The organism is Pseudomonas sp. HMSC065H01 (assembly GCF_001815235.1).
Classification (GTDB): Bacteria; Pseudomonadota; Gammaproteobacteria; order Pseudomonadales; family Pseudomonadaceae; genus Pseudomonas; species Pseudomonas aeruginosa.
This window is the reverse complement of the sequence record NZ_KV819839.1, coordinates 1-47652: the sequence shown is the minus strand read 5'-3', so window position 1 is coordinate 47652 and position 47652 is coordinate 1. Positions and strand designations below refer to the sequence as shown.

48 protein-coding genes are annotated in these 47652 nt (G+C 66.7%); 42 read left to right on the top strand and 6 right to left on the bottom strand.

Annotated elements, in window-relative coordinates; all coding sequences use genetic code 11:
• Nucleotides 1–192 precede the first annotated feature (192 nt).
• The 30 genes from rpsJ (at nt 193) to bfr (ending at nt 16182) form a co-directional block, all read left to right on the top strand.
• Nucleotides 193–504, top strand: coding sequence for a 30S ribosomal protein S10 (gene rpsJ / locus HMPREF3014_RS04190; RefSeq protein ID WP_003103876.1), 312 nt, complete (start codon nt 193–195; stop codon nt 502–504).
• Between the two features lie 82 nt (nt 505–586).
• Nucleotides 587–1222, top strand: coding sequence for a 50S ribosomal protein L3 (gene rplC, locus HMPREF3014_RS04185; protein WP_003103877.1), 636 nt, complete (start codon nt 587–589; stop codon nt 1220–1222).
• 13 nt (nt 1223–1235) lie between these two features.
• Nucleotides 1236–1838 carry a 50S ribosomal protein L4 gene (rplD, locus tag HMPREF3014_RS04180; RefSeq protein ID WP_003093737.1) on the top strand — a complete coding sequence of 201 codons (603 nt, stop codon included), beginning with the start codon at nt 1236–1238 and terminating at the stop codon, nt 1836–1838.
• Nucleotides 1835–2134 carry a 50S ribosomal protein L23 gene (gene rplW, locus HMPREF3014_RS04175; RefSeq protein WP_003093736.1) on the top strand — a complete coding sequence of 100 codons (300 nt, stop codon included), beginning with the start codon at nt 1835–1837 and terminating at the stop codon, nt 2132–2134. The genes rplD and rplW overlap by 4 nt, the downstream gene beginning before the upstream one ends.
• An 11-nt stretch (nt 2135–2145) precedes the next feature.
• Nucleotides 2146–2967: a 50S ribosomal protein L2 gene (gene rplB, locus HMPREF3014_RS04170; protein WP_003103878.1), complete on the top strand. Its 822-nt coding sequence runs from the start codon at nt 2146–2148 to the stop codon at nt 2965–2967.
• A 16-nt stretch (nt 2968–2983) separates the two neighbouring features.
• On the top strand, nt 2984–3259 hold the full coding sequence (gene rpsS / locus HMPREF3014_RS04165) for a 30S ribosomal protein S19 (protein WP_003093734.1): 276 nt from the start codon (nt 2984–2986) through the stop codon (nt 3257–3259).
• 12 nt (nt 3260–3271) lie between these two features.
• Nucleotides 3272–3604 (top strand): 50S ribosomal protein L22, encoded by a 333-nt coding sequence (gene rplV / locus HMPREF3014_RS04160; protein ID WP_003103908.1) that lies wholly within the window; start codon nt 3272–3274, stop codon nt 3602–3604.
• Between the two features lie 12 nt (nt 3605–3616).
• Nucleotides 3617–4303, top strand: a complete 687-nt coding sequence (rpsC, locus tag HMPREF3014_RS04155) for a 30S ribosomal protein S3 (RefSeq protein WP_003093727.1) — start codon at nt 3617–3619, stop codon at nt 4301–4303.
• An 11-nt stretch (nt 4304–4314) separates the two neighbouring features.
• A complete protein-coding gene (rplP, locus tag HMPREF3014_RS04150) occupies nt 4315–4728 on the top strand; it encodes a 50S ribosomal protein L16 (RefSeq protein ID WP_003093723.1) in 414 nt (137 codons plus the stop codon).
• Entirely contained in the window at nt 4728–4919 is a 192-nt protein-coding gene (rpmC, locus tag HMPREF3014_RS04145; protein WP_003093720.1) for a 50S ribosomal protein L29, read from the top strand. The genes rplP and rpmC overlap by 1 nt, the downstream gene beginning before the upstream one ends.
• A gap of 2 nt (nt 4920–4921) precedes the next feature.
• The gene (gene rpsQ, locus HMPREF3014_RS04140) at nt 4922–5188 is read left to right on the top strand and encodes a 30S ribosomal protein S17 (RefSeq protein WP_003093717.1); all 267 of its coding nucleotides are present in this window, start codon (nt 4922–4924) and stop codon (nt 5186–5188) included.
• 23 nt (nt 5189–5211) lie between these two features.
• Nucleotides 5212–5580: a 50S ribosomal protein L14 gene (gene rplN, locus HMPREF3014_RS04135; protein ID WP_003093714.1), complete on the top strand. Its 369-nt coding sequence runs from the start codon at nt 5212–5214 to the stop codon at nt 5578–5580.
• Between the two features lie 12 nt (nt 5581–5592).
• Nucleotides 5593–5907, top strand: coding sequence for a 50S ribosomal protein L24 (gene rplX / locus HMPREF3014_RS04130; protein WP_003093711.1), 315 nt, complete (start codon nt 5593–5595; stop codon nt 5905–5907).
• Nucleotides 5908–5926: 19 nt separating this feature from the next.
• Complete coding sequence (rplE, locus tag HMPREF3014_RS04125; protein WP_003093703.1) at nt 5927–6466, top strand: 50S ribosomal protein L5; 540 nt, start codon at nt 5927–5929, stop codon at nt 6464–6466.
• 13 nt (nt 6467–6479) lie between these two features.
• The gene (gene rpsN / locus HMPREF3014_RS04120) at nt 6480–6785 is read left to right on the top strand and encodes a 30S ribosomal protein S14 (RefSeq protein WP_003093701.1); all 306 of its coding nucleotides are present in this window, start codon (nt 6480–6482) and stop codon (nt 6783–6785) included.
• A gap of 189 nt (nt 6786–6974) precedes the next feature.
• Nucleotides 6975–7367 carry a 30S ribosomal protein S8 gene (gene rpsH, locus HMPREF3014_RS04115; RefSeq protein WP_003093700.1) on the top strand — a complete coding sequence of 131 codons (393 nt, stop codon included), beginning with the start codon at nt 6975–6977 and terminating at the stop codon, nt 7365–7367.
• Nucleotides 7368–7378: 11 nt separating this feature from the next.
• A complete protein-coding gene (rplF, locus tag HMPREF3014_RS04110; protein ID WP_003093699.1) occupies nt 7379–7912 on the top strand; it encodes a 50S ribosomal protein L6 in 534 nt (177 codons plus the stop codon).
• A gap of 10 nt (nt 7913–7922) precedes the next feature.
• On the top strand, nt 7923–8273 hold the full coding sequence (rplR, locus tag HMPREF3014_RS04105) for a 50S ribosomal protein L18 (protein WP_003093698.1): 351 nt from the start codon (nt 7923–7925) through the stop codon (nt 8271–8273).
• A gap of 3 nt (nt 8274–8276) precedes the next feature.
• Nucleotides 8277–8777 (top strand): 30S ribosomal protein S5, encoded by a 501-nt coding sequence (gene rpsE / locus HMPREF3014_RS04100; RefSeq protein ID WP_003093697.1) that lies wholly within the window; start codon nt 8277–8279, stop codon nt 8775–8777.
• A 2-nt stretch (nt 8778–8779) separates the two neighbouring features.
• Nucleotides 8780–8956, top strand: coding sequence for a 50S ribosomal protein L30 (rpmD, locus tag HMPREF3014_RS04095; RefSeq protein ID WP_003093696.1), 177 nt, complete (start codon nt 8780–8782; stop codon nt 8954–8956).
• Nucleotides 8957–8959: 3 nt separating this feature from the next.
• Nucleotides 8960–9394, top strand: a complete 435-nt coding sequence (rplO, locus tag HMPREF3014_RS04090; RefSeq protein WP_003093695.1) for a 50S ribosomal protein L15 — start codon at nt 8960–8962, stop codon at nt 9392–9394.
• On the top strand, nt 9395–10723 hold the full coding sequence (secY, locus tag HMPREF3014_RS04085; RefSeq protein WP_003093694.1) for a preprotein translocase subunit SecY: 1329 nt from the start codon (nt 9395–9397) through the stop codon (nt 10721–10723).
• A gap of 28 nt (nt 10724–10751) precedes the next feature.
• Nucleotides 10752–10868, top strand: coding sequence for a 50S ribosomal protein L36 (gene rpmJ, locus HMPREF3014_RS04080; RefSeq protein WP_003093693.1), 117 nt, complete (start codon nt 10752–10754; stop codon nt 10866–10868).
• 130 nt (nt 10869–10998) lie between these two features.
• Nucleotides 10999–11355 (top strand): 30S ribosomal protein S13, encoded by a 357-nt coding sequence (gene rpsM / locus HMPREF3014_RS04075; protein ID WP_003093692.1) that lies wholly within the window; start codon nt 10999–11001, stop codon nt 11353–11355.
• Between the two features lie 18 nt (nt 11356–11373).
• Nucleotides 11374–11763, top strand: coding sequence for a 30S ribosomal protein S11 (gene rpsK / locus HMPREF3014_RS04070; protein ID WP_003093689.1), 390 nt, complete (start codon nt 11374–11376; stop codon nt 11761–11763).
• A gap of 16 nt (nt 11764–11779) precedes the next feature.
• On the top strand, nt 11780–12400 hold the full coding sequence (gene rpsD / locus HMPREF3014_RS04065; protein WP_003093678.1) for a 30S ribosomal protein S4: 621 nt from the start codon (nt 11780–11782) through the stop codon (nt 12398–12400).
• Nucleotides 12401–12422: 22 nt separating this feature from the next.
• Nucleotides 12423–13424: a DNA-directed RNA polymerase subunit alpha gene (gene rpoA / locus HMPREF3014_RS04060; RefSeq protein ID WP_058163594.1), complete on the top strand. Its 1002-nt coding sequence runs from the start codon at nt 12423–12425 to the stop codon at nt 13422–13424.
• A 43-nt stretch (nt 13425–13467) separates the two neighbouring features.
• On the top strand, nt 13468–13857 hold the full coding sequence (gene rplQ, locus HMPREF3014_RS04055) for a 50S ribosomal protein L17 (protein ID WP_003093672.1): 390 nt from the start codon (nt 13468–13470) through the stop codon (nt 13855–13857).
• Nucleotides 13858–14138: 281 nt separating this feature from the next.
• Nucleotides 14139–15587 carry a catalase KatA gene (gene katA / locus HMPREF3014_RS04050; RefSeq protein ID WP_003103909.1) on the top strand — a complete coding sequence of 483 codons (1449 nt, stop codon included), beginning with the start codon at nt 14139–14141 and terminating at the stop codon, nt 15585–15587.
• Nucleotides 15588–15717: 130 nt separating this feature from the next.
• Nucleotides 15718–16182 carry a bacterioferritin gene (gene bfr / locus HMPREF3014_RS04045; RefSeq protein WP_003093668.1) on the top strand — a complete coding sequence of 155 codons (465 nt, stop codon included), beginning with the start codon at nt 15718–15720 and terminating at the stop codon, nt 16180–16182.
• Nucleotides 16183–16253: 71 nt separating this feature from the next.
• Here the strand turns inward: bfr and uvrA are convergent, their stop codons facing one another.
• The gene (gene uvrA / locus HMPREF3014_RS04040; protein ID WP_023086935.1) at nt 16254–19091 is read right to left on the bottom strand and encodes an excinuclease ABC subunit UvrA; all 2838 of its coding nucleotides are present in this window, start codon (nt 19089–19091) and stop codon (nt 16254–16256) included.
• A gap of 213 nt (nt 19092–19304) precedes the next feature.
• On the opposite strand from uvrA, the gene HMPREF3014_RS04035 reads away from it, so the two are divergent.
• Both HMPREF3014_RS04035 and ssb read left to right on the top strand, forming a co-directional pair.
• The gene (locus HMPREF3014_RS04035) at nt 19305–20693 is read left to right on the top strand and encodes an MFS transporter (RefSeq protein ID WP_070753822.1); all 1389 of its coding nucleotides are present in this window, start codon (nt 19305–19307) and stop codon (nt 20691–20693) included.
• Nucleotides 20694–20709: 16 nt separating this feature from the next.
• Nucleotides 20710–21207: a single-stranded DNA-binding protein gene (gene ssb, locus HMPREF3014_RS04030; RefSeq protein WP_003114685.1), complete on the top strand. Its 498-nt coding sequence runs from the start codon at nt 20710–20712 to the stop codon at nt 21205–21207.
• Nucleotides 21208–21295: 88 nt separating this feature from the next.
• Here ssb and pchA read toward each other — a convergent pair whose 3' ends face one another.
• The 4 genes from pchA to pchD are packed head-to-tail and all read right to left on the bottom strand — an operon-like array spanning nt 21296 to nt 25423.
• The gene (pchA, locus tag HMPREF3014_RS04025) at nt 21296–22726 is read right to left on the bottom strand and encodes an isochorismate synthase PchA (RefSeq protein WP_003118152.1); all 1431 of its coding nucleotides are present in this window, start codon (nt 22724–22726) and stop codon (nt 21296–21298) included.
• Nucleotides 22723–23028: an isochorismate lyase PchB gene (pchB, locus tag HMPREF3014_RS04020; RefSeq protein WP_003106950.1), complete on the bottom strand. Its 306-nt coding sequence runs from the start codon at nt 23026–23028 to the stop codon at nt 22723–22725. Before pchB ends, pchA begins: the two co-directional genes overlap by 4 nt.
• On the bottom strand, nt 23028–23783 hold the full coding sequence (pchC, locus tag HMPREF3014_RS04015; RefSeq protein ID WP_003118944.1) for a pyochelin biosynthesis editing thioesterase PchC: 756 nt from the start codon (nt 23781–23783) through the stop codon (nt 23028–23030). Before pchC ends, pchB begins: the two co-directional genes overlap by 1 nt.
• Nucleotides 23780–25423, bottom strand: coding sequence for a pyochelin biosynthesis salicyl-AMP ligase PchD (pchD, locus tag HMPREF3014_RS04010; protein WP_003121864.1), 1644 nt, complete (start codon nt 25421–25423; stop codon nt 23780–23782). The genes pchC and pchD overlap by 4 nt, the downstream gene beginning before the upstream one ends.
• A 229-nt stretch (nt 25424–25652) precedes the next feature.
• Here pchD and pchR point away from each other — a divergent pair, with 229 nt between their 5' ends.
• The 10 genes from pchR (at nt 25653) to HMPREF3014_RS03960 (ending at nt 46234) form a co-directional block, all read left to right on the top strand.
• Complete coding sequence (pchR, locus tag HMPREF3014_RS04005; RefSeq protein WP_003106955.1) at nt 25653–26543, top strand: pyochelin biosynthesis transcriptional regulator PchR; 891 nt, start codon at nt 25653–25655, stop codon at nt 26541–26543.
• Between the two features lie 193 nt (nt 26544–26736).
• Complete coding sequence (gene pchE, locus HMPREF3014_RS04000) at nt 26737–31053, top strand: pyochelin non-ribosomal peptide synthetase PchE (protein ID WP_003123946.1); 4317 nt, start codon at nt 26737–26739, stop codon at nt 31051–31053.
• On the top strand, nt 31050–36479 hold the full coding sequence (gene pchF / locus HMPREF3014_RS03995; protein ID WP_023087945.1) for a pyochelin non-ribosomal peptide synthetase PchF: 5430 nt from the start codon (nt 31050–31052) through the stop codon (nt 36477–36479). Before pchE ends, pchF begins: the two co-directional genes overlap by 4 nt.
• A complete protein-coding gene (pchG, locus tag HMPREF3014_RS03990) occupies nt 36476–37525 on the top strand; it encodes a pyochelin biosynthesis thiazoline reductase PchG (protein ID WP_003115080.1) in 1050 nt (349 codons plus the stop codon). The genes pchF and pchG overlap by 4 nt, the downstream gene beginning before the upstream one ends.
• On the top strand, nt 37522–39234 hold the full coding sequence (gene pchH / locus HMPREF3014_RS03985; protein ID WP_012613544.1) for an ABC transporter ATP-binding protein PchH: 1713 nt from the start codon (nt 37522–37524) through the stop codon (nt 39232–39234). Before pchG ends, pchH begins: the two co-directional genes overlap by 4 nt.
• The gene (pchI, locus tag HMPREF3014_RS03980) at nt 39231–40955 is read left to right on the top strand and encodes an ABC transporter ATP-binding protein PchI (RefSeq protein WP_012613545.1); all 1725 of its coding nucleotides are present in this window, start codon (nt 39231–39233) and stop codon (nt 40953–40955) included. The genes pchH and pchI overlap by 4 nt, the downstream gene beginning before the upstream one ends.
• Before the next feature lie 91 nt (nt 40956–41046).
• On the top strand, nt 41047–43209 hold the full coding sequence (fptA, locus tag HMPREF3014_RS03975; protein ID WP_003118950.1) for a Fe(3+)-pyochelin receptor FptA: 2163 nt from the start codon (nt 41047–41049) through the stop codon (nt 43207–43209).
• Nucleotides 43209–43490 (top strand): protein FptB, encoded by a 282-nt coding sequence (locus tag HMPREF3014_RS03970; RefSeq protein WP_003107348.1) that lies wholly within the window; start codon nt 43209–43211, stop codon nt 43488–43490. Before fptA ends, HMPREF3014_RS03970 begins: the two co-directional genes overlap by 1 nt.
• Nucleotide 43491: 1 nt before the next feature.
• Nucleotides 43492–44997 carry a PepSY-associated TM helix domain-containing protein gene (locus tag HMPREF3014_RS03965; protein ID WP_023086938.1) on the top strand — a complete coding sequence of 502 codons (1506 nt, stop codon included), beginning with the start codon at nt 43492–43494 and terminating at the stop codon, nt 44995–44997.
• Nucleotides 44990–46234 (top strand): RhtX/FptX family siderophore transporter, encoded by a 1245-nt coding sequence (locus HMPREF3014_RS03960; RefSeq protein WP_003121872.1) that lies wholly within the window; start codon nt 44990–44992, stop codon nt 46232–46234. Before HMPREF3014_RS03965 ends, HMPREF3014_RS03960 begins: the two co-directional genes overlap by 8 nt.
• A gap of 104 nt (nt 46235–46338) precedes the next feature.
• Here the strand turns inward: HMPREF3014_RS03960 and phzM are convergent, their stop codons facing one another.
• Nucleotides 46339–47547: a pyocyanin biosynthetic protein PhzM gene (gene phzM / locus HMPREF3014_RS03955; protein ID WP_023086939.1), complete on the bottom strand. Its 1209-nt coding sequence runs from the start codon at nt 47545–47547 to the stop codon at nt 46339–46341.
• Between the last annotated feature and the right edge of the window lie 105 nt (nt 47548–47652).

Genomic DNA, 47652 nt, shown 5'->3' with positions numbered 1-47652 from the left:
GTTGGCGCCGGCGTGGTTGCCAAGATCATCGAGTAATCGCTGATCCTGCCATCAGAAAAGGGGCCCTCCGGGGCCCCTTTTTTCGTTCGTTGGTTAAATATTGACACCCTGTGGGGGCATCCGTACAATTGCGCCTCCTTTTAACGGGCGTAGTCCGTCCGTTGGGAATGGTAAATTGGAGTCTGAGGTCAAATGCAAAACCAACAAATCCGGATTCGGTTGAAGGCTTTTGACCATCGCCTGATCGATCAATCAACCCAGGAAATCGTGGAAACCGCGAAACGTACTGGTGCTCAGGTGCGTGGTCCAATCCCTCTGCCGACCCGCAAGGAACGTTTCACCGTGCTGATCTCTCCGCACGTCAACAAAGATGCGCGTGATCAGTACGAAATTCGTACACATAAGCGTGTACTGGACATCGTCCAGCCGACGGATAAAACCGTCGATGCGCTGATGAAGCTCGATCTTGCTGCAGGCGTTGAAGTACAGATCAGCCTCGGCTAATGCCTTCGGCATTGGTCGTGTAACGCTCTGAAATGGGCGGCCATAGCGGGTGAAAGCCCCGTACACTCAAGAGGTTTACAACATGACAATTGGTGTTGTCGGTCGTAAATGCGGCATGACCCGCATTTTCACCGAGGAAGGTGTCTCTATTCCGGTTACGGTCATCGAGGTCGAGCCGAATCGCGTCACCCAGTTCAAGACTGAAGAAACCGATGGCTACCGTGCAGTGCAAGTCACCGCCGGCGAGCGTCGTGCTTCTCGCGTTACCAAAGCGCAAGCTGGTCACTTTGCCAAGGCGAATGTCGCCGCCGGTCGCGGCGTGTGGGAATTCCGTCTGGGCGAAGAGCAGTATGCCGCTGGTGACCAGATCACTGTCGATCTGTTCCAGGCAGGCCAGATGGTAGACGTTACCGGCGAGTCCAAGGGTAAGGGCTTCGCGGGCACCATCAAGCGCTGGAACTTCCGTGGTCAGGATAACACCCACGGTAACTCCGTTTCCCACCGCGTCCCGGGTTCCATCGGCCAGTGCCAGACTCCTGGTCGAGTGTTCAAGGGCAAGAAAATGTCCGGTCATCTGGGTGCGGAGCGGGTAACCGTTCAATCCCTGGAGATCGTGCGCGTCGATGCTGAACGCAATCTGCTGCTGGTCAAGGGTGCCGTTCCCGGCGCTACCGGCGGTGATGTGATCGTGCGTCCGGCAGCCAAGGCTCGCGGTTAAGGGGGAAGCTGAGATGCAATTGAATGTGAACGGCGCTCAGGCTATCGAAGTCTCCGAGCGTACCTTTGGTGGCGAATTCAACGAGACCCTGGTGCACCAGGCAGTCGTGGCCTACATGGCTGGCGGCCGTCAGGGCAGCAAGGCGCAGAAGACTCGCTCCGAAGTCTCTGGTGGTGGCAAGAAGCCGTGGCGTCAGAAGGGCACCGGTCGTGCTCGTGCTGGCACCATCCGTAGCCCCATCTGGCGTGGGGGCGGCACCACTTTCGCCGCTAAACCGCGTAGCCACGAACAGAAGCTGAACAAGAAGATGTACCGCGCAGCACTGCGCTCCATCCTTGCCGAGCTCGTTCGTCTGGACCGTCTGGTCGTCGTTGCCGACTTCGCTGTCGATGCACCGAAAACCAAGGGCCTGGTTGCCAAGCTGGACACCCTGGGTCTGAAAGACGTGCTGATCGTGACCGATGGTGTCGACGAGAACCTGTACCTCGCTGCGCGCAACCTGGCGCACGTCGATGTACGTGATGTCCAAGGTTCCGACCCCGTCAGCCTGATCGCCTACGACAAGGTGCTGGTCACCGTGTCCGCCGTGAAGAAGTTCGAGGAGCTGCTAGGATGAACCAGGAACGCGTATTCAAAGTGCTGCTTGGTCCGCACATCTCCGAGAAAGCCACGGGTCTCGCGGACGGCAAGAGCCAATTCGTTTTCAAGGTTGCCACCGATGCAACCAAGCTGGAAATCAAGAAGGCCGTAGAAAGCCTGTTCAGCGTGAAGGTACAGCGCGTCACTACCCTGAACGTCAAGGGTAAGACCAAGCGCACCGCTCGCGGTCTGGGCAAGCGTAACGACTGGAAAAAAGCGTACATCGCTCTCCAGCCGGGCCAAGATCTCGATTTCGCCACCAGCGCTGAGTAAAGGGGTGCATCATGGCAATCGTTAAGTGCAAACCGACTTCCGCTGGTCGTCGCTTTGTCGTCAAGGTGGTGAATCAGGAGCTGCACAAAGGCGCTCCCTACGCACCGCTGCTGGAAAAGAAATCCAAGTCTGGCGGCCGTAACAACAACGGTCGTATCACCACCCGTCATATCGGTGGTGGTCACAAGCAGCACTACCGTCTGGTCGACTTCCGTCGCAACAAGGATGGCATCCCTGCCATCGTTGAGCGCGTCGAATACGATCCGAACCGCACTGCACACATCGCTCTGCTGAAGTATGCAGACGGCGAGCGTCGCTACATCATCGCCCCCAAGGGCGTTGCTGCAGGTGACCAGCTGATCTCCGGTATCGGTGCGCCGATCAAGGCAGGCAACAGCATGCCTCTGCGCAACATCCCGGTGGGTAGCACTGTTCATGGTATCGAGCTGAAGCCGGGTAAAGGCGCTCAGATCGCTCGCTCCGCTGGCGCTTCCGCCCAGCTGGTCGCGCGTGAAGGTGCGTACGTAACCCTGCGTCTGCGCTCCGGTGAAATGCGTAAAGTCCTGGCTGAGTGCCGTGCGACCCTGGGCGAAGTCTCGAACTCCGAGCACAGCCTGCGTTCGCTGGGTAAAGCCGGTGCTACGCGCTGGCGTGGTGTTCGCCCGACCGTTCGCGGCGTGGCGATGAACCCGGTCGACCACCCGCATGGTGGTGGTGAAGGCCGTACCTCTGCTGGTCGTCATCCGGTATCGCCGTGGGGTCTTCAGACCAAGGGTAAGAAGACTCGCTCGAACAAGCGTACCGATAACATGATCGTCCGCCGCCGCAAGTAAATAGAGGGATACCACAGTGCCACGTTCACTGAAAAAAGGTCCGTTTATCGATCTTCACCTGTTGAAGAAGGTCGAAGTCGCGGTGGAAAAGAACGACCGCAAGCCGATCAAGACCTGGTCGCGTCGTTCGATGATTCTGCCGCATATGGTTGGTCTGACCATCGCCGTGCACAACGGCCGTCAACACGTACCGGTTCTCGTCAACGAGGACATGGTCGGCCACAAACTGGGCGAGTTCGCCGCTACCCGCACCTACCGCGGGCATGCTGCGGACAAGAAAGCCAAGCGTTAAGGGGTAAGGAAGATGGAAGTAGCCGCTAAGCTGTCGGGCGCTCGTATCTCCGCCCAGAAAGCCCGCTTGGTCGCCGACCAGATCCGCGGGAAGAAGGTGGGCGAAGCGCTCAACCTCCTGGCTTTCAGCAGTAAGAAAGCCGCCGAGATCATGAAGAAAGTGCTGGAGTCGGCCGTTGCCAACGCTGAGCACAACGAAGGCGCCGATGTGGATGACCTGAAGGTCTCCACCGTCTTCGTCAACGAAGGTCGTTCGCTCAAGCGCATCATGCCGCGTGCCAAAGGCCGTGCTGATCGCATCGTGAAGCGGTCTTGCCATATCACGGTCAAGGTTGCGGACAAGTAACGGAGTCGACAGATGGGTCAGAAAGTACATCCCAATGGCATTCGCCTGGGTATCGTCAAGGAGCACACCTCCGTTTGGTACGCAGACCGCAAGAACTATGCGGATTACCTGTTTGCCGACCTGAAGGTGCGTGAGTACCTCCAAGACAAACTAAAAAGCGCGTCCGTAAGCCGTATCGATATTCATCGTCCGGCTCAAACCGCACGCATCACCATCCACACCGCTCGTCCCGGCATCGTGATCGGCAAGAAAGGTGAAGATGTTGAGAAACTGCGCCAGGACCTGACCAAGCAAATGGGTGTGCCCGTGCACATCAACATCGAGGAAATCCGCAAGCCGGAACTCGATGCCATGCTGGTTGCGCAGAGCGTAGCCCAGCAGCTGGAGCGTCGCGTAATGTTCCGTCGCGCCATGAAGCGCGCCGTACAGAACGCCATGCGCATTGGTGCCAAGGGCATCAAGATTCAGGTCAGCGGTCGTCTGGGTGGGGCTGAAATCGCCCGTACCGAATGGTATCGCGAAGGTCGTGTGCCCCTGCACACCCTGCGCGCCGATATCGACTATGCCACCTACGAAGCGCACACCACTTACGGTGTGATCGGTGTCAAGGTTTGGATCTTCAAGGGCGAGGTCATCGGTGGCCGCCAGGAAGAGCTGAAGCCGGTAGCACCCGCTCCTCGTAAAAAAGCTGCTAGGTAAGGAGTACGCAAATGCTGCAACCCAAGCGTACGAAGTTCCGCAAACAAATGACCGGCCACAACCGTGGTCTGGCTCATCGTGGTAGTAAGGTCAGCTTCGGTGAGTACGCACTGAAGGCCACTAGCCGTGGCCGCCTTACTGCTCGTCAGATCGAGTCCGCGCGTCGTGCGCTGACCCGTCACGTGAAGCGTGGCGGCAAGATCTGGATCCGCGTATTCCCTGACAAGCCTGTCACCAAGAAGCCCCTCGAAGTTCGTATGGGTAAAGGTAAGGGTGGGGTCGAGTACTGGGTAGCCCAGATCCAGCCGGGCAAGGTCCTGTACGAGATCGAGGGTGTTTCCGAAGAGCTGGCGCGTGAGGCTTTCGCCCTGGCTGCTGCAAAGCTGCCCCTCGCCACCTCCTTTGTTAAGCGGACGGTGATGTGATGAAAGCGAATGAACTTCGTGAAAAATCCGTTGAGCAGCTGAACGAGCAACTGCTCGGCCTGCTGCGCGACCAGTTCAATCTGCGCATGCAGAAAGCAACTGGCCAGTTGGGGCAGTCTCACCTGCTCTCGCAGGTTAAGCGCGACATCGCTCGCGTTAAAACTGTGCTCAATCAGCAAGCAGGTAAGTGATCATGGCTGAAGCTCAGAAAACCGTCCGTACGCTGACCGGCCGCGTCGTCAGCGACAAAATGGACAAGACCGTCACCGTACTGATCGAGCGTCGCGTCAAGCACCCGATCTACGGCAAATACGTCAAGCGTTCGACCAAACTGCACGCACACGACGAATCCAATCAGTGCCGCATTGGTGACCTGGTCACCATTCGCGAAACCCGTCCGCTGGCCAAGACCAAGGCCTGGACCCTGGTTGATATCGTTGAACGCGCGGTGGAAGTCTAAGGACTAGGGGTCGGAGAAATTATATGATTCAGACTCAATCCATGCTCGATGTCGCTGACAACAGCGGCGCGCGTCGTGTGATGTGCATCAAGGTGCTCGGCGGTTCCCACCGCCGTTACGCCGGCATCGGCGACATCATCAAGGTCACCGTCAAGGAAGCGATTCCGCGCGGCAAAGTGAAGAAGGGCCAGGTCATGACTGCCGTGGTCGTTCGCACCAAGCACGGCGTACGTCGTACCGACGGTTCCATCATCCGCTTCGACGGCAACGCCGCCGTCCTGCTGAACAACAAGCAGGAGCCGATCGGCACCCGTATCTTTGGGCCAGTGACTCGTGAACTCCGTACCGAGAAGTTCATGAAGATCGTCTCGCTCGCCCCCGAAGTGCTGTAAGGAGTAGCCGTCATGCAAAAGATTCGTCGTGACGACGAAGTAATCGTCATTGCCGGCAAGGACAAGGGCAAGCGTGGCAAGGTGCTGAAGGTTCTCGCTGACGACCGTCTGGTCGTCGGCGGGGTGAACCTGATCAAGCGCCACACCAAGCCCAATCCGATGCTCGGCCAACAGGGCGGTATCGTCGAGAAGGAGGCGCCTCTGCACGTCTCCAACGTCGCCATCTTCAATACTGAAACCAGCAAGGCTGACCGCGTTGGCTTCAAGGTAGAAGACGGTAAGAAAATTCGTGTCTTCAAGTCGACCCAGAAACCGGTTCAGGCTTGAGGCTGCTAGGTAGATCACCATGGCACGATTGAAAGAAATTTATCGGAAGGAAATCGCGCCCAAGCTGAAAGAAGAGCTTCAGCTGGCGAACGTGATGGAAGTTCCGCGCGTTACCAAAATCACCCTGAACATGGGTCTTGGCGAGGCGGTCGGTGATAAGAAGATCATCGAGAACGCCGTAGCCGATCTGGAAAAGATCACTGGTCAGAAGCCGGTCGTGACTTACGCTCGTAAGTCCATCGCAGGCTTCAAGATCCGTGAAGGCTGGCCGATCGGCGTCAAGGTCACCCTGCGTAGCGACCGGATGTACGAGTTCCTGGATCGTCTGCTGTCCATCTCCCTGCCGCGCGTGCGTGACTTCCGCGGCCTGAATGCCAAGTCCTTCGATGGTCGCGGCAACTACAGCATGGGCGTGAAAGAGCAGATCATCTTCCCGGAAATCGATTACGACAAGATCGATGCGCTGCGTGGCCTGGACATCACCCTGACCACCACCGCTCGTACGGATGACGAAGGTCGCGCCCTGCTGCGTGCTTTCAAATTCCCGTTCCGTAACTGATTGGAGTAGGAACATGGCTAAAGAGAGCATGAAGAACCGCGAGCTGAAGCGTCAGCTGACGGTAGCCAAGTACGCCAAGAAGCGTGCCGAGCTGAAAGCGATCATCGCTAATCCGAACTCCTCTGCGGAAGAGCGTTGGAATGCCCAGGTCGCCCTGCAGAAGCAACCGCGTGACGCCAGCGCCAGCCGCCTGCGTAACCGTTGCCGCCTGACCGGTCGTCCGCACGGCTTCTACCGCAAGTTCGGCCTGAGCCGTAACAAGCTGCGCGAAGCCGCCATGCGCGGCGACGTACCGGGTCTGGTGAAAGCCAGCTGGTAATCGCAGCGAACGGTGTCGCCAGTCGGCACCGTTGATCGCGACATCGAATCAAGCCCCTCATGGGGCTTGATTCGTTTTGGCGTGATCTCTAGAATACCCGGCTCCCCTGAGCCTGGGTTTGTTTCGCCTGGCGTTTATGGGCGAATTGAAGTTGAAGGCTTATTCTTTTGTATCAGGAGCGTTAAGCCCATGAGTATGCAGGACCCGTTAGCAGACATGCTAACTCGCATCCGTAATGCCCAGATGGCTGAAAAGACCGTCGTAAGCATGCCGTCCTCGAAACTGAAAGCGGCGGTAGCCAAAGTCCTGAAGGACGAAGGCTATATTGCGGATTTCCAGATCAGCTCGGAAGTAAAACCCCAGCTGTCCATCGAACTGAAGTACTTCGAAGGCAAGCCTGTCATCGAAGAGGTCAAGCGCATCAGCCGTCCTGGCCTGCGTCAGTACAAATCCGTTGAGCAACTGCCGAAAGTTCGTGGCGGCCTCGGTGTGTCGATCGTCTCCACCAACAAAGGTGTGATGACCGATCGTGCTGCCCGTGCTGCTGGTGTTGGCGGCGAAGTGCTCTGCACTGTGTTCTAAGGGGAATCAGCATGTCTCGCGTTGCTAAGAACCCCGTCAAGCTGCCTGCCGGCGTTGAAATCAAACTGGCTGGTCAGCAACTGTCCATCAAGGGCGCCAAAGGTGCTCTGGAGCTCAAGGTCCATCCTTCGGTCGAAGTGATCCAGGACAGCGGTGAGCTGCGTTTTGCTGCGCGTAACGGCGACCAGCAGACTCGCGCCATGGCTGGTACCACCCGTGCTCTGGTGAACAACATGGTAGTCGGCGTCAGCCAGGGCTTCGAGCGCAAGCTCCAGCTGGTCGGCGTTGGTTACAAAGCGCAGGCCAAGGGCCAAGTGCTGTCCCTGTCCCTCGGCTTCTCCCATCCGGTTGATTACGAACTGCCGGCCGGCATCGTCGCTGAGACCCCCAGCCAGACCGATATCCTGATCAAGGGTATCGACAAGCAGCTGGTCGGTCAGGTTGCTGCCGAAATTCGCGACTTCCGTCCGCCGGAGCCTTACAAAGGCAAGGGCGTGCGTTACGCCGACGAAGTCGTCCGTCGTAAAGAAGCCAAGAAGAAGTAGGGCATAGCAAATGAGCGTCAAGAAAGAAACCCGTCTGCGTCGCGCTCGCAAGGCACGCCTGAAGATGCGCGAGCTGGAAACCGTACGCCTCTGCGTGTACCGCTCTTCCCAGCACATTTACGCCCAGGTCATTGCGGCCGACGGCGGCAAGGTCCTGGCCAGCGCCTCGACCCTGGACAAAGACCTGCGCGAAGGTGCCACCGGCAACATCGATGCAGCCAAGAAAGTTGGTCAACTGGTCGCCGAGCGCGCCAAAGCGGCCGGCGTCACCCAGGTGGCGTTCGATCGTTCTGGCTTCAAGTACCACGGCCGTGTGAAAGCGCTGGCTGATGCCGCTCGTGAAGGCGGACTGGAGTTCTAAGTTATGGCAAACAACGAGCAAAAGCGCGACGAAGGCTACATCGAGAAGCTGGTTCAGGTTAACCGCGTCGCCAAAACCGTAAAAGGTGGCCGTATCTTCGCTTTCACCGCACTGACCGTGGTGGGTGATGGCAAGGGTCGCGTTGGTTTCGGTCGTGGCAAGGCGCGTGAAGTGCCGGCCGCCATCCAGAAAGCAATGGAAGCCGCTCGCCGCAACATGATCCAAGTCGATCTGAACGGCACCACCCTGCAGTATCCGACCAAGTCCGCCCATGGCGCCTCCAAGGTGTACATGCAGCCGGCTTCGGAAGGTACCGGCATCATCGCCGGCGGCGCCATGCGTGCCGTTCTGGAAGTGGCTGGTGTGCAGAACGTCCTGGCCAAGTGCTATGGCTCCACCAATCCGGTGAACGTGGTTTACGCCACCTTCAAGGGCCTGAAGAACATGCAGGCTCCGGAAGCAGTAGCGGCCAAGCGTGGCAAGAGCGTCGAGGAGATTCTCTAACCATGGCAACTGTCAAAGTCACTCTGGTCAAGAGCCTGAACGGCCGTCTGGCCAACCACAAGGCTTGCGTCAAGGGTCTCGGCCTGCGTCGCATCAATCATACCGTCGAAGTTCAGGACACTCCTGAGAACCGCGGCATGATCAACAAGGCCTACTACCTGCTGCGTGTGGAGGGTTAATCCATGCAACTGAACGATCTGCGTTCCGCGCCGGGTGCCCGTCGCGAAAAGCACCGTCCGGGCCGTGGCATCGGTAGCGGTCTGGGCAAGACCGGTGGCCGTGGTCACAAAGGTCTGACCTCCCGCTCCGGTGGCAAGGTCGCTCCGGGCTTCGAGGGTGGTCAACAGCCTCTGCACCGTCGCCTGCCGAAGTTCGGCTTCGTTTCCCTGAAGGCCATGGATCGTGCTGAAGTACGCACCTCCGAGCTGGCCAAGGTCGAAGGCGACGTCGTCAGCCTGCAGACCCTGAAGGATGCCAACCTGATCAACCAGCACGTACAGCGCGTCAAAGTCATGCTGTCCGGCGAAGTTGGTCGTGCGGTCACCCTGAAAGGTATCGCCGCCACCAAGGGTGCGCGTGCGGCTATCGAAGCAGCTGGCGGTAAATTCGAGGACTAAATGGCTAAGCAAGGTGCTCTCTCTGCGCTAAGCAACGGCGGTCTGTCCGAGCTCTGGGCACGTCTGCGTTTCCTGTTCCTGGCGATCATCGTCTATCGGATCGGCGCGCACATCCCAGTTCCGGGCATCAACCCCGATCGCTTGGCGGCACTGTTCCGGCAGAACGAGGGGACCATTCTTAGCCTCTTCAACATGTTTTCCGGCGGCGCGCTGGAGCGCATGAGTATCTTTGCACTGGGGATCATGCCGTACATCTCGGCATCGATCATCATGCAGCTCATGACCGCTATCAGCCCGCAGCTGGAGCAGTTGAAGAAAGAGGGTGAGTCTGGGCGTCGCAAGATCAGCCAGTACACCCGCTACGGTACTGTAGTCCTGGCACTGGTCCAGGCCATCGGCATGTCCGTTGGCCTGGGCAGCCAGGGCGTAGCCTTCTCCAACGACTTCGGCTTCTACTTCGTGGCTGTCACCACCTTCGTGGCTGGTGCCATGTTCATGATGTGGCTGGGCGAGCAGATCACCGAGCGCGGTGTCGGCAACGGCATCTCGATGTTGATCTTCGCTGGTATCGTTGCAGGCCTGCCGCGCGCCATCGGTCAGTCTTTCGAGTCTGCCCGTCAAGGTGACATCAACATCTTCGCCCTGATCGGCGTCGGCCTGCTGGCCGTGGCGATCATCGCGTTCGTGGTGTTCATCGAGCGTGGCCAGCGTCGCATCGCGGTGCATTACGCCAAGCGCCAGCAAGGCCGCAAGGTGTTTGCAGCGCAGACCAGCCATCTGCCGTTGAAGGTGAACATGGCGGGTGTGATTCCCGCGATTTTCGCCAGCAGTATCCTGCTGTTCCCGGCGTCCCTGGGCTCCTGGTTCGGTCAGTCGGAAGGCTTGGGTTGGTTGCAGGACGTCGCGCAAGCGATCGCTCCGGGGCAGCCGCTGAACATCTTGCTGTTCACTGCAGGGATCGTTTTCTTCTGCTTCTTCTATACAGCGCTGATGTTCAACCCGAAGGACGTGGCGGAGAACCTCAAGAAGTCCGGTGCATTTATTCCGGGCATCCGTCCGGGCGAACAGTCCGCTCGCTACATCGATGGCGTGCTGACCCGTTTGACCATGTTCGGTGCTCTGTACATGACGGCTGTCTGCCTGCTGCCCCAGTTCCTGGTGGTTGCGGCGCACGTGCCGTTCTATCTTGGCGGGACCTCGCTGTTGATCGTGGTCGTGGTTGTCATGGACTTTATGGCCCAGGTGCAATCTCACCTCGTTTCTCACCAGTATGAATCCCTGATGAAGAAAGCCAACCTGAAGGGCTACGGCAGCGGCATGCTGCGCTGATAGACCCGTAAGGTTCGAGGAGTTGGTGATGAAAGTTCGTGCATCGGTCAAGAAGCTGTGCCGTAACTGCAAAATCATCCGTCGCGATGGCATCGTGCGGGTGATCTGCAGCGCGGAACCGCGTCACAAGCAGCGCCAAGGCTGATTGTGATCCACGCGTGATAACCCGGCAGCTAGTGTGCTGCCGGGTTGATTATTTGCTATTACAGCGCTAATATCCGCGCCCTTTCTTGGCTTCCTGGGCGCAGGGTAGCTGTCAATTGGAGTTTTTCTGAATGGCCCGTATTGCAGGCGTCAACATTCCGGATAACAAGCACACTGTTATCTCGCTGACCTACATCTATGGTGTTGGTCGCACTACTGCTCAGAGCATCTGCGCAGCCACCGGCGTAAACCCGGCTGCCAAGATCAAGGACCTGAGCGACGAGCAGATCGATCAGCTGCGTAACGAAGTCGCGAAGATCACCACCGAAGGTGACCTGCGTCGCGAAATCAACATGAACATCAAGCGTCTGATGGACCTCGGTTGCTACCGCGGTCTGCGTCATCGTCGCGGTCTGCCGGTTCGCGGTCAGCGTACCAAGACCAACGCGCGTACCCGCAAGGGCCCGCGTAAGCCGATCCGCAAGTAATCGCGTAGGAATCTAGTCATGGCAAAACCTGCTGCTCGTCCCCGTAAGAAAGTCAAAAAGACAGTGGTCGATGGGATCGCCCACATCCACGCGTCTTTCAACAACACCATCGTGACCATCACCGACCGTCAGGGCAACGCACTGTCCTGGGCGACCTCCGGTGGTTCCGGTTTCCGCGGCTCGCGTAAGAGCACCCCGTTCGCTGCCCAGGTAGCGGCCGAGCGTGCCGGCCAGGCTGCCCTGGAATACGGTCTGAAGAACCTGGACGTCAACGTCAAGGGCCCGGGCCCGGGCCGCGAGTCCGCCGTTCGCGCTCTGAATGCTTGCGGCTACAAGATCGCCAGCATCACCGACGTAACCCCGATCCCGCATAACGGCTGCCGTCCGCCGAAAAAGCGTCGCGTGTAATAGGAGACAGTGAGAAATGGCTCGTTACATTGGTCCCAAGTGCAAACTGTCTCGCCGTGAAGGCACCGACCTGTTCCTGAAGAGCGGCGCCCGCGCCCTCGACTCGAAGTGCAAGGCTGAAAACGTTCCTGGCCAGCATGGCCAGCGTCGTGGCCGTCTGTCCGACTACGGTCTGCAGCTGCGTGAAAAGCAGAAAGTACGTCGCATCTACGGCGTGCTGGAGCGTCAGTTCCGCGGTTACTACCAGGAAGCTTCCCGTCGCAAGGGTTCTACCGGTGAGAACCTGCTGCAACTGCTCGAGTGCCGCCTGGACAACGTCGTATACCGCATGGGCTTCGGTTCCACTCGTTCGGAATCCCGCCAGCTGGTATCCCACAAGGCCATCACCGTCAACGGTCAGACCGTCAACATCCCTTCCTACCAAGTGAAGGCCGGTGACGTCGTAGCTGTTCGCGAAAAATCGAAGAACCAGCTGCGTATCGCTCAGGCTCTGGAACTCTGTGGCCAGCGCGGTCGCGTCGAGTGGGTCGAAGTCGACCTCGACAAGAAGGCTGGTACCTTCAAGAGTGCTCCGGCTCGCAGCGACCTGTCCGCTGATATCAACGAAAACCTGATTGTCGAGCTCTACTCCAAGTAAGGGCTAGAAAATAGGTGCATCCATGCAGAGTTCGGTAAATGAGTTCCTGACCCCCCGCCACATCGATGTGCAGGTGGTCAGTCAAACCCGCGCCAAGATCACGCTCGAGCCTCTCGAGCGTGGTTTTGGTCACACCCTGGGCAACGCGCTGCGTCGCATCCTGTTGTCCTCCATGCCTGGCTGCGCAGTGGTCGAGGCCGAGATCGACGGCGTACTCCACGAGTACTCGGCGATCGAAGGTGTGCAGGAAGATGTAATCGAGATCCTGCTGAACCTGAAAGGTCTGGCCATCAAGCTGCACGGTCGTGATGAAGTGACGCTGACCCTGGCTAAGAAGGGCTCGGGTGTTGTGACTGCTGCCGATATTCAGCTGGATCACGATGTTGAGATCATCAACGGTGACCACGTTATCGCCAACCTGGCAGACAACGGCGCGCTGAACATGAAGCTGAAGGTAGCTCGTGGCCGTGGCTACGAGCCTGCCGACGCACGTCAGAGCGATGAAGACGAAAGCCGCAGCATCGGCCGTCTGCAGCTCGACGCATCGTTCAGTCCGGTCCGTCGTGTCTCCTACGTGGTGGAAAACGCCCGTGTCGAGCAGCGCACCAACCTGGACAAACTGGTCCTGGACCTGGAAACCAACGGCACCCTGGATCCCGAAGAGGCTATCCGTCGCGCCGCTACCATCCTGCAACAGCAGCTGGCAGCGTTCGTGGACCTCAAGGGCGACAGCGAACCCGTCGTTGAAGAGCAGGAAGACGAGATCGATCCGATCCTCCTGCGCCCGGTCGATGACCTGGAACTGACCGTACGTTCGGCCAACTGCCTGAAGGCGGAAAACATCTACTACATCGGTGACCTGATCCAGCGCACCGAAGTGGAGCTGTTGAACACGCCGAACCTGGGCAAGAAGTCCCTGACCGAAATCAAGGACGTTCTGGCTTCCCGTGGTCTGTCCCTCGGTATGCGCCTCGATAACTGGCCGCCGGCAAGTCTTAAGAAAGACGACAAGGCCACTGCCTGATCGTCGTAACTACCGAACGTAAAGTTTGGAAAGGAATTGAACCATGCGCCATCGTAAAAGTGGTCGTCACCTGAGCCGCACCAGCGCGCACCGCAAGGCTATGTTCCAGAACATGGCGGTGTCGCTGTTCGAACATGAACTGATCAAAACCACCCTGCCCAAGGCCAAGGAACTGCGTCGCGTTGCCGAGCCGCTGATCACCCTGGCCAAGGAAGACAGCGTCGCCAACCGTCGCCTGGCTTTCGACCGTACCCGTTCGAAAGCTGCCGTTGGCAAGCTGTTCAACGACCTGGGCAAGCGCTACGCCAACCGTCCGGGCGGCTACCTGCGCATCCTGAAGTGCGGTTTCCGCGCTGGCGACAACGCCCCCATGGCGTACGTCGAGCTGGTTGATCGTCCTGTCGGCGGTGAAGTCGTAGAAGCTGCCGAATAAGGCATCTGCTGCACAAGAAACCGGGCCTAGGCCCGGTTTTTTTATTACCTGCCTTAAAGTTTTTATCTATCGGATCGCTTTCTTTAATAAATTGGATTGCGGGAGGGCTGTCATTCATCCTTAACCTGCTTTTACGAAAAGCTACGTTCGGATAAGCGAGATCAATGCAAAGGGCGCTTGGTTCAGCCGACAGGTTGTCCTCCGCCAATCCCTGGTCCACGCTGATGATTTCCGTGTAGCCGCTTCGCTTCATAGCACGTTAGCCGTTGAGGAGAGAGTAAATGGAAGAGAAGACCCGCCTGACCACTGCCGCTGGCGCACCGGTGGTCGATAACCAGAACGTGCAGACCGCCGGTCCGCGTGGCCCGATGTTGCTGCAGGACGTGTGGTTCCTCGAGAAGCTCGCCCACTTCGATCGCGAAGTGATCCCCGAGCGACGCATGCATGCGAAAGGTTCCGCGGCCTACGGCACCTTCACCGTCACCCATGACATCACCCCCTACACCCGGGCGAAGATCTTCTCCCAGGTCGGCAAGAAGACCGATATGTTCCTGCGCTTCTCCACCGTCGCCGGTGAGCGTGGCGCGGCGGATGCCGAGCGTGACATCCGCGGCTTCTCCATGCGTTTCTACACCGAGCAGGGCAACTGGGACCTGGTCGGCAACAACACCCCGGTGTTCTATCTGCGCGACCCGCTCAAGTTCCCCGATCTCAACCACGTGGTGAAGCGTGACCCGCGCACCAACCTGCGCAATGCGACCTTCAAGTGGGACTTTTTCTCTCACCTCCCCGAGTCGCTGCATCAGTTGACCATCGACTTCAGCGACCGCGGCCTGCCGAAGAGCTATCGGCACATCCATGGTTTCGGCAGCCATACCTTCAGCTTCATCAATGCGAACAACGAGCGCTTCTGGGTCAAGTTCCACTTCAAGACCCAACAGGGCATCGAGAACCTGACCAACGCCGAGGCCGCCGAAGTGATCGCCCAGGACCGCGAGAGTTCGCAGCGCGACTTGTACGAGAGCATCGAGAAAGGCGACTTCCCGCGCTGGAAGATGTACGTGCAGATCATGCCCGAGAAGGAAGCGGCTACCTATCGCTACAACCCGTTCGACCTGACCAAGGTCTGGCCCCACGGTGACTACCCGTTGATCGAAGTGGGCTTCTTCGAGCTGAACCGTAACCCGGACAACTACTTCGCCGAGGTCGAGCAGGCCGCTTTCACGCCGGCCAACGTGGTGCCCGGTATCGGTTTCTCGCCGGACAAGATGCTCCAGGGCCGTCTGTTCTCCTACGGCGACGCCCATCGCTATCGCCTGGGCGTCAACCACCACCAGATCCCGGTGAACGCCGCGCGTTGCCCGCACCAGGTCTACCACCGCGACGGCGGCATGCGGGTGGACGGCAACAACGCCCATCAGCGCGTCACCTACGAGCCGAACAGCTTCAACCAGTGGCAGGAGCAGCCTGACTTCTCCGAGCCGCCGCTGAGCCTGGAGGGTGCGGCGGACCACTGGAACCACCGGGTGGACGATGACTACTACAGCCAGCCCGCCGCGCTGTTCCATCTGTTCACCGACGAGCAGAAGCAGCGGCTGTTCGCCAACATCGCCGAAGACATCCGCGATGTACCGGAACAGATCCAGCGTCGCCAGATCGGCCTGTTCCTCAAGGTCGACCCGGCCTACGGCAAAGGCGTCGCCGACGCCCTCGGCCTGAAGCTGGACTGATGGCCTGATGAGGCCCCCGGCCCCCTTCCTAGGAAGGGGGCTTTTTTATCTGCATTGGCTTGACCCGGATCAGGCGGAGCCGGGAGCATATGCGGCTAGATTCCTAGTTTTCTCCAGGGAGAGCCCCCCGATGCAAGGCCATCCGGAAGTCATCGATTACCTCAACACGCTGCTGACCGGCGAGCTGGCCGCGCGCGACCAGTACTTCATCCACTCGCGCATGTACGAGGACTGGGGCTTCAGCAAGCTCTACGAGCGCCTCAACCACGAGATGGAGGAGGAGACCCAACACGCCGACGCCCTGCTGCGCCGTATCCTCCTGCTCGAAGGTACGCCGCGCATGCGTCCCGACGATATCCACCCGGGCACCACGGTGCCGGAGATGCTCGAGGCCGACCTCAAGCTCGAGCGCCATGTCCGCGCCGCGCTGGCCAAGGGCATCGCCCTCTGCGAGCAGCACAAGGACTTCGTCAGCCGCGACATCCTCAAGGCCCAGTTGGCCGACACCGAGGAAGACCACGCCTACTGGTTGGAGCAACAGCTTGGCCTGATCGCCAGGATGGGCCTGGAGAACTACCTGCAATCGCAGATCTGACCCTACCCCGCGGATACGAAAAAGCCCCTGCGCCTCACGGTCGCAGGGGCTTTTTCATGAGCGCCCGGCAATCAGGCGCGATCGCGTTCCAGCAACGGCTTGAGGAAGTGGCCGGTGTGCGACTGGGACATCTCGGCCACCTGCTCCGGCGTGCCGTTGGCGATGATCTGGCCGCCCTTGGAGCCGCCCTCGGGGCCGAGGTCGACCAGCCAGTCGGCGGTCTTGATCACGTCCAGGTTGTGCTCGATCACCACCACGGTGTTGCCGTGGTCGCGCAGGCGGTGGAGCACGTCGAGCAGTTGCTGGATGTCGGCGAAATGCAGGCCGGTGGTCGGTTCGTCGAGGATGTACAGGGTCTTGCCGGTATCGCGCTTGGACAGCTCGCGGGACAGCTTGACCCGTTGTGCCTCGCCGCCCGAGAGGGTGGTCGCGCTCTGGCCCAGCTTGATGTAGGACAGGCCGACGTCCATCAGCGTCTGCAGCTTGCGCGCCAGGGCGGGGACGGCGTCGAAGAACTCGCGGGCTTCCTCGATGGTCATCTCCAGCACCTCGTGGATGCTCTTGCCCTTGTAGCGGATCTCCAGGGTCTCGCGGTTGTAGCGCTTGCCCTTGCAGACATCGCAGGGAACGTAGATGTCCGGCAGGAAGTGCATCTCCACCTTGATCACGCCGTCGCCCTGGCAGGCCTCGCAACGGCCGCCCTTGACGTTGAACGAGAAGCGGCCGGGACCGTAGCCGCGCGAGCGGGCCTCCGGCACGCCGGAAAACAGTTCGCGGATCGGCGTGAACAGGCCGGTATAGGTCGCCGGGTTGGAGCGCGGGGTACGACCGATCGGGCTCTGGTCGATGTCGACCACCTTGTCCAGGTGCTGCAGGCCGTCGAACGAGTCATACGGCGCCACTTCCAGGGTAGTCGCGCCGTTCAGCGCGGTGGCGGTGATCGGGAACAGGGTGTTGTTGATCAGCGTCGACTTGCCGGAGCCCGAGACCCCGGTGATGCAGGTGAACAGGCCGACCGGGATTTCCAGGTTGACGTTCTGCAGGTTGTTGCCGCGGGCGCCTTTCAGCTTCAGCAGCTTCTTCTTGTCGCGCGGGGTGCGCTTGGCCGGAACCGCGATTTTCTTGCGCCCGGAAAGGTACTTGCCGGTCAGCGAGTCGGGGTGGTTCATCACCTGGTCGGGCGTACCTTCCGCCACTACCTGGCCGCCGTGCACGCCGGCGCCCGGACCGATGTCGACGACGTAGTCGGCGAGTCGGATCGCGTCCTCGTCGTGCTCGACCACGATCACCGTGTTGCCGAGGTTGCGCAGGTGGGTGAGGGTGGCGAGCAGGCGCTCGTTGTCGCGTTGGTGCAGGCCGATCGAGGGTTCGTCGAGGATGTACATCACTCCCACCAGGCCGGCGCCGATCTGGCTGGCCAGGCGGATGCGCTGGGCTTCGCCGCCGGACAGGGTGTCGGCGCTGCGGTCGAGGGTCAGGTAGTCGAGGCCGACGTTGACCAGGAATTGCAGGCGGTCGCGGATTTCCTTGAGGATCTTCGCCGCGATCTCGCCACGGCGGCCGGTCAGGCTGAGTCCGGCGGCATACTCGCAGGCTTCGCCGACCGGCATCGCGGTGATCGCCGGCAGCGTCCGGTCGCCGACCCACACATGCCGCGCCTCGCGGCGCAGGCGGGTACCGTGGCAATCCGGGCAGGGCTGGGTGCTGAGGAACTTGGCCAGCTCCTCGCGGACCGTGGCCGACTCGGTCTCGCGGTAGCGCCGCTCAAGGTTCGGCAGGATGCCTTCGAAGGGGTGCGAGCGCTTGACGATGTCGCCGCGGTCGTTGAGATAGCGGAAGTCGACGTTTTCCCGGCCGGAGCCGTAGAGCACCACCTTCTGGTGTTCGGCGCCGAGTTCGTCGAAGGGTTCTTCCAGGCTGAAGCCGTAATGCTGGGCCAGCGAACCGAGCATCTGGAAGTAATAGACGTTGCGCCGGTCCCAGCCGCGGATCGCGCCCTCGGCCAGGGTCAACTCGCCGTTGACCACCCGGCGCGCGTCGAAGAATTGCTTCACGCCGAGGCCGTCGCAGGTCGGACAGGCGCCGGCCGGGTTGTTGAAGGAGAACAGCTTGGGTTCCAGCTCGCTGATAGAGTGGCCGCAGACCGGGCAGGCGAAGCGCGCCGAGAAGATGATCTCCTCGACATCCTCGTCCTCGTCCATCGGTGCTACCAGGGCGATACCGTCGGCCAGGGACAGGGCGGTCTCGAACGACTCGGCCAGGCGTTGCTGGAGGTCCGCGCGAACCTTGAAGCGGTCCACCACCACATCGATGCTGTGCTTCTTCTGCTTATCCAGCTTCGGCACTTCGTCGAGTTCGTAGAGCTTGCCGTCGACCCGGGCGCGGACGAAGCCCTGCGCGCGCATCTCGTCGAACACCGCCAGGTGCTCGCCCTTGCGCTCGCGGATCACCGGCGCCAGCAGCATCAGCTTGCTGCCTTCCGGCAGGGCCAGGACCTGGTCGACCATCTGGCTGACGGTCTGCGCCTCCAGCGGGATGTCGTGGTCCGGGCAGCGCGGGGTACCGACGCGGGCATAAAGCAGGCGCAGGTAGTCGTAGATCTCGGTGATCGTACCCACGGTGGAGCGTGGGTTGTGGGAAGTGGACTTCTGTTCGATGGAAATCGCCGGCGACAGCCCTTCGATGGTGTCCACGTCCGGCTTCTCCATCATCGACAGGAACTGCCGGGCGTAGGCCGAGAGGGATTCCACGTAGCGCCGCTGGCCTTCCGCATAGAGCGTGTCGAAAGCCAGGGAAGACTTGCCGGAACCGGAAAGACCGGTGATCACGATCAGTTTGTCGCGTGGCAGTGTGAGGTCGACGTTCTTCAGGTTGTGGGTACGCGCCCCACGAATCAGGATCTTATCCACAGCGGCCTCGCATGGCGGGCGAAAACCGCTGATTATACGGCTGGCCGCTAGCGCGCGGCAAAGTGGCGCGCCTGTGCCGCGAGGGGGCGGACTGGTAGAATGCGCGGCATTTTTCCGGCGCGGGCATTGCCCCGGCCGCCCAGGAGCGGGCGGCGGCGCCATTGGCAGGGGCATGAGGCCTTGCCCTGCAGCGGTTTCTTCCATGAGGGTGTTATGCACGACTCACATACTGAGCGGATGAGCGGTACCGAAACGCGAGCGGCCGTCGGGCTGTCACTGGTATTCGCCTTCCGCATGCTCGGCAGGTTCATGGTCCTGCCGGTGCTGGCCACCTACGGCCAGGACCTGGCCGGCGCGACCCCGGCGCTGATCGGCCTGGCCATCGGCGCCTATGGCCTGACCCAGGCGATCCTGCAGATTCCCTTCGGGACCATTTCCGACCGCATCGGCCGGCGCCCGGTGATCGTCGTCGGGCTGCTGATCTTCGCCGCCGGCGCGGCCCTCGCGGCCAATGCCGACTCCATCTGGGGGGTGATCGCCGGCCGCGTCCTGCAGGGCGCCGGGGCGATCTCGGCGGCGGTGATGGCGCTGCTCTCCGACCTCACCCGCGAGCAGCACCGGACCAAGGCGATGGCGATGATCGGCATGAGCATCGGCGTCTCCTTCGCCGTGGCCATGGTGCTCGGCCCGGTGCTGACCCATCTGTTCGGCCTGCATGGGCTGTTCTGGTTCACCGCCGGGATGGCGCTGGTCGGCCTGCTGCTGATCCTGTTCTTCGTCCCGCAGCCCGACCACATGACCCAGCACCGCGAATCCAGCGTGGCGCGCCAGGCCCTGCTGCCGACCCTGAAGCACGGCGACCTGCTGCGCCTGGACGCCGGCATCCTGATCCTCCACGCCATCCTCATGGCCAGCTTCGTCGCCTTGCCGCTGGCACTGGTGCACGAGGGTGGCCTGCCCAAGGAGCAGCACTGGTGGGTCTACCTGACTGCGCTGCTGGTCGGTTTCTTCGGCATGGTGCCGTTCATCATCTACGCCGAGAAGAAGCGTCGCATGAAGCGCGTGCTGACCGGCGCGGTGGCGACCCTGCTGGCCTGCGAACTGTTCTTCCTGGTCTTCGGTCACAGCCTGGCCATGCTGGTGGTCGGCACGGTGGTGTTCTTCACTGCCTTCAACCTGCTCGAAGCCTCGCTGCCGTCGCTGGTCAGCAAGGTCTCGCCGGCCGGCGGCAAGGGCACGGCGATGGGGGTGTATTCCACCAGCCAGTTCCTCGGCGCGGCGCTGGGCGGCATCCTCGGCGGCTGGATGTTCCAGCACGGCGGGCTGAGCATGGTGTTCATCGGATGCGCGGTGCTCGCTGCCCTCTGGCTGGCGATTGCTGTTACCATGCGCGAACCGCCTTATGTGACCAGCATTCGCCTGCCGCTCGCGCCCGCCGCGCTGCAGGACGCGGTGCTGGTCCAGCGATTCAGGGCGTTGCCCGGTGTGGCAGACGCCGTGGTGGTGGCCGAGGAGGCCGCCGCCTATGTCAAAGTGGATACCCAACAAGTGGATCGCACCGCCCTCGAGCGCCTGGCCCAGGCCGCGCCGGGCGGATGCTGAACCTTAGGAGAACGTCATGGCCCGTGGGGTTAACAAAGTCATTCTGGTTGGTAACGTCGGTGGTGACCCGGAAACCCGCTACATGCCCAACGGCAATGCGGTGACCAACATCACCCTCGCCACCAGCGAGAGCTGGAAGGACAAGCAGACCGGCCAGCAACAGGAGCGCACCGAATGGCACCGCGTGGTGTTCTTCGGCCGCCTGGCGGAGATCGCCGGCGAGTACCTGCGCAAGGGTTCCCAGGTCTACGTCGAAGGCAGCCTGCGCACCCGCAAGTGGCAGGGCCAGGACGGTCAGGATCGCTACACCACCGAGATCGTGGTCGACATCAACGGCAACATGCAGTTGCTCGGCGGCCGCCCCTCCGGCGACGATTCGCAGCGCGCCCCGCGCGAGCCCATGCAGCGCCCGCAGCAGGCCCCGCAGCAGCAGTCGCGTCCGGCCCCGCAGCAGCAACCGGCGCCGCAACCGGCCCAGGACTACGACAGCTTCGACGACGACATTCCGTTCTAAGCGACGCCCTTGCGGCGCGGCCCGTCCGCGCCACGGGCAGACCTTCGAAGACCCCCTGCCGCCCTCGGGCCGCAGGGGGTCTTCGTTTTCAGGCGACGCCGCGCTGCAAGGGCACTTCGTCCAGGCCGCCTATGGCGGATAGAGCTTCCCGCATGGCACTGAGCTTAAGGCAGGTTTCGCGATACTCGTGGGCCGGTTCCGAATCGCCTACCAGACCGCAGCCGGCGAACAGGTAGCCCCGGCCCGGCGTGAGCAGGGCCGAGCGCAGCGCCACCAGGAAATCGCCGTTGCCTTCGCCGTCGAGCCAGCCCAGCGGCGCGGCGTACCAGCCGCGGTCCATCCCTTCGTGCTGGCGGATGTAGTCCAGCGCCGCGCTGCGTGGGTAGCCGCCCACCGCGGGGGTCGGATGCAGCGCCTGCAGCAGCCGCAGGATGCCGCCTGCGTCAGCGAGGCGGGCGCGGATCGGCGTGTTCAGGTGCTGGACTCGCGCCAGTCGTTTCAGACCGGGCGCATCGGGGATTTCCAGCACCTCGCTGAAGGGTTCCAGGGCCGTACGGATCGCCTCCACCACCAACTGGTGTTCGTGCCTGTCCTTGGCGCTGTCCAGCAGGGCCTGTCCGAGCCGGGCATCTTCCTGGGCATCGCCGCCGCGGGCGATGGTCCCGGCCAGGGCATGGGTGAGTGCCTCGCCGGCGCGAATGCGGACCAGGCGTTCCGGGGAGGCGCCGAGGAAGCAGGCGTTGCCGCGGCGACAGGCGAACAGCTGGGCGTCGGCATGTTGCAGACGCAGGTGTTCGATGACCTGCCACGGCTCGATGTCGCCGAGAGGCCGGGCCTGGGTGCGGGCCAGCACGACCTTGCCGAAGCGTCCCTGGCGGACACTGCTTACCGCGTCGCTCACCTTGGCTTCCCATTGCCTGCGCTCCTGCGCCGAAGCGTCGCCCTGCGCGCCAGCGGTCGGCCCCGAGGGCCGGCGTCTGGCCGGCTGCCTCAGGCGCAGTAGCGCCGAGCAGTGGTAGGCGGCCAGGGCCAGGGCATCTTCGCCGGGCTTGGCCAGGTGTTGGCAGAGTACCCGGTAGCGTTCGCCCTCGCGCAGCACGGTGATGCCGGCGAGCATCAGGCTGGCATCGGCGAAGGCTTGCCAGTGTTCCTCGCGCGGGCCGCGCGGATCGAAGCGGAATCCGCCGCACAGGCGCGGCGCCAGCGGGCCCTCGACCACGGCGTCGGCGCAGAGCAATTGCCAGTTTTCCTCGATCCGGGCGAAGCGCTGTTCGCCGTGGCCTTGCAGCTCCAGGGCGCTGCCCCAGGCGAAGAACGCCAGCTCGGGCTGTTCCCAGTACAGGCAGGGCGTTTGCCGGTCGTCCCAGGCACCGAATACCTGCAGCGGGTCCAATGGGTCGATCTCGAACGATGCCGCCACCAGCACCGGACGATCGAGCGCCTGCGCCTGGCCGATGGCGCGCTCGAAGGTGCCGCGCAAGGCGTGCAGGCACTGGCTCAGGGGCGCCAGCCGGCTCATGCGGCACCCCGTGTCTGGCGCCAGTACTTGATCTGCTCGGCGATGTACCAGTGGATGATCTGCGCGAACAGTCCCTCGACGAAGGGCGCGTCGAGTCCGTTTTCCTCGGCCCAGCGGGCGCGCTCGGGGAGCATCGCGGCGACCCGCTCGGGCGCCGGAATCGCCGCCTCGCTGGCCTTGAAGCGCGACGCCGCCTTGACGTAGTCCATGCGGCGGCCGAGGGCCTGGACGATATCCAGGTCGATCCGGTCGATGGCCTCGCGGATGTCCGCCAGGCCGGTGCAGTCTTCGGGAGTTTTCATCATGCAACCTCTCGGGAAAGGGCGTCGGGATGTGCGAGGCGGCGCAGCAGGTGCTCGATCACCGCGTCGCGCCCCTCGCTCAGGTAGAAGTGGCCGCCAGGAAAGTGCCGCAGCCTGGCGGGAGTCCGGCTGGCGTCGCTCCAGGCCTGCGCCTCGGCGGCGCTGACTTCCTCGTCGTGCTCGCCGAGGAGGACGTCGAGGGCGCAGGCCAGGGCGATGGGCTGCGCCCGTCGGTAGGTCTCGATCGCCTGGTAGTCGGCGCGCAGGATCGGCAGGAACAGCGCGCGCAGGTCGGCGTCCTCGAGTAGCTCGCTGGCGCCACCCTGGCGGCGGACGTCCTCCAGCAGCGCCGCCTCGTCGCCGCGGTGCAACGCGCCGCCGCGTTGCCGGTGCGGTGCCGGATGGGCGGAGACGAACAGGTGGCGCAGCGGCGCGCCGGCGCTTTCCAGGCGCAGGGCGGTTTCGTAGGCCAGCGCCGCGCCGAGACTGTGGCCGAACAGCGCCAGGGGCGCGTCGGCGAAATCGCGCAGGGCGAGGGCGGCGCCGTCGGCGAGGTCCTCCAAGCGGGTGGCCGGCGCCTCGTTGAAGCGGTCCTCGCGACCCGGGTACTGCAGGGCAAGCAGGTCGATGTCTGGCGGCAGGCGTTCGCTCCAGCTACGGAAGAAGCTGGCGCTGCCGCCTGCATGGGGGAAGCAGGCCAGGCGCAGGCGCGGCATCGGCGTCAGGCGGAACGGCCGGACCCAGGCGGCGCTCATGCGCGGGCCTCCAGCTCGCGGCGCAGGCGCTCGCGCAGGTCCTTCTTGCTGATCTTGCCGATGCCGGTCTGGGGGAAGGCCGGGACCAGCTCGATGCGGTCCGGCACCTTGAACGCGGCCAGCCCGCAGGCGTGCAGGTATTGCTTCAGCTTCAGCGCCGAGGGCGCCGGCTGGCGCGGGATGACGAAGGCGCAGGTGCGCTCGCCGAGCAGGCTGTCGGGCATCGCTACGACGGTGGCGTCGTGCACCTGCGGATGGGCTATCAGCAGGTTCTCCACCTCTTCCGCGGCGATCTTCTCGCCGCCGCGGTTGATCTGGTCCTTGTCGCGGCCCTCCACCACCAGGTAGCCGTCCTTGTCGCGGCTGACCCGGTCGCCGGTGCGGTAGAAGCCGTCCGCGCTGAAGGCCTTGGCGTTGTGTTCGGGCAGGCGGTAGTAGCCGCGGATGGTGTAGGGACCGCGCACGGTCAGTTCGCCCACCTCGCCGGGGCCGACCTCGCGGCCCTCGGCGTCGACCACCCGCACTTCGTCGTCCGGCGACAGCGGCCGGCCCTGGGTATGCAGCACGCGTTCGGGCGGATCGTCCAGGCGGGTGTAGCAGATCAGCCCCTCGGCCATTCCCAGCACCTGTTGCAACTGGCAGCCGAGCACCGGTTCGACGCGTTGCGCGGCACTGCTGCCGAGCCTGGAGCCGCCGACCTGGAGCAGACGCAGGCTGGATAGATCGGCGCGGCGGCTTTCCTGGGCATCCAGCCAGAGCATCGCCAGCGGCGGTACCAGGGCGGTGTGGGTGACCCGTTCACGGGCGATCAGGGCGAAGCAATGCTCGGGATCGGCGCGCTGGCTGACCACCACGCGGCCGCCGGCCAGCAGCGTGCCGATCACTCCGGGGCAGCAGAGAGTGAAGTTGTGCGCCATCGGCAAGCCGGTGAGGTACACCGTGTGCTCGTCGAAGCCGCAGACCTCGGCGCTGGCGCGGACGTTGTAGAGATACTCGCGATGACGCCGGGGAATCAGCTTCGGCGTGCCGGTGGTGCCGCCGGACAACTGGAAGCAGGCGATATCCTCGGCGCGGGCGGCGCAGTCTTCCAGCGCGTCGGCCTGGTACAGCGGTGCCAGCGCTTGCAGCGGCGCCTCGGCCTCGCCGTGGATCAGCGCCATCCGGCAGGCGCCGCTGGCGAGCAGCTCACGGGCCATCGGCCGTGGGTCGAAGCCGTCGATCCGTTCGGCGCCGATGTAGGCCTTGGCCTCGGCGAAGCGGCAGAAACCGCTGATCTCATGCTGGCGATGGGCGGGGAGGGCGAGCACCGGGCGTACGCCGAGCTGGAACAGGGCGAAGCAGGTCTCGACGAAGGCGATGCCGTTGGGCAGGTGCAGCACTACCGTGTCGCCATGTGCGAGGCCGGCCTGGCGCAGTCCGGCTGCCAGGCGGCGGCAGCGCTGGAGCAGGTCGGCATAGCTGAGCCGCTGGTCGTCGTCGCAGAGCGCGATCCGCCGCGGATGGCGCGCGGCGCTGGCGGCCAGGGCTTCGGCGAAGCTTTGGTCCTGCCAGTGGCCGGCGTCGAGATAGCGGCGGACGAAGGCGGCGGGCCAGTCGGGGGCGTCGTCGACGGCCGATGGGGTGACGGGCGAGGAAGTCATGCGATCTCCGTGGATGCGGTCGATTGCCATTGCTGGGAAATGAGATTTATTATCATTGGCGGGCGGCAGGGACCGCGCAAGCCCGCGCCTTTCGATTGCGGGGCTTTTTCATTCGCTGCAGGGGCGGAGTGCAGGGCGCTTTGTCCATCTCCGCTAAAAAGTCCCCCTGCCCCCACGTATCCAGGAAGGCGTCGCCGCGTCGGCAGCGCCCGGGCTACAGGAAAACCTGATGACCATCACCATCATTGCTCCGCCACAGGCCGATGCCGCCGCGCCGGCACCGGGCAACCGGCCCGGCGTCGCGCACATCGATCCGAACATGAAGCTGGTGACCGGAACCTTCTGTTCGGCCAGCGAGGACTGGTTCGAGGAACCGCTGGAGCGCGGCCTGCGCCTGATCCTCGTGCAGAGCGGCCAGTTGCGCTGCCGGATTCCCGGCCAGCCCGAGCACCTCATCGAGGGGCCGAGCCTGTGCACCATCGCCAACGATGGCGACTTCACCTCGGCGCAGATCTACGGCACCGACAAGCCGTTGCGCTACACTATCGTCCAGCTCGGCGTCGAAGCCCTGGACAGCCGCCTCGGCTGGCTGCCCGAGCAACTGATACGCCGCCCCGGCGGCGATCCGCGGATCATGAGCTGCCCGGCGCCGCGGGCGATGCAGGCGTTGGCCTCGCAGATCGCCACCTGCCAGATGCTCGGTCCGACCCGCGATCTCTACCTCGGCGGCAAGGCCCTGGAGTTGGCCGCGCTCAGCGCACAGTTCCTTTCCGGCGAGGGGCGCCCCGTCGAGGAGCCGCGCATCACCTGCTCGGAGGTCGAGCGCATCCACGCCGCCCGCGACCTGCTGGTCGGCGCCTTGCAGGAGCCGCCGTCGCTGGACACGCTGGCCAGCCGCGTGGGCATGAACCCGCGCAAGCTGACTGCCGGCTTTCGCAAGGTGTTCGGCGCCAGCGTATTCGGCTACCTGCAGGAATACCGCCTGCGCGAGGCGCACCGGATGCTCTGCGACGAAGAGGCGAACGTCTCCACGGTGGCCTACCGGGTGGGCTACAGCCCGGCGCATTTCTCCATCGCTTTCCGCAAGCGCTACGGCATCTCCCCCAGCGAGATCCGCTGAGTCTCCGCGACGACCCCCGACCCGGCCACGGGAGGGGTGTCGCCGCTGCGGGATGACGCTGCATCTAACGAAACAGTCCGGCTGTCTAAAGCATTGCCGGCCAGGCCTCCCAGGCAAGTGAGATAAGGTCGCATTTGATAATCGTTGCCAGGAACTGGCAACCGACCTCAGATGCTTGCCCTAGGGAGCCCCCATGGATCTGCCCCCCGATTCCCGTACCGCCCTGCGCGACTGGCTGACCGAGCAGCTCGCCGACCTGCTCGGTGAACCGCTTGCCGACGTGCGCGCCCTGGCGGACGACGACGACCTGCTGGGCTGCGGCCTCGACTCGATCCGCCTGATGTACCTGCAGGAACGCCTGCGCGCGCGTGGCTCGACGCTGGACTTCGCCCAGTTGGCGCAGCGCCCCTGCCTGGGGGCCTGGCTCGACCTGCTGGCCTGCGCGGACCGGCTGTCCGCCCCGGCAACGGTCGCGCTGCCGACGGCGCAGGATCGCGATCAGCCGTTCGAGCTGTCTTCCGTGCAGCAGGCCTACTGGCTGGGACGTGGCGCCGGCGAGGTGCTGGGCAACGTCAGCTGCCATGCCTTCCTGGAATTCCGCGCGCGGGATGTCGACCCGCAGCGCCTGGCCGCGGCGGCGGAGTGCGTGCGTCAACGCCACCCGATGTTGCGGGCGCGCTTCCTCGACGGTCGCCAGCAGATCCTTCCGACGCCGCCGCTGTCCTGCTTCGACCTGCAGGACTGGCGCACCTTGCAGGTGGACGAGGCCGAGCGCGACTGGCAGGCGCTGCGCGACTGGCGCGCCCATGAATGCCTGGCGGTGGAGCGCGGCCAGGTGTTCCTGCTCGGGCTGGTGCGCATGCCGGGCGGCGAGGATCGCCTCTGGCTGAGTCTCGACCTGCTTGCCGCCGATGTCGAAAGCCTGCGCCTGCTGCTGGCCGAACTGGGCGTTGCCTACCTGGCGCCGGAGCGCCTGGCGGAGCCGCCGGCGCTGCATTTCGCCGACTACCTGGCGCACCGTGCGGCGCAACGCGCCGAGGCCGCGGCGCGGGCCCGCGACTACTGGCTGGAACGCCTGCCGCGCTTGCCGGACGCGCCGGCCCTGCCGTTGGCCTGCGCGCCGGAAAGCATCCGCCAGCCGCGCACCCGGCGCCTGGCATTCCAGCTTTCCGCCGGCGAGAGCCGGCGCCTGGAGCGTCTTGCCGCGCAGCATGGCGTGACCTTGTCCAGCGTGTTCGGCTGCGCCTTCGCGCTGGTCCTGGCGCGCTGGAGCGAAAGCGCGGAATTTCTCCTCAACGTGCCGTTGTTCGATCGGCATGCCGACGACCCGCGTATCGGCGAGGTGATCGCCGACTTCACCACCCTGTTGCTGCTGGAGTGCCGGATGCAGGCCGGGGTGTCCTTCGCCGAGGCGGTGAAGAGCTTCCAGCGCAACCTCCACGGAGCCATCGACCACGCCGCATTCCCCGCCCTGGAGGTGCTCCGCGAGGCGCGCCGGCAGGGCCAGCCACGCTCGGCGCCGGTGGTGTTCGCCAGCAACCTGGGCGAGGAGGGCTTCGTCCCGGCGGCCTTCCGCGACGCTTTCGGCGATCTCCACGACATGCTCTCGCAGACCCCGCAGGTCTGGCTCGACCACCAGCTCTACCGGGTGGGCGACGGTATCCTGCTGGCCTGGGACAGCGTCGTCGGCCTGTTCCCCGAAGGCCTGCCGGAAACCATGTTCGAAGCCTACGTGGGGCTGCTCCAGCGTCTCTGCGACAGCGCCTGGGAGCAGCCCGCCGATCTGCCGTTGCCCTGGGCGCAGCAGGCGCGCCGGGCCCTGCTCAACGGCCAGCCGGCATGCGCCACGGCGCGCACCCTGCATCGCGACTTCTTCCTTCGCGCCGCCGAGGCGCCGGATGCCGACGCGCTGCTCTATCGCGACCAACGTGTCACCCGCGGCGAACTGGCCGAGCGTGCGCTGCGCATCGCCGGCGGCCTGCGCGAAGCCGGGGTGCGCCCTGGCGACGCGGTCGAGGTCAGCCTGCCGCGCGGACCGCAGCAGGTCGCGGCGGTATTCGGCGTGCTCGCCGCAGGCGCCTGCTACGTGCCGCTGGACATCGACCAGCCGCCCGCACGGCGGCGCCTGATCGAAGAGGCCGCCGGGGTATGCCTGGCGATCACCGAGGAGGACGATCCGCAGGCCTTGCCGCCGCGCCTGGATGTCCAGCGCCTGCTGCGCGGCCCGGCGCTGGCCGCCCCCGTGCCGCTGGCGCCGCAGGCGAGTGCCTATGTGATCTACACCTCGGGCTCCACCGGGGTGCCCAAGGGCGTCGAGGTCAGCCACGCGGCGGCGATCAATACCATCGACGCGCTGCTCGACCTGCTGCGGGTGAACGCATCGGATCGCTTGCTGGCGGTCTCCGCGCTGGACTTCGATCTGTCGGTCTTCGACCTGTTCGGCGGCCTCGGCGCCGGTGCCAGCCTGGTCCTGCCGGCCCAGGAACAGGCGCGCGATGCCGCTGCCTGGGCGGAGGCTATCCAGCGGCATGCGGTGAGCCTGTGGAACTCGGCGCCGGCCTTGCTGGAGATGGCCCTCAGCCTGCCGGCGAGCCAGGCCGACTATCGCAGTCTGCGGGCGGTGCTGCTGTCCGGCGACTGGGTGGCCCTGGACCTGCCCGGCCGCCTGCGCCCACGTTGTGCCGAAGGCTGCCGCCTGCATGTGCTGGGTGGCGCTACCGAAGCGGGCATCTGGTCGAACCTGCAGAGCGTCGATACGGTGCCGCCGCACTGGCGTTCGATTCCCTACGGCCGGCCATTGCCGGGACAGGCCTACCGGGTGGTCGACACCCACGGGCGCGACGTGCCGGACCTGGTGGTCGGCGAGCTGTGGATCGGCGGCGCCAGCCTGGCCCGCGGCTATCGCAACGATCCCGAACTCAGCGCCCGGCGCTTCGTCCACGATGCCCAGGGCCGCTGGTATCGCACCGGCGATCGCGGTCGCTACTGGGGCGACGGTACCCTGGAATTCCTCGGTCGGGTCGACCAGCAGGTGAAAGTGCGCGGCCAGCGCATCGAGTTGGGCGAGGTGGAGGCCGCGCTGTGCGCCCAGGCTGGCGTGGAGAGCGCCTGCGCGGCGGTGCTCGGCGGTGGCGTGGCGAGCCTCGGCGCGGTGCTGGTACCGCGCCTGGCGCCACGGGCCGAAGGCTCCATGGAACTACCGGCCGCACAGCCCTTCGCCGGCCTGGCAGAGGCCGAGGCGGTACTCACCCGGGAAATCCTCGGCGCGCTGCTGGAGGCGCCGCTGGAGCTAGACGACGGTTTGCGCCGGCGCTGGCTGGACTGGCTAGCGGACTCCGCCGCCAGCGCGCTGCCGTCGCTCGACGAGGCGTTGCGCCGGCTCGGCTGGCAGGCCGCGGGGCTGACCGCGATGGGCAACGCTCTGCGCGGCCTGCTCGCCGGCGAACAGGCGCCGGCCGCGCTGCTCCTCGATCCCTGGCTGGCGCCGCAGGCGGTGGCCGCGCGCCTGCCGGACGGCCGCGAGGCCCTGGCGCGCCTGCTCGAAGCGCTGCCGACGCCGGCTGCCGGCGAACGCCTGCGGGTGGCGGTGCTGGATACCCGCGCCGGGCTCTGGCTCGACCAGGGCATGGCCTCGCTGTTGCGCCCGGGGCTGGAACTGACCCTCTTCGAACGCAGCCGCGTCCTCCTCGACGCCGCCGCCACCCGCTTGCCGGAACGGATCGTGGTGCAGGCGCTGGACGACGGCCTGCTACCTGCCGAGCACCTCGGTCGCTACGACCGGGTGATCAGCTTCGCCGCGCTGCACGCCTACGAGGCCAGCCGCGAAGGCCTGGCGCTGGCGGCGGCGCTGCTGCGCCCGCAGGGCCGCCTGTTGCTGGTGGACCTGCTATGCGAGTCGCCACTGGCGCTGCTCGGTGCGGCCTTGCTCGACGACCGGCCGCTGCGCCTGGCGGAGTTGCCGAGCCTGTTGGCCGATCTCGCCGCTGCGGGACTGGCGCCGCGTTGCCTGTGGCGCAGCGAACGGCTCGCCCTGGTCGAGGCGCTGGCGCCGGGACTCGGGCTCGACGCCGCCGCGCTCCAGGCCGGCCTGGAGCAACGCCTGCCCCAGGCGATGCGGCCCGAACGCCTGTGGTGCCTGCCAAGCCTGCCGTTGAACGGCAATGGCAAGGTCGATCGTCGCCGCCTGGCCGAGAGCATGACCCGCGCACTCGGCGAGTGTCGTCACGAGCCCTCGGCGGAGGAGCCGCTGGAAGCCCATGAGCAAGCGCTGGCCGAGTGCTGGGAAGCGGTTCTCAAACGCCCGGTGCGTCGTCGCGAGGCGAGCTTCTTCAGCCTCGGCGGCGACAGCCTGCTGGCGACCCGCCTGCTGGCCGGCATACGTGAGCGTTTCGGCGTACGCCTGGGCATGGCCGACTTCTATCGCCAGCCGACCCTGGCCGGTCTTGCCCGCCACTTGCAGGCGCAGACCGTCGAAATCGAGGAAACCCAACTGGAAGAGGGCGTGCTATGAGCCTCGGCGAACTGCTGGAAACCTGCCGCAGCCGGCGCATCGAACTCTGGAGCGAGGCGGGCCGCCTGCGCTATCGCGCCCCCCAGGGCGCCCTCGACGCCGGCCTCGCCGAGCGCCTGCGGGCCGAGCGCGAGGCCCTGCTGGAACACCTGGAAGGCGGCCCTGGCTGGCGCGCCGAACCCGACCTGGCCCACCAGCGCTTCCCATTGACCCCGGTGCAGGCCGCCTACGTGCTGGGCCGCCAGGCGGCCTTCGACTACGGCGGTAACGCCTGCCAGCTGTACGCCGAGTACGACTGGCCGGTCGACACCGATCCGGCGCGCCTGGAGGCGGCCTGGAACGCCATGGTCGAGCGCCACCCGATGCTGCGCGCGGTGATCGAGGACAACGCCTGGCAGCGCGTGCTGCCCGAGGTGCCCTGGCAGCGGCTGACCGTGCATGCCTGCGCGGGGCTCGACGAGGCCGCTTTCCAGGCGCACCTGGAGCGGGTCCGCGAACGCCTCGACCACGCCTGCGCGGCGCTCGACCAGTGGCCGGTCCTGCGCCCCGAGCTGAGTATCGGCCGGGATGCCTGCGTACTGCACTGCTCGGTGGATTTCACCCTGGTCGACTACGCCAGCCTGCAATTGCTGCTTGGCGAATGGCGCCGCCGCTATCTCGATCCGCAATGGACGGCGGAACCGCTGGAGGCGACCTTCCGCGACTATGTCGGCGTCGAGCAGCGCCGACGCCAGTCGCCAGCCTGGCAGCGCGACCGCGACTGGTGGCTGGCGCGTCTCGACGCGCTACCGGGGCGTCCCGACCTGCCGCTGCGGGTGCAGCCGGACACCCGGTCCACGCGCTTCCGGCACTTCCACGCGCGCCTCGACGAGGCCGCCTGGCAGGCGCTCGGCGCGCGCGCCGGCGAACACGGCCTGAGCGCTGCCGGCGTGGCCTTGGCGGCCTTCGCCGAGACCATCGGTCGCTGGAGCCAGGCACCGGCGTTCTGTCTCAACCTGACGGTACTCAACCGGCCGCCGCTGCATCCGCAGCTGGCGCAGGTGCTCGGTGACTTCACCGCGCTCAGCCTGCTGGCAGTGGACAGCCGCCACGGCGACAGTTTCGTCGAGCGTGCCCGACGCATCGGCGAGCAGATGTTCGACGACCTCGACCACCCGACCTTCAGCGGCGTCGACCTGCTGCGCGAACTGGCGCGCCGGCGCGGTCGCGGCGCCGACCTGATGCCGGTGGTGTTCACCAGTGGCATCGGCAGCGTGCAGCGCCTGCTCGGCGATGGCGAGGCGCCGCGCGCGCCACGCTACATGATCAGCCAGACCCCGCAGGTCTGGCTGGACTGCCAGGTCACCGACCAGTTCGGCGGCCTGGAGATCGGCTGGGACGTACGCCTCGGGTTGTTCCCCGAGGGCCAGGCGGAAGCCATGTTCGACGACTTCGTCGGGCTGCTCCGGCGCCTGGCGCAGAGCCCGCGCGCCTGGACCGACGGCGATGCCACGGAACCCGTCGAGGCGCCGCCGCAGGCGTTGCCCGGTAGTGCCCGGAGCATCGCCGCCGGTTTCGCCGAGCGTGCCCTGCTGACCCCCGACGCCACGGCGATCCACGATGCCGCCGGCAGCTACAGCTACCGCCAGGTCGCCCAGCACGCCACCGCCCTGCGCCGCGTCCTGGAAGCGCACGGCGCGGGCCGTGGCCGGCGGGTCGCGGTGATGCTGCCGAAAAGCGCCGCGCAATTGGTCGCGGTGATCGGCATCCTCCAGGCCGGCGCCGCCTATGTGCCGGTAGACATCCGCCAGCCTCCGCTGCGGCGCCAGGCGATCCTCGCCAGCGCCGAAGTGGTCGCGCTGGTCTGCCTGGAAAGCGATGTCCCGGACGTCGGCTGCGCCTGCGTGGCCATCGACCGGCTGGCCGCCGACAGCGCCTGGCCGCCACCGCCCGCGGCGGAGGTGGCGGCGGACGACCTCGCCTACGTGATCTACACCTCCGGCTCCACCGGCACGCCCAAGGGCGTGATGCTCAGCCATGCGGCGGTGAGCAACACGCTGCTCGACATCAACCAGCGCTACGGCGTCGACGCCAACGACCGCGTCCTCGGCCTCGCCGAACTGAGCTTCGACCTCTCGGTCTACGACTTCTTCGGCGCCACCGCGGCGGGGGCCCAGGTGGTCCTCCCGGACCCGGCGCGCGGCAGCGATCCATCGCACTGGGCGGAACTGCTGGAACGCCACGCCATCACCCTGTGGAACTCGGTGCCGGCCCAAGGCCAGATGCTCATCGATTACCTGGAGAGCGAGCCGCAACGTCACCTGCCGGGACCGCGCTGCGTGCTCTGGTCCGGTGACTGGATTCCGGTCAGCCTGCCGACCCGCTGGTGGCGGCGCTGGCCGGACAGCGCGCTGTTCAGCCTGGGCGGCGCCACCGAGGCGGCGATCTGGTCGATCGAGCAGCCGATCCGCCCGCAGCACACCGAGCTGGCCAGCATCCCTTATGGCCGTGCCCTGCGTGGGCAGAGCGTGGAAGTCCTGGATGCCCGCGGGCGGCGCTGCCCGCCGGGCGTGCGCGGCGAGATCCATATCGGCGGGGTTGGCCTGGCGCTCGGCTACGCCGGCGATCCGCAGCGCACCGCCGAACGCTTCGTCCGTCACCCCGATGGCCGTCGCCTGTATCGCACCGGCGACCTCGGCCGCTACCTGGCCGACGGCAGCATCGAGTTCCTCGGTCGCGAGGACGACCAGGTGAAGATTCGCGGCCACCGCATCGAACTGGCCGAGCTGGACGCCGCGCTGTGCGCCCATCCGCAGGTCAACCTGGCGGCCACCGTGGTGCTCGGCGAGACCCACGAGCGCAGCCTGGCCAGCTTCGTCACCCTGCATGCGCCGGTGGAGGCTGGCGAGGATCCGCGTACGGCGCTCGACGCGGTGCGCCAGCGGGCGGCCCAGGCCTTGCGCCGCGACTGGGGCAGCGAGGAGGGCATCGCCGCGGCGGTGGCCGCACTCGACCGTGCCTGCCTCGCCTCGTTGGCCGCCTGGCTGGCCGGCAGCGGTCTGTTCGCCAGTGCGACGCCGCTGGACTTCGCCACCCTGTACCAGCGCCTGGGTATCGCCGAGGCGCGCCAGCGCCTGCTGCGCCACTGGTTGCGCCAGCTGGAGGAGGGCGGCTACCTGCGCGCCGAGGGCGAGGGCTGGCTGGGCTGCGCCGAGCGTCCCGCGCAGAGTCCGGAGGACGCCTGGACGGCGTTCGCCGGCTGCGCGCCGGCGGCGCTCTGGCCGGCCGAGCTGGTCGCCTACCTGCGTGACAGCGCGCAATCCCTCGGCGAGCAACTGGCCGGGCGGATCAGCCCGGCGGCGCTGATGTTCCCGCAGGGCTCGGCGCGCATCGCCGAGGCCATGTACAGCCAGGGCCTGCATGCCCAGGCGCTGCACGAGGCGATGGCCGAGGCCATCGCCGCCATCGTCGAGCGCCAGCCGCAACGGCGCTGGCGCCTGCTGGAGCTTGGCGCCGGCACCGCCGCCGCCAGCCGTGCGGTGATCGCCCGGTTGGCGCCGCTGGTGCAGCGAGGGGCGGAGGTGGACTACCTGTTCACCGACGTTTCCAGCTACTTCCTCGCCGCCGCCCGCGAGCGCTTCGCCGACCAGCCGTGGGTACGCTTCGGCCGCTTCGACATGAACGGCGATCTTCTCGACCAGGGCGTGGCGCCGCACTCGGTGGATATCCTGCTCAGCTCCGGGGCCTTGAACAACGCGCTGGACACCCCGGCGCTGCTGGCCGGCCTGCGCGAGTTGCTGAGCGCCGACGCCTGGCTGGTGATCCAGGAACTGACGCGCGAGCACAACGAGATCAGCGTCAGCCAGAGCCTGATGATGGAGAACCCGCGCGACCTCCGCGACGAGCGCCGCCAACTGTTCGTCCACACCGGGCAATGGCTGGAGTGGCTGGCGGCACAGGGTGGCGACCTGGCTTGTGGGGTGGTGCCGCCGGGCAGCGCTCTCGACCTGCTTGGCTACGATGTCCTGCTGGCTCGCTGCAAGACCGACCGCGCCCGCCTGGAGCCGGCCGAGCTGCTGGCCTTCGTCGAAGCGCGGGTGCCGCGCTACATGCTCCCGGCGCAGTTGCGCGTGCTCGAACGCCTGCCGGTCACCGGCAACGGCAAGATCGACCGCAAGGCCCTGACCGGCTTTGCCCGCCAGCCCCAGGCGGACCTTCGGCATGGCGTCGCGCAGGCACCGGCCGACGAACTGGAGAATGCGCTGCTGGCACTCTGGCGGGAGGTGCTGGACAACCCGTCGCTGGGCGTCGAGCAAGACTTCTTCGGGGCTGGCGGCGACTCGCTGTTGATCGCCCAGTTGATCGCCCGTTTGCGCGAACGACTGGAAAGCGCCCGTCGGCATCCGTTCGATCGCCTGCTACGCTGGGCGCTCAGCCAGCCGACGCCGCGCGGCCTGGCCGAACGCCTGCGCAGCGCGCCGGACGAGGGCCGTGGGCCAGCCCTGGCCGCGGCGCGCGGCGTCGCCCCGGCGCCGGCCGGCATGTCGCGCGCACCGCTCGCCGAGGGCGCGGTGGCGCTCGACCCGCTGGTGCGCCTGGTGCCCGGCGAGGGCGTGCCGCGGGTGCTGGTCCACGAAGGCCTCGGCACGCTACTGCCGTACCGCCCGCTGCTTCGCGCCCTGGGTGAGGGGCGGCCGTTGCTGGGGCTGGCCGTGCATGACAGCGACGCCTACCTGGCGATCCCCGCCGAGCATCTCAACGCCTGCCTCGGCCGCCGCTACGCCGAGGCGCTCCATCGCGCCGGGCTACGCGAGGTCGACCTGCTCGGCTACTGCTCCGGCGGGCTGGTCGCCCTGGAGACCGCCAAGTCCCTGGTCCAGCGCGGGGTGCGCGTGCGCCAACTGGATATCGTCTCCAGCTACCGGATTCCCTACCGGGTGGACGACGAGCGCCTGCTGTTGTTCAGCTTCGCCGCGACCCTCGGCCTGGATACCGCGGCGCTCGGCTTCCCCGCGCCGGAACGTCTCGGCCAGGCGGTGCAGGCGGCGCTCGCGCAGACACCGGAGCGCCTGGTCGCCGAGGCGCTGGCGGGGCTGCCGGGCCTGGCCGATCTCGTCGCCCTGCGCGGCCGCGTGCTACAGGCGGCCAGCGGTAGCGCCGACGCCGTCAGCGTCGAACGCGACACCCTCTACCGGCTGTTCTGTCACTCGGTGCGTGCCAGCCAGGCCGAGGCGCCGGAGCCCTACGTCGGCGCGCTGCGGCTGTTCGTGCCGGACGCCGGCAACCCATTGGTGCCGCGCTACGCCGAGGCTCTGGAGACCCAATGGCGGGCCGCCGCGCTTGGCGCGTGCGGCATCCACGAGGTGCCCGGCGGGCACTTCGACTGCCTGGGCGAAGCCCTGGCGCAATCCTTGTCGAAACCCATGCCAGAGGAGGCGAGCCGATGAGCGACGTCCGTTCCGTGGTGGTCGCCGGTTCCCGGTTCGGCCAGTTCTATGCCGCCGGCGTCGCCGCCGATCCGCGCTTCGTCCTGCGCGGCATCCTTGGCCAGGGCAGCCGGCGTTCGCGGGCGTTGGCCGAACGCCTCGGGGTGGAGACCTGGTGCGAGGTCGAGGCGTTGCCCGACGATGTCCGCCTGGCCTGCGTCGCGGTCGGCGGCGCGGCACGCGGCGAGCAGGGCCCGGCGCTGGCCGAGGCGCTGATGGCGCGTGGCATCGACGTGCTGATCGAGCATCCGTTGCTGCCGCGCGAATGGCAGGACCTGCTGCGCAGCGCCGAGCGCCTGGGCCGGCGCTGCCTGCTCAACACCTTCTATCCGCAGTTGCCGGCGGTGGCGCGTTTCATCGAGCTGGGCCGCCAGTTGCATCGCCGGCGCGGCATCCGCCACCTGGACGCGGCCTGCGGGGTGCAGGTCGGTTTCGCCACCCTGGACATCCTCGCCGCGTTGCTGGAGGGCGTTGGCCCCTGGTCGCTGGAGTCGCCCTCGAACGACCTGTCTGCGATGCGCGGGCTGTCCCTGGTGCTGGCGGAAGTGCCGTTGAGCCTGCTCGTGCTCAACGAACTGGCGGCCGCCGACGACGGGCGCATGACCTTGTTGCAGCGCGTCAGCCTGACCACCGATCGCGGCACGCTGAGCCTGCTCAGCCCCCATGGCCCGTTGTTGTGGACGCCTGCGGTGGCGGTACCGGCAGAGGATGACGACGGCCTGTTCGCGCTGTTCGACGAGATAGCCGGCGAACCGCTGCCCAGCGCCCAGCTCTGGTATGCCGAACCCTGCAGCTGGGCCCAGGTGCACCAGCGCCTGTGGCCGGCGGCGGCGGCCGAGGCGCTGGCGCTGCTCGCCGACGGCGACGAGGTGCGCCGGCGCAACCAGCGCAGCCTGGAGGTCGCCGCCCTGTGGCAGCGGATCGGCGAGCGCCTTGGCTTCCCCGAGGCGCCGCCGGCGTCGCTGGCGCCGGCGAGCCTGGAACAGGTGCTGGAGCAAGCCTCGTGACCCCGGTGCTGTGGCGCCTGCTGCGCACCTATCGCTGGCGGCTGGCGGCGGCCATGGGGTTGCAGGCCCTGGCCGGGCTCTGCTCGCTGTTGCCCTGGATGCTTCTCGCCTGGCTCGCCGAGCCGCTGGCGCGCGGCCAGGCGCAGCCGGCCCTGCTGGCCCTGGTGCTGCTGGCGGTGCTGGCCTGGCTGGGCTGCCAGGCGCTGGCCGCGCACCTGGCCCACCGGGTCGACGCGGACCTCTGCAACGACCTGCGCCTGCGCCTGCTGGCGCACCTGCAACGGCTGCCGCTGGACTGGTTCGGTCGCCAGGGCCCGGACGGCGTGGCGCGCCTCGTGGAGCAGGATGTGCGGGCCCTGCACCAACTGATCGCGCACGCTCCCAACGATCTCAGCAACCTGTTGGTGGTGCCGCTCGTCGCATTGCTCTGGCTGGCCTGGCTGCACCCCTGGCTGCTGCTGTTCTGCCTGCTGCCGCTGGTGCTGGCCGCCGCCGGCTTCCTGCTGCTGCGCTCGGCGCGCTATCGCGACCTGGTGCTGCGGCGCAACGCCGCGCTGGAAAGGCTCTCGGCGGACTATGGCGAATTCGCCCACAACCTGCTGCTGGCCCGACAGTACCCCGGCGCCGGCATACAACAGGGCGCCGAGGCGTCGGCGGCGGCCTTCGGCGAAGCGTTCGGCGCCTGGGTGAAGCGGGTCGGCCACCTCGCCGCGCTGGTCTACGTGCAGTTGTCGACGCCCTGGCTGCTGGCCTGGGTCCTGCTCGGCGCGCTGGCCCTGGATGCCCTCGGCGTGCCGCTGGTGCTCGGCCAGGCCTGTGCCTTCCTGCTCCTGCTGCGGGCCCTGGCTGCCCCGGTGCAGGCGCTCGGCCACGGCGGCGACGCGCTGCTGGGCGCGCGCGCCGCCGCCGAGCGCCTGCAGCAGGTGTTCGACCAGGCGCCGCTGGCCGAGGGCCGCTCGACCCGCGAGCCAGTCGATGGCGCGGTGGCGCTGCACGGCCTGGGCCATGCCTATGAAGGCGTGGAGGTCCTGGCCGATATCGATCTGGAGCTGGAGGATGGCAGCCTGGTGGCCCTGGTCGGTCCCTCGGGCTCCGGCAAGAGCACCCTGCTGCACCTGCTGGCGCGCTACATGGACGCGCAGCGCGGCGAACTGGAGATTGGCGGCCTGGCACTGAAGGACATGCCCGATGCCGTGCGCCACCGGCATATCGCGCTGGTCGGCCAGCAGGCGGCGGCGCTGGAGATATCCCTGGCCGACAACATCGCCCTGTTCCGCCCCGATGCCGATCTCCAGGAGATTCGCCAGGCGGCCCGTGACGCCTGCCTCGACGAGCGCATCATGGCCCTGCCGCGTGGCTACGACAGCGTGCCGGGACGCGACCTGCAACTGTCCGGCGGCGAACTGCAACGACTGGCCCTGGCCCGTGCGCTGCTATCGCCGGCGCGCCTGTTGCTGCTCGACGAGCCAACCTCGGCGCTGGATCCGCAGACCGCCCGGCAGGTCCTGCGCAACCTGCGCGAGCGTGGCGGCGGCCGGACCCGGGTGATCGTCGCCCATCGTCTGGCCGAAGTCAGCGATGCCGACCTGATCCTGGTGCTGGTCGCTGGCCGTCTGGTCGAGCGCGGCGAGCACGCGGCGCTGTTGGCGGCGGACGGCGCCTATGCGCGCTTGTGGCGTGAACAGAACGGCGCGGAGGTGGCGGCATGACCCTGTTCGAACGAATGCGTGCGCTGCCCGAAGACTGCCGTGCCGCGTTGCGCCGGGCGAGCGCCTGGGCGGTCCTGGCGGCGCTGCTGGACGCCGCTTGCGGCGTATTGCTGGTGCCGCTGGTCGAGGCCTGGTTCGCCGAAGGCGCGTTGCCCTGGCGCTGGGTCGCCGCGTTGCTCGGCTTGAGTCTGGCGCAGGCGCTGTTGCAGTACCTGGCCCTGCGTCGCGGTTTCGCCGCCGGCGGCTCGCTGGCGGCTGGACTGGTGCGCAGCCTGGTGGCGCGCTTGCCGCGCCTGGCGCCGCCGGCGCTGCGCCGGGTCGCGCCGGCCGAAGGCCTGCTGCGCGGTCCGGTGATGCAGGCGATGGGCATTCCGGCGCACCTGCTGGGGCCGCTGATCGCCGCATTGGTGACGCCGCTCGGGGTGATCCTCGGGCTGTTCCTGATCGACCCGTCCATCGCCCTCGGCCTGCTCCTTGCTGGTGCCTTCCTCGCCGCGCTGTTGCGCTGGAGCGGGCGGCGCAATCTGGCGGCGGAGGATGCCCGGCTGGCCGCCGAGCGCGACGCCGCACGGCAGTTGCAGGCGTTCGCCGAACGCCAGCCACTGCTGCGCGCGGCGCAGCGCGAAAGCGTCGCCCGCCAGGGGCTGGAAGAGGCCTTGCGCAGTCTCCACCGCAGCACCCTGGAACTGTTGCGGCGCAGCCTGCCCAGCGGCCTCGGCTTCGCCCTGGCGGTGCAGGCGGCGTTCGCCTTCGCCCTGCTCGGCGGCGCCTGGGCGGTGGAGCGGCAATGGCTGGACGGCGCGCGACTGGTGGCCGTGCTGGTGCTGCTGGTGCGCTTCATCGAGCCGCTGGCCCAGCTCACCCATCTCGACCAGGCGTTGCGCGGCGCCTGGCAGGCGCTGGACACCCTGCTGCGGGTTTTCGCCCTGGCTCCGCTGCGCAGCCCCGAGCCGGGCGAGCGGCCGCACGACGCCAGCCTGGCGGCCGAGGCCGTGGAATTGCGCCTGGAAGATGGCCGCGCCTTGCTCGAGGACATTTCCCTGAGGCTGGAGCCGGGTTCGCTGAACGTCCTCGTCGGACCCTCCGGGGCCGGCAAGAGCAGCCTGCTGGCGCTGCTCGGGCGGCTCTACGACGTCGATGCCGGGCGTGTCCTGCTGGGTGGCGTGGATATCCGCCGGTTGAGCGAAACGACCCTCGCCGCCAGTCGTAACCTGGTGTTCCAGGACAACGGCCTGTTCCGCGGCAGCGTTGCCTGGAACCTGCGCATGGCGCGAGCGGACGCCGATCTCGAAGCGCTGCGCGAGGCGGCGCGGGCGGTTGGCCTGCTGGAAGAGATCGAGGCCTGGCCGCAGGGCTGGGACAGCGACGTCGGTCCCGGCGGCGCGCTGCTGTCCGGCGGCCAGCGGCAACGCCTGTGCCTGGCTCGCGGGCTGCTCTCGACGGCGCCGTTGCTGCTGCTCGACGAGCCCACCGCCAGCCTCGACGCCGCCAGCGAGGCGCAGGTGCTGCGCAGCCTGCTCGGGTTGCGCGGCCGGCGCACCCTGCTGGTAGTGACCCACCGCCCGGCGCTGGCGCGTCAGGCCGACCAGGTACTGCTGCTGGAGGAGGGGCGCCTGCGCCTCAGCGGACTTCACGCCGATCTGCTCGTCCGGGACGACTGGTATGCCGGTTTCGTCGGGCTGGCGGGCGAGGAAAGTTCCGCGACGGTCGTGGATCGATAGAGAAAGACCGGCAATCGAAAAAGCCCCGGAGACGATTTCTTCATAATGATAAGCATTATCAAATCGTATATCCCCCGAGGCTGTTCGAACGATGAAAACGGAGACGAAGGTGATCAAGGGACGCCAGGGCATCGCCCGCAATCGGCACACCCCGTTGTGCCTGGGCCTGCTGCTGGCGCTGAGTCCGCTGGCCGCGGCCGTGGCCGACGCGCGCAAGGACGGCGAGACGGAACTGCCGGACATGGTGATCAGCGGAGAAAGCACGTCTGCCACCCAGCCGCCGGGGGTGACTACCCTGGGCAAGGTGCCGCTCAAGCCGCGCGAGCTGCCGCAATCCGCCAGCGTCATCGACCATGAGCGCCTCGAACAGCAGAATCTGTTCAGCCTCGACGAAGCCATGCAGCAGGCCACCGGGGTCACCGTGCAGCCGTTCCAGCTGCTGACCACCGCCTACTACGTGCGCGGCTTCAAGGTCGACTCCTTCGAGCTGGACGGGGTGCCGGCGCTGCTTGGCAATACTGCCAGTTCGCCGCAGGACATGGCGATCTACGAGCGGGTCGAGATCCTTCGCGGCTCCAACGGACTGCTGCATGGCACCGGCAACCCGGCGGCCACCGTCAACCTGGTGCGCAAGCGGCCGCAGCGCGAATTCGCCGCCAGCACTACCCTCAGCGCCGGGCGCTGGGACCGCTACCGCGCCGAGGTCGACGTCGGCGGCCCGCTGAGCGCCAGCGGCAACGTGCGCGGCCGAGCGGTGGCCGCCTACGAGGACCGCGACTACTTCTACGACGTGGCCGACCAGGGCACCCGCCTGCTCTACGGGGTGACCGAGTTCGACCTGAGCCCCGACACCCTGCTCACCGTCGGTGCGCAATACCAGCACATCGACTCGATCACCAACATGGCCGGGGTACCGATGGCCAAGGATGGGTCCAATCTCGGGCTGTCCCGCGACACCTACCTCGATGTCGACTGGGACCGCTTCAAGTGGGACACCTACCGCGCCTTCGGCTCCCTCGAACAGCAACTGGGCGGCGGCTGGAAAGGCAAGGTCAGCGCCGAATACCAGGAAGCCGATTCGCGCCTGCGTTACGCCGGCTCCTTCGGCGCCATCGACCCGCAGACCGGCGACGGTGGCCAGCTGACGGGCGCCGCCTACAAGTTCAAGAGCATCCAGCGCAGCCTCGACGCCAACCTCAATGGGCCGGTGCGACTGTTCGGCCTGACCCACGAACTGCTCGGTGGGGTCACCTACGCCCAGGGCGAGACCCGCCAGGACACCGCACGCTTCCTCAACCTGCCGAACACCCCGGTCAATGTCTACCGCTGGGACCCGCACGGCGTGCCGCGCCCGCAGATCGGCCAGTACACTTCGCCGGGCACCACCACCACCACCCAGAAAGGCCTCTATGCCCTGGGTCGGATCAAGCTCGCCGAGCCGCTGACCCTGGTGGTCGGCGGCCGCGAAAGCTGGTGGGACCAGGACACCCCGGCCACCCGCTTCAAGCCCGGTCGCCAGTTCACGCCCTACGGCGGGCTGATCTGGGACTTCGCCAGGGACTGGTCGTGGTATGTCAGCTACGCCGAGGTCTACCAGCCGCAGGCGGATCGCCAGACCTGGAACAGCGAGCCGTTGAGCCCGGTGGAAGGCAAGACCTACGAAACCGGGATCAAGGGCGAACTGGCCGACGGCCGCCTGAACCTGTCGCTGGCGGCGTTCCGCATCGACCTGGAGAACAACCCGCAGGAAGACCCGGACCATCCGGGGCCGCCCAACAATCCGTTCTACATCAGCGGCGGCAAGGTGCGCAGCCAGGGCTTCGAGCTGGAAGGCACCGGCTACCTGACGCCCTACTGGAGTCTCTCGGCCGGCTACACCTACACCAGCACCGAGTACCTCAAGGACAGCCAGAACGACTCGGGGACGCGCTACTCCACCTTCACCCCGAGGCACCTGCTGCGCCTGTGGAGCAACTACGACCTGCCCTGGCAGGATCGGCGCTGGAGCGTCGGCGGCGGACTCCAGGCGCAGAGCGACTACAGCGTCGACTACCGCGGCGTGAGCATGCGCCAGGGCGGCTACGCACTGGTCAACATGCGCCTGGGCTACAAGATCGACGAGCACTGGACGGCGGCGGTCAACGTCAACAACCTGTTCGACCGGACCTACTACCAGAGCCTGTCCAACCCCAACTGGAACAACCGCTACGGCGAACCGCGCAGCTTCAACGTCAGCCTGCGGGGCGCGTTCTGATGCCGCGCCAGTCGGGCTTCGGCTGGGCCTGGCGGGTTCCGCTGGCGCTCGCCGGCAGCCTGGCGGCGGCGACCGCCAGCGGCTATCTGTTGACTCGCGGGCTGCCCCTGGACGACCCGCTCGAGCGTCTCTACGCCGGGCTCTTCGGCGCGCTCGGGGTGGGCTTGTTGCTGCTTGTCGGCGGGTTGCTGGCGCGTGGTCCGGGCAACTTCGCCTGGCGCCTGGGCGGTAGCCTGCTGGTACTGGGCCTGGCGTTGTGGCTGCTGGCGGGGCGCGGTTGAAGTGGCGGCGCGTCCTCTCCTGCTCTCGCTGCACGGTGGCGCCGGCGCGCTGTTCGGCGTGTTGCTGTTCGTGGTGCTGTTCAGTGGCGCCTGGAGTCTTGGCCACGACGACCTGCGCGAGTGGCTGCGGGCCCCGGCGCAGGCGGGAGGAGAAGCCCTTGCGCTGGAGCGCCTGCTCGAACGGGCGGGCGAGGAAGGCGTCGACATCCGCGATGCGACCCTGCTGCTGCCCGCTCCCGGCCATGCCGCCTTCAGCGTCTGCGATGCGCGCCTGGACTGCCGGCTGGACCTCGACCCGGCCAGCGGCCGGGTGCTGCCACCGATGCCGGCGCTGGACCTCCTGCTGAACCTGCACAAGAGCCTGTTCGTCGGCTTCCCCGGGCGGGTGCTGGTCAGCCTGTTCGGCGTATCGCTGTTGCTGCTGTGCCTGGCCGGCGTGCTGCTGCACAGCCGCCGCTGGCGCGACCTGCGGCGTTGGCGGCGGGATCGCGGGCTGCGCCTGGCGCTGTTCGACCTGCATGGCCTGATCGGCATCTGGGGACTGCCCTGGCTGCTGTTGTTCGGTTTCACCGGCGCGCTCAGCGGGCTGGGCGCTCTCGGGACCCTGCTGCTGGCGCCGGTGGCCTACCCGCAGGAACCGAACCGGGTGTTCGTCGAGTTGATGGGACCGCCGCCGCCCGCCGCCGAGGGGCGGCCATTGGCGTCCCGCATCGATCTCGACCGCCTGCTTGCCGGCGATGCCGTGCGGGCGCCCGGCTTCGTCGCCCAGCGTTTGAGCCTCAGTCATGCCGGGGATGTCGCCGGCAGCGTGGAGATCGCCGGTATCCGGCGTGGCCTGCCGAGCACCGCGAACTTCGAGCGGCACCGCTATCGGCTGGCCGACGGCGCCCTGCTCGACGAGCGCAGCTCGGCGCAGCGCGGGTTCTGGCTGCGCGCCTTCATCGCCGTGCAGCCGTTGCATTTCGCCCAGTACCAGTGGCTCGGGCCGGGCTGGTCCGCCGCGTTGCGCGGCCTGCACCTGGCGATGGGCCTCGGCGCCTGCCTGCTCTGCGCCAGCGGCCTGTACCTGTGGCTGCAACGACGCGCCTCGGCGCCGGACGCCCGCGTACGGCTCTTGCAGCGCCTGAGCCAGGGTTTCTGTGCCGGCCTGGTGGCGGCGGCCGCGTTGCTCCTGCTGGGGCTGCAACTCGCGCCCTCGGAGCTACTCGCCGGACCCTGGCCGGGGCGGCTGTTCCTTGTCCTGTGGGCCGCCGCTGGCCTGGCGGCGTTGCTGCTGCCGGGCGACTGGCCGCTGGCGCGCGGGTTGCTCGGCGTCGCCGGGCTGGCCTGCCTGGCGGCCGCCGTCGCGCACCTGGCGCCCTGGCTCATGCGCGGCCGGCTGCCGGCCCTGGGCCCCGACCTCACCCTGATCCTCTGCGGCGCGCTGCTCATCCGGCACGCCTGGATGCAGGCGCGCGCCGCCGCGCCACCCGCCCACCCCCGTGTCACCGGAGACCACCATGCTTGAGCTGTATCGCCACCGCCGCCTGGTCATCACCCTGGCGTTGCTCTACCTGTCCCAGGGCATTCCCATCGGCCTGGCCATGGACGCCCTGCCCACCCTCCTGCGCCAGGATGGCGCGCCATTGCAGGCGCTGGCCTTCCTGCCCCTGGTGGGGCTGCCCTGGGTGGTCAAGTTCCTCTGGGCGCCCTGGGTCGACAACCATTGGTCGCGCCGTCTCGGCCGGCGGCGTAGCTGGATCCTGCCGATGCAATGCATCGTCCTCGCCTGCCTGCTCGGCCTGGCGACGCTCGGCCTCGGCGTGGCCAGTGCCGGTTGGGCGGTCGGCCTGCTGGCGCTGGCTTCGCTGGCCAGCGCGACCCAGGACATCGCCACCGACGGCATGGCGGCGGAGCACTTCAGCGGCGAGCTGCTGGCCAAGGTCAACGCGGTACAGATCGCCGGGGTGATGATCGGCTTCTTCGGCGGCGGTGCCGGCAGCCTGATCCTCGCCGGGCATTTCGGCCAGCGCGCGGCGTTCCTGGTCATGGCCTGCGTGCCGCTGGCAAGCCTGTGCTGCGTGCTCGCCCTGGGGCGCGGCGACCCCCACGAACTCCCCCCGGCACCGGCCGCCAAGGCCAGCCTGCTGCGCTTCCTGCGTCGGCCGCTGGCGCCTTCGCTGCTGGCGCTGGCACTGCTGTCGGCGATGACCGCGGTATCCGGCTTCGGCCTGTCCAAACTGTACCTCAGCGATGCCGGCTGGGCCTTGCAGGACATCGGCCGGCTGGGCATGAGCGGTGGCCTGGTCACGGTATTCCTCGGCTGCGGCGGCGGCGCCTGGCTGGTCAGGCGGATCGGGCTGTGGCGCGGTTTCGCCCTTGGCGTGGTGCTCGCCGGTTGTTCGGCGCTGCTCTGGTATCTGCAGGCCGGTCGCTGGTTGGCACTGAGCGAAGGATTGGCGTGGACCTGCGTGCTGATCGGCTCGCTGGCTACCGGCATCACCTCGGTGGCGATCCTCACCGCGGCGATGCGCTTCGCCGGCCAGGGCGGCCAGGCCGGCACCGATGTCACCGCGGTGCAGAGCACCCGAGACCTCGGCGAGATGCTGGCGTCTTCGTTCCTGGTCAGCCTCACCGCGCAGATCGGCTATGCCGGCGGCTTCCTCACCGGCAGCGCCCTGGCGGTGCTGGCCCTGTTGCTCGCCCTGCGCCTGCAGGCCGGCGAGGGGCGCGGGGAGTGGAAGGGGCGGGCGGAAGAGGCCTGAGGCGCTGCCGATAGGCGCGCAGCGCCCGGCACCCGCACGGATGCCTCCTCTCCCGCGGACGGGAGGGGCGGGAGAGGGCAGGCGCGGTGGCCTGCCCGGTGTTGCTAGCGTGGCCGTTCCACCTGGTTGCGGTAGCTGCCGGTGATCGCTTCCAGCGCCGCGCTCTTCTCGGTCTTCGGTCGCGAAGCGGCGGCCCATTCCTCTTTTTCCCGTTCTCGGTTGGCCAGGATGATCTTGTTGGCGGTCGGCCGCCGCGCTTCTTCGTATTCGCGCAGGGCTGCGGCCACGTCGGCGTTGCGCGCCAGCGCGGCGGCCAACTCGATGCCGTCGAGGATTGCTTGCGAAGCGCCGTTGGCGCCCATCGGATACATCAGGTGGGCGGCGTCGCCGAGCAGGGTGATGCGTCCCCGGCCCCAGTGCGGCAGCGGATCGCGGTCTACCATCGGGTACTGCAGGATCAACTGGTTGCGGGTCAGCAGGTCGCGGATGTCGAACCAGCCCAGGTCCCAGTCGGCGAAGAACGGCAGCACGTCCTCCAGGCGCCCGTCGCGGTTCCAGTCGGCCTCGTTGTCGAGCTGGCCGACGGCGGCGCTCGGCACCATGCACACCCAGTTCACCAGCGACTTGCCTTCGGCCGCGTGACGCGCCGAGATCGGATAGGCGACCAGGCGCGACCAGTGCTCGTCGTTGGCGACGATCATGGTCTTGCCGTCGAGGAAGCGGTCGAACTCGGTGACGCCGCGCCACATGGTGATCCCACCGTGGGACAGCGGCCCCTGGTCGGGATGCAGGTGCGCGCGGACCGCCGAGTGGATGCCGTCGGCGCCGACCAGCACATCGGCACCGAGCGCCAGGGGCTTGCTGTGTCCGTCGCGGGCGCCGATCAGTACGCGGCCGTCGCGCTCTTCGATGCGCTCCACGCCGAGACCGGTGCGTACCGCCTGTTGGCCGAGGCGCTCGCGCACCGCGGCGAGCAGGATCATCTGCAGTTCGCCGCGATGGATCGAGTACTGCGGATAGGCGTTGCCGGCCTCCACGCCGCGCGGCTCGGACCATACCGTGGCGCCGCTCTGGTCGATGTAGCGCAGCTCGTGGGTGGGGATGGCGGTGGCCGCCAGCGCCGGGCCGAGGCCCAGTTCGGCAAGGGCCTCGACCGCCGCCGGCTGGATATTGATGCCGACGCCAAGGGGGCGTATCTCGCTGCTGCTTTCCAGCAGCGTGACCTTGCCGATGCCGGCCTGGTGCAGGGCCAGGGCGCAACTGAGGCCGCCGATGCCGGCGCCGGCAATGAGGATATCGATGGGTTCGCTCATGGGTGCTTCCTTTTCTCGAGTGTTCGAATCGATGGGGGTTCGGCTGGGACGGATGACCGTTTACCGCGATGAAACGTCGGCGCAGCGGCGGATAACGCCGGTGGC

Coding starts and splice junctions, on each gene's coding strand:
- rpsJ (WP_003103876.1), top strand. CDS start 193: ATGCAAAACCAACAAATCCGGATTCGGTTGAAGGCTTTTGACCATCGC.
- rplC (WP_003103877.1), top strand. CDS start 587: ATGACAATTGGTGTTGTCGGTCGTAAATGCGGCATGACCCGCATTTTC.
- rplD (WP_003093737.1), top strand. CDS start 1,236: ATGCAATTGAATGTGAACGGCGCTCAGGCTATCGAAGTCTCCGAGCGT.
- rplW (WP_003093736.1), top strand. CDS start 1,835: ATGAACCAGGAACGCGTATTCAAAGTGCTGCTTGGTCCGCACATCTCC.
- rplB (WP_003103878.1), top strand. CDS start 2,146: ATGGCAATCGTTAAGTGCAAACCGACTTCCGCTGGTCGTCGCTTTGTC.
- rplV (WP_003103908.1), top strand. CDS start 3,272: ATGGAAGTAGCCGCTAAGCTGTCGGGCGCTCGTATCTCCGCCCAGAAA.
- rpsC (WP_003093727.1), top strand. CDS start 3,617: ATGGGTCAGAAAGTACATCCCAATGGCATTCGCCTGGGTATCGTCAAG.
- rplP (WP_003093723.1), top strand. CDS start 4,315: ATGCTGCAACCCAAGCGTACGAAGTTCCGCAAACAAATGACCGGCCAC.
- rpmC (WP_003093720.1), top strand. CDS start 4,728: ATGAAAGCGAATGAACTTCGTGAAAAATCCGTTGAGCAGCTGAACGAG.
- rpsQ (WP_003093717.1), top strand. CDS start 4,922: ATGGCTGAAGCTCAGAAAACCGTCCGTACGCTGACCGGCCGCGTCGTC.
- rplN (WP_003093714.1), top strand. CDS start 5,212: ATGATTCAGACTCAATCCATGCTCGATGTCGCTGACAACAGCGGCGCG.
- rplX (WP_003093711.1), top strand. CDS start 5,593: ATGCAAAAGATTCGTCGTGACGACGAAGTAATCGTCATTGCCGGCAAG.
- rplE (WP_003093703.1), top strand. CDS start 5,927: ATGGCACGATTGAAAGAAATTTATCGGAAGGAAATCGCGCCCAAGCTG.
- rpsN (WP_003093701.1), top strand. CDS start 6,480: ATGGCTAAAGAGAGCATGAAGAACCGCGAGCTGAAGCGTCAGCTGACG.
- rpsH (WP_003093700.1), top strand. CDS start 6,975: ATGAGTATGCAGGACCCGTTAGCAGACATGCTAACTCGCATCCGTAAT.
- rplF (WP_003093699.1), top strand. CDS start 7,379: ATGTCTCGCGTTGCTAAGAACCCCGTCAAGCTGCCTGCCGGCGTTGAA.
- rplR (WP_003093698.1), top strand. CDS start 7,923: ATGAGCGTCAAGAAAGAAACCCGTCTGCGTCGCGCTCGCAAGGCACGC.
- rpsE (WP_003093697.1), top strand. CDS start 8,277: ATGGCAAACAACGAGCAAAAGCGCGACGAAGGCTACATCGAGAAGCTG.
- rpmD (WP_003093696.1), top strand. CDS start 8,780: ATGGCAACTGTCAAAGTCACTCTGGTCAAGAGCCTGAACGGCCGTCTG.
- rplO (WP_003093695.1), top strand. CDS start 8,960: ATGCAACTGAACGATCTGCGTTCCGCGCCGGGTGCCCGTCGCGAAAAG.
- secY (WP_003093694.1), top strand. CDS start 9,395: ATGGCTAAGCAAGGTGCTCTCTCTGCGCTAAGCAACGGCGGTCTGTCC.
- rpmJ (WP_003093693.1), top strand. CDS start 10,752: ATGAAAGTTCGTGCATCGGTCAAGAAGCTGTGCCGTAACTGCAAAATC.
- rpsM (WP_003093692.1), top strand. CDS start 10,999: ATGGCCCGTATTGCAGGCGTCAACATTCCGGATAACAAGCACACTGTT.
- rpsK (WP_003093689.1), top strand. CDS start 11,374: ATGGCAAAACCTGCTGCTCGTCCCCGTAAGAAAGTCAAAAAGACAGTG.
- rpsD (WP_003093678.1), top strand. CDS start 11,780: ATGGCTCGTTACATTGGTCCCAAGTGCAAACTGTCTCGCCGTGAAGGC.
- rpoA (WP_058163594.1), top strand. CDS start 12,423: ATGCAGAGTTCGGTAAATGAGTTCCTGACCCCCCGCCACATCGATGTG.
- rplQ (WP_003093672.1), top strand. CDS start 13,468: ATGCGCCATCGTAAAAGTGGTCGTCACCTGAGCCGCACCAGCGCGCAC.
- katA (WP_003103909.1), top strand. CDS start 14,139: ATGGAAGAGAAGACCCGCCTGACCACTGCCGCTGGCGCACCGGTGGTC.
- bfr (WP_003093668.1), top strand. CDS start 15,718: ATGCAAGGCCATCCGGAAGTCATCGATTACCTCAACACGCTGCTGACC.
- HMPREF3014_RS04035 (WP_070753822.1), top strand. CDS start 19,305: ATGCACGACTCACATACTGAGCGGATGAGCGGTACCGAAACGCGAGCG.
- ssb (WP_003114685.1), top strand. CDS start 20,710: ATGGCCCGTGGGGTTAACAAAGTCATTCTGGTTGGTAACGTCGGTGGT.
- pchA (WP_003118152.1), bottom strand. CDS start 22,726: ATGAGCCGGCTGGCGCCCCTGAGCCAGTGCCTGCACGCCTTGCGCGGC.
- pchB (WP_003106950.1), bottom strand. CDS start 23,028: ATGAAAACTCCCGAAGACTGCACCGGCCTGGCGGACATCCGCGAGGCC.
- pchC (WP_003118944.1), bottom strand. CDS start 23,783: ATGAGCGCCGCCTGGGTCCGGCCGTTCCGCCTGACGCCGATGCCGCGC.
- pchD (WP_003121864.1), bottom strand. CDS start 25,423: ATGACTTCCTCGCCCGTCACCCCATCGGCCGTCGACGACGCCCCCGAC.
- pchR (WP_003106955.1), top strand. CDS start 25,653: ATGACCATCACCATCATTGCTCCGCCACAGGCCGATGCCGCCGCGCCG.
- pchE (WP_003123946.1), top strand. CDS start 26,737: ATGGATCTGCCCCCCGATTCCCGTACCGCCCTGCGCGACTGGCTGACC.
- pchF (WP_023087945.1), top strand. CDS start 31,050: ATGAGCCTCGGCGAACTGCTGGAAACCTGCCGCAGCCGGCGCATCGAA.
- pchG (WP_003115080.1), top strand. CDS start 36,476: ATGAGCGACGTCCGTTCCGTGGTGGTCGCCGGTTCCCGGTTCGGCCAG.
- pchI (WP_012613545.1), top strand. CDS start 39,231: ATGACCCTGTTCGAACGAATGCGTGCGCTGCCCGAAGACTGCCGTGCC.
- fptA (WP_003118950.1), top strand. CDS start 41,047: ATGAAAACGGAGACGAAGGTGATCAAGGGACGCCAGGGCATCGCCCGC.
- HMPREF3014_RS03970 (WP_003107348.1), top strand. CDS start 43,209: ATGCCGCGCCAGTCGGGCTTCGGCTGGGCCTGGCGGGTTCCGCTGGCG.
- HMPREF3014_RS03960 (WP_003121872.1), top strand. CDS start 44,990: ATGCTTGAGCTGTATCGCCACCGCCGCCTGGTCATCACCCTGGCGTTG.
- phzM (WP_023086939.1), bottom strand. CDS start 47,547: ATGAGCGAACCCATCGATATCCTCATTGCCGGCGCCGGCATCGGCGGC.